Annotated in this window: 44 protein-coding genes and 15 pseudogenes (1 of these 59 running past the window's edge); 29 read left to right on the top strand and 30 right to left on the bottom strand. The window is 59.7% G+C overall.

Annotation, left to right across the window (positions count from 1 at the left end; all coding sequences use genetic code 11):
* The 7 genes and pseudogenes from NKJ89_RS15850 to NKJ89_RS15820 form a co-directional block, all read right to left on the bottom strand.
* Positions 1 to 82, bottom strand: partial view of a DUF5615 family PIN-like protein gene (locus tag NKJ89_RS15850; protein ID WP_352603712.1) — the start only. The gene continues 305 nt to the left of window position 1, outside the view; 82 of the gene's 387 nt are visible here — the first part of the coding sequence; its start codon is at positions 80 to 82; the stop codon falls past the left edge of the window.
* Positions 79 to 735, bottom strand: a complete 657-nt coding sequence (locus tag NKJ89_RS15845; protein WP_352603710.1) for a DUF433 domain-containing protein — start codon at positions 733 to 735, stop codon at positions 79 to 81. Before NKJ89_RS15845 ends, NKJ89_RS15850 begins: the two co-directional genes overlap by 4 nt.
* Before the next feature lie 230 nt (positions 736 to 965).
* Positions 966 to 5,261: a HEAT repeat domain-containing protein gene (locus NKJ89_RS15840; protein ID WP_352603708.1), complete on the bottom strand. Its 4,296-nt coding sequence runs from the start codon at positions 5,259 to 5,261 to the stop codon at positions 966 to 968.
* Complete coding sequence (locus tag NKJ89_RS15835) at positions 5,251 to 6,132, bottom strand: hypothetical protein (RefSeq protein WP_352603706.1); 882 nt, start codon at positions 6,130 to 6,132, stop codon at positions 5,251 to 5,253. Before NKJ89_RS15835 ends, NKJ89_RS15840 begins: the two co-directional genes overlap by 11 nt.
* 167 nt (positions 6,133 to 6,299) lie before the next feature.
* Positions 6,300 to 6,841 (bottom strand): annotated as a pseudogene (locus tag NKJ89_RS15830) (exonuclease domain-containing protein); the annotation flags it as partial.
* A 279-nt stretch (positions 6,842 to 7,120) separates the two neighbouring features.
* Positions 7,121 to 7,828, bottom strand: a complete 708-nt coding sequence (gene scpB, locus NKJ89_RS15825; RefSeq protein ID WP_352603704.1) for an SMC-Scp complex subunit ScpB — start codon at positions 7,826 to 7,828, stop codon at positions 7,121 to 7,123.
* Positions 7,829 to 7,833: 5 nt separating this feature from the next.
* A complete protein-coding gene (locus NKJ89_RS15820; protein WP_352603903.1) occupies positions 7,834 to 8,790 on the bottom strand; it encodes a DUF1403 family protein in 957 nt (318 codons plus the stop codon).
* On the opposite strand from NKJ89_RS15820, the gene NKJ89_RS15815 reads away from it, so the two are divergent.
* The gene (locus NKJ89_RS15815) at positions 8,690 to 8,947 is read left to right on the top strand and encodes a hypothetical protein (RefSeq protein WP_352603915.1); all 258 of its coding nucleotides are present in this window, start codon (positions 8,690 to 8,692) and stop codon (positions 8,945 to 8,947) included. The two genes, NKJ89_RS15820 and NKJ89_RS15815, sit on opposite strands and share 101 nt — an antisense overlap.
* A gap of 64 nt (positions 8,948 to 9,011) precedes the next feature.
* Here the strand turns inward: NKJ89_RS15815 and NKJ89_RS15810 are convergent, their stop codons facing one another.
* Positions 9,012 to 9,848 carry an RHE_PE00001 family protein gene (locus NKJ89_RS15810; RefSeq protein ID WP_352603702.1) on the bottom strand — a complete coding sequence of 279 codons (837 nt, stop codon included), beginning with the start codon at positions 9,846 to 9,848 and terminating at the stop codon, positions 9,012 to 9,014.
* 52 nt (positions 9,849 to 9,900) lie between these two features.
* Here NKJ89_RS15810 and NKJ89_RS15805 point away from each other — a divergent pair.
* Positions 9,901 to 10,242: pseudogene (locus NKJ89_RS15805) on the top strand (recombinase family protein); the annotation flags it as partial.
* Between the two features lie 251 nt (positions 10,243 to 10,493).
* Here NKJ89_RS15805 and repC read toward each other — a convergent pair.
* The 4 genes from repC to NKJ89_RS15785 form a co-directional block, all read right to left on the bottom strand.
* Positions 10,494 to 11,837, bottom strand: a complete 1,344-nt coding sequence (gene repC, locus NKJ89_RS15800) for a plasmid replication protein RepC (protein WP_352603700.1) — start codon at positions 11,835 to 11,837, stop codon at positions 10,494 to 10,496.
* Positions 11,838 to 11,992: 155 nt separating this feature from the next.
* Positions 11,993 to 13,003 carry a plasmid partitioning protein RepB gene (gene repB / locus NKJ89_RS15795; protein WP_352603698.1) on the bottom strand — a complete coding sequence of 337 codons (1,011 nt, stop codon included), beginning with the start codon at positions 13,001 to 13,003 and terminating at the stop codon, positions 11,993 to 11,995.
* Positions 13,003 to 14,196 (bottom strand): plasmid partitioning protein RepA, encoded by a 1,194-nt coding sequence (gene repA, locus NKJ89_RS15790; protein WP_352603696.1) that lies wholly within the window; start codon positions 14,194 to 14,196, stop codon positions 13,003 to 13,005. Before repA ends, repB begins: the two co-directional genes overlap by 1 nt.
* A 1,695-nt stretch (positions 14,197 to 15,891) precedes the next feature.
* Entirely contained in the window at positions 15,892 to 17,100 is a 1,209-nt protein-coding gene (locus tag NKJ89_RS15785) for a site-specific integrase (RefSeq protein WP_352603694.1), read from the bottom strand.
* Between the two features lie 116 nt (positions 17,101 to 17,216).
* Here NKJ89_RS15785 and NKJ89_RS15780 point away from each other — a divergent pair.
* Positions 17,217 to 17,588 (top strand): annotated as a pseudogene (locus NKJ89_RS15780) (DUF1403 family protein); the annotation flags it as partial.
* Here the strand turns inward: NKJ89_RS15780 and NKJ89_RS15775 are convergent.
* A complete protein-coding gene (locus NKJ89_RS15775) occupies positions 17,539 to 18,129 on the bottom strand; it encodes a DUF1403 family protein (protein WP_502904136.1) in 591 nt (196 codons plus the stop codon). The pseudogene NKJ89_RS15780 and the gene NKJ89_RS15775 sit on opposite strands and share 50 nt — an antisense overlap.
* A gap of 40 nt (positions 18,130 to 18,169) precedes the next feature.
* On the opposite strand from NKJ89_RS15775, the pseudogene NKJ89_RS15770 reads away from it, so the two are divergent.
* From NKJ89_RS15770 to NKJ89_RS15735, 9 genes and pseudogenes are all read left to right on the top strand, one after another.
* Positions 18,170 to 18,247 (top strand): annotated as a pseudogene (locus NKJ89_RS15770) (DUF1403 family protein); the annotation flags it as partial.
* A 5-nt stretch (positions 18,248 to 18,252) separates the two neighbouring features.
* Positions 18,253 to 18,392, top strand: a pseudogene (locus tag NKJ89_RS35755) (SMC-Scp complex subunit ScpB); the annotation flags it as partial.
* A gap of 307 nt (positions 18,393 to 18,699) precedes the next feature.
* Positions 18,700 to 19,044: a hypothetical protein gene (locus NKJ89_RS15765; RefSeq protein ID WP_352603692.1), complete on the top strand. Its 345-nt coding sequence runs from the start codon at positions 18,700 to 18,702 to the stop codon at positions 19,042 to 19,044.
* A 58-nt stretch (positions 19,045 to 19,102) separates the two neighbouring features.
* The gene (locus NKJ89_RS15760; RefSeq protein ID WP_352603690.1) at positions 19,103 to 19,489 is read left to right on the top strand and encodes an IS3 family transposase; all 387 of its coding nucleotides are present in this window, start codon (positions 19,103 to 19,105) and stop codon (positions 19,487 to 19,489) included.
* Positions 19,490 to 19,808: 319 nt separating this feature from the next.
* Positions 19,809 to 21,401, top strand: a complete 1,593-nt coding sequence (locus tag NKJ89_RS15755) for an ABC transporter substrate-binding protein (RefSeq protein ID WP_352603688.1) — start codon at positions 19,809 to 19,811, stop codon at positions 21,399 to 21,401.
* 77 nt (positions 21,402 to 21,478) lie between these two features.
* Positions 21,479 to 21,655, top strand: coding sequence for a hypothetical protein (locus NKJ89_RS15750; protein WP_352603686.1), 177 nt, complete (start codon positions 21,479 to 21,481; stop codon positions 21,653 to 21,655).
* A pseudogene (locus tag NKJ89_RS15745) lies at positions 21,616 to 22,071 on the top strand (IS110 family transposase); the annotation flags it as partial. The gene NKJ89_RS15750 and the pseudogene NKJ89_RS15745, both read left to right, overlap by 40 nt.
* A 747-nt stretch (positions 22,072 to 22,818) precedes the next feature.
* Complete coding sequence (gene kce / locus NKJ89_RS15740) at positions 22,819 to 23,748, top strand: 3,5-dioxohexanoate:acetyl-CoA acetone transferase (RefSeq protein ID WP_352603684.1); 930 nt, start codon at positions 22,819 to 22,821, stop codon at positions 23,746 to 23,748.
* Between the two features lie 126 nt (positions 23,749 to 23,874).
* Entirely contained in the window at positions 23,875 to 24,810 is a 936-nt protein-coding gene (locus tag NKJ89_RS15735) for a 3-hydroxyacyl-CoA dehydrogenase NAD-binding domain-containing protein (RefSeq protein ID WP_352603682.1), read from the top strand.
* 123 nt (positions 24,811 to 24,933) lie between these two features.
* Here NKJ89_RS15735 and NKJ89_RS15730 read toward each other — a convergent pair whose 3' ends face one another.
* Positions 24,934 to 25,830: a LysR substrate-binding domain-containing protein gene (locus tag NKJ89_RS15730; protein ID WP_352603680.1), complete on the bottom strand. Its 897-nt coding sequence runs from the start codon at positions 25,828 to 25,830 to the stop codon at positions 24,934 to 24,936.
* Positions 25,831 to 25,983: 153 nt separating this feature from the next.
* On the opposite strand from NKJ89_RS15730, the gene NKJ89_RS15725 reads away from it, so the two are divergent.
* The 9 genes from NKJ89_RS15725 (at position 25,984) to NKJ89_RS15685 (ending at position 37,124) form a co-directional block, all read left to right on the top strand.
* Positions 25,984 to 26,808, top strand: a complete 825-nt coding sequence (locus tag NKJ89_RS15725) for an enoyl-CoA hydratase-related protein (RefSeq protein WP_352603678.1) — start codon at positions 25,984 to 25,986, stop codon at positions 26,806 to 26,808.
* Between the two features lie 4 nt (positions 26,809 to 26,812).
* Positions 26,813 to 28,903: an acetate--CoA ligase family protein gene (locus NKJ89_RS15720; protein WP_352603676.1), complete on the top strand. Its 2,091-nt coding sequence runs from the start codon at positions 26,813 to 26,815 to the stop codon at positions 28,901 to 28,903.
* Position 28,904: 1 nt separating this feature from the next.
* Positions 28,905 to 30,362, top strand: coding sequence for a carnitine 3-dehydrogenase (locus tag NKJ89_RS15715; protein ID WP_352603674.1), 1,458 nt, complete (start codon positions 28,905 to 28,907; stop codon positions 30,360 to 30,362).
* Between the two features lie 105 nt (positions 30,363 to 30,467).
* Positions 30,468 to 31,388 carry a beta-keto acid cleavage family enzyme gene (locus NKJ89_RS15710; RefSeq protein ID WP_352603672.1) on the top strand — a complete coding sequence of 307 codons (921 nt, stop codon included), beginning with the start codon at positions 30,468 to 30,470 and terminating at the stop codon, positions 31,386 to 31,388.
* A gap of 45 nt (positions 31,389 to 31,433) precedes the next feature.
* On the top strand, positions 31,434 to 33,002 hold the full coding sequence (locus NKJ89_RS15705) for an ABC transporter substrate-binding protein (RefSeq protein WP_352603670.1): 1,569 nt from the start codon (positions 31,434 to 31,436) through the stop codon (positions 33,000 to 33,002).
* A gap of 93 nt (positions 33,003 to 33,095) precedes the next feature.
* Positions 33,096 to 34,049 (top strand): ABC transporter permease, encoded by a 954-nt coding sequence (locus NKJ89_RS15700; protein ID WP_352603668.1) that lies wholly within the window; start codon positions 33,096 to 33,098, stop codon positions 34,047 to 34,049.
* 161 nt (positions 34,050 to 34,210) lie between these two features.
* Positions 34,211 to 34,984: an ABC transporter permease gene (locus NKJ89_RS15695; protein ID WP_352603899.1), complete on the top strand. Its 774-nt coding sequence runs from the start codon at positions 34,211 to 34,213 to the stop codon at positions 34,982 to 34,984.
* Between the two features lie 4 nt (positions 34,985 to 34,988).
* Entirely contained in the window at positions 34,989 to 36,683 is a 1,695-nt protein-coding gene (locus NKJ89_RS15690; protein ID WP_352603666.1) for an ABC transporter ATP-binding protein, read from the top strand.
* A gap of 273 nt (positions 36,684 to 36,956) precedes the next feature.
* Positions 36,957 to 37,124, top strand: a complete 168-nt coding sequence (locus NKJ89_RS15685) for a hypothetical protein (protein WP_352603664.1) — start codon at positions 36,957 to 36,959, stop codon at positions 37,122 to 37,124.
* 285 nt (positions 37,125 to 37,409) lie between these two features.
* On the opposite strand, the gene NKJ89_RS15680 is transcribed toward NKJ89_RS15685, so the two are convergent.
* Positions 37,410 to 37,598, bottom strand: coding sequence for a hypothetical protein (locus NKJ89_RS15680; protein WP_352603662.1), 189 nt, complete (start codon positions 37,596 to 37,598; stop codon positions 37,410 to 37,412).
* Between the two features lie 62 nt (positions 37,599 to 37,660).
* Here NKJ89_RS15680 and NKJ89_RS15675 point away from each other — a divergent pair.
* A pseudogene (locus NKJ89_RS15675) lies at positions 37,661 to 38,375 on the top strand (IS110 family RNA-guided transposase); the annotation flags it as partial.
* A gap of 138 nt (positions 38,376 to 38,513) precedes the next feature.
* Here the strand turns inward: NKJ89_RS15675 and NKJ89_RS15670 are convergent.
* From NKJ89_RS15670 to NKJ89_RS15645, 6 genes and pseudogenes are all read right to left on the bottom strand, one after another.
* Entirely contained in the window at positions 38,514 to 38,672 is a 159-nt protein-coding gene (locus NKJ89_RS15670; RefSeq protein ID WP_502904135.1) for a transposase, read from the bottom strand.
* Positions 38,629 to 38,964: a transposase gene (locus NKJ89_RS15665; protein WP_352603895.1), complete on the bottom strand. Its 336-nt coding sequence runs from the start codon at positions 38,962 to 38,964 to the stop codon at positions 38,629 to 38,631. The genes NKJ89_RS15670 and NKJ89_RS15665 overlap by 44 nt, the downstream gene beginning before the upstream one ends.
* Positions 38,880 to 39,272, bottom strand: coding sequence for an IS5 family transposase (locus NKJ89_RS15660; protein ID WP_352603660.1), 393 nt, complete (start codon positions 39,270 to 39,272; stop codon positions 38,880 to 38,882). Before NKJ89_RS15660 ends, NKJ89_RS15665 begins: the two co-directional genes overlap by 85 nt.
* A 164-nt stretch (positions 39,273 to 39,436) precedes the next feature.
* Positions 39,437 to 40,470 (bottom strand): annotated as a pseudogene (locus tag NKJ89_RS15655) (IS701 family transposase); the annotation flags it as partial.
* A 146-nt stretch (positions 40,471 to 40,616) separates the two neighbouring features.
* Positions 40,617 to 41,044: pseudogene (locus NKJ89_RS15650) on the bottom strand (IS701 family transposase); the annotation flags it as partial.
* Between the two features lie 287 nt (positions 41,045 to 41,331).
* Positions 41,332 to 41,832, bottom strand: coding sequence for a LuxR C-terminal-related transcriptional regulator (locus NKJ89_RS15645; protein WP_352603658.1), 501 nt, complete (start codon positions 41,830 to 41,832; stop codon positions 41,332 to 41,334).
* Positions 41,833 to 42,028: 196 nt separating this feature from the next.
* On the opposite strand from NKJ89_RS15645, the gene NKJ89_RS15640 reads away from it, so the two are divergent.
* The 5 genes and pseudogenes from NKJ89_RS15640 (at position 42,029) to NKJ89_RS15620 (ending at position 44,797) form a co-directional block, all read left to right on the top strand.
* The gene (locus NKJ89_RS15640) at positions 42,029 to 42,727 is read left to right on the top strand and encodes a CoA transferase subunit A (RefSeq protein WP_352603656.1); all 699 of its coding nucleotides are present in this window, start codon (positions 42,029 to 42,031) and stop codon (positions 42,725 to 42,727) included.
* 12 nt (positions 42,728 to 42,739) lie between these two features.
* The gene (locus NKJ89_RS15635; protein WP_352603655.1) at positions 42,740 to 43,369 is read left to right on the top strand and encodes a 3-oxoacid CoA-transferase subunit B; all 630 of its coding nucleotides are present in this window, start codon (positions 42,740 to 42,742) and stop codon (positions 43,367 to 43,369) included.
* Positions 43,370 to 43,414: 45 nt separating this feature from the next.
* A pseudogene (locus tag NKJ89_RS15630) lies at positions 43,415 to 43,846 on the top strand (thiolase family protein); the annotation flags it as partial.
* A 32-nt stretch (positions 43,847 to 43,878) separates the two neighbouring features.
* Positions 43,879 to 44,628: an IS66 family transposase zinc-finger binding domain-containing protein gene (locus NKJ89_RS15625; RefSeq protein ID WP_352603654.1), complete on the top strand. Its 750-nt coding sequence runs from the start codon at positions 43,879 to 43,881 to the stop codon at positions 44,626 to 44,628.
* Positions 44,510 to 44,797, top strand: coding sequence for an IS66 family transposase (locus tag NKJ89_RS15620; RefSeq protein ID WP_352603652.1), 288 nt, complete (start codon positions 44,510 to 44,512; stop codon positions 44,795 to 44,797). Before NKJ89_RS15625 ends, NKJ89_RS15620 begins: the two co-directional genes overlap by 119 nt.
* A gap of 49 nt (positions 44,798 to 44,846) precedes the next feature.
* On the opposite strand, the gene istB is transcribed toward NKJ89_RS15620, so the two are convergent.
* Both istB and istA read right to left on the bottom strand, forming a co-directional pair.
* Complete coding sequence (istB, locus tag NKJ89_RS15615; RefSeq protein ID WP_352603650.1) at positions 44,847 to 45,659, bottom strand: IS21-like element helper ATPase IstB; 813 nt, start codon at positions 45,657 to 45,659, stop codon at positions 44,847 to 44,849.
* Positions 45,649 to 47,179, bottom strand: a pseudogene (gene istA / locus NKJ89_RS15610) (IS21 family transposase). The gene istB and the pseudogene istA overlap by 11 nt, the downstream one beginning before the upstream one ends.
* 125 nt (positions 47,180 to 47,304) lie before the next feature.
* Between istA and NKJ89_RS15605 the strand changes: the two are divergent.
* Together NKJ89_RS15605 and NKJ89_RS15600 are read left to right on the top strand one after the other, a co-directional pair.
* A complete protein-coding gene (locus tag NKJ89_RS15605; RefSeq protein ID WP_352603648.1) occupies positions 47,305 to 47,442 on the top strand; it encodes an IS66 family transposase in 138 nt (45 codons plus the stop codon).
* Positions 47,439 to 47,882, top strand: a complete 444-nt coding sequence (locus NKJ89_RS15600; RefSeq protein ID WP_352603646.1) for an IS66 family transposase — start codon at positions 47,439 to 47,441, stop codon at positions 47,880 to 47,882. The genes NKJ89_RS15605 and NKJ89_RS15600 overlap by 4 nt, the downstream gene beginning before the upstream one ends.
* A gap of 21 nt (positions 47,883 to 47,903) precedes the next feature.
* Here the strand turns inward: NKJ89_RS15600 and NKJ89_RS15595 are convergent.
* From NKJ89_RS15595 to NKJ89_RS15565, 7 genes and pseudogenes are all read right to left on the bottom strand, one after another.
* Positions 47,904 to 48,068, bottom strand: a pseudogene (locus tag NKJ89_RS15595) (IS110 family transposase); the annotation flags it as partial.
* Positions 48,069 to 48,075: 7 nt separating this feature from the next.
* Positions 48,076 to 48,837: pseudogene (gene ltrA / locus NKJ89_RS15590) on the bottom strand (group II intron reverse transcriptase/maturase); the annotation flags it as partial.
* 597 nt (positions 48,838 to 49,434) lie between these two features.
* On the bottom strand, positions 49,435 to 51,207 hold the full coding sequence (locus NKJ89_RS15585; protein ID WP_352603644.1) for a CocE/NonD family hydrolase: 1,773 nt from the start codon (positions 51,205 to 51,207) through the stop codon (positions 49,435 to 49,437).
* A 205-nt stretch (positions 51,208 to 51,412) separates the two neighbouring features.
* The gene (locus NKJ89_RS15580) at positions 51,413 to 52,558 is read right to left on the bottom strand and encodes a serine hydrolase domain-containing protein (protein WP_352603642.1); all 1,146 of its coding nucleotides are present in this window, start codon (positions 52,556 to 52,558) and stop codon (positions 51,413 to 51,415) included.
* A gap of 922 nt (positions 52,559 to 53,480) precedes the next feature.
* Positions 53,481 to 54,583: pseudogene (locus NKJ89_RS15575) on the bottom strand (IS110 family RNA-guided transposase).
* A 74-nt stretch (positions 54,584 to 54,657) separates the two neighbouring features.
* Positions 54,658 to 56,235 (bottom strand): ABC transporter substrate-binding protein, encoded by a 1,578-nt coding sequence (locus tag NKJ89_RS15570; RefSeq protein ID WP_352603640.1) that lies wholly within the window; start codon positions 56,233 to 56,235, stop codon positions 54,658 to 54,660.
* Between the two features lie 629 nt (positions 56,236 to 56,864).
* Positions 56,865 to 57,471: pseudogene (locus tag NKJ89_RS15565) on the bottom strand (Mu transposase domain-containing protein); the annotation flags it as partial.
* Positions 57,472 to 57,671 lie beyond the last annotated feature (200 nt).

Below are 57,671 nucleotides of genomic sequence, written 5' to 3'. Positions count from 1 at the left end.
TGACGTGTCCGGCCTCGTGGCCGCGCGCCTCTGCGACCGCCACAAGGGAGGTGTGCAGGCATTCGTCAACGAGAAACTTCACGCGGGCACGCGGGCCTTCCGTATTGAAGGCCGAGGATCACCCTTCAACGTCGCGCGTTTCGACGACGTGACCTTCAAACCCTGATCGGAGAGCTTCTTCGGCCTGCCGCGGGTGGGATGTGCGGCGGTCCATATTTTGGCCAACCCGACCATTCGCGCGGTGAGGCTCGGATACCCCTCGAGGAGATCATCCTCATCAGCGCCCTGCGCGAGCATGGCCGCAATCGTACGAACGGGGATGCGTGTCCCCTTGAACACGGGCTCTCCACCCATCACCCCCTTGACCCTACCAATCGCCGCTTCAGCTTCATCGAGATCGCGAATGCGCACGTTCAACTGCTTGCGGGCCTCGGCAACATCGACGATCAGTAGATCGTCAGCTTTTACGGTCTTGGCGGTGGGCTCGGCCTTGATCGCTTCGAAGAGGCGCTGACGCCGCTCGGCCGCCAGGGTTGAGCCAACGCCATACCAGAGCTTGAGGCGCAACAGGCCTTCGCCTGTCAGCGCGCGGCGCCGAACACCCTTTGCCGGCGCGGCCGCGCCGCTCACGGTGTCGACGATCCTCTTGTCGATCGCGTTGTGAACCGCCTTGATGCCGATCTGGCTCACGGCAGCTGCTTCGGCTGGGGTGTAGACGCGGGCAGCGGAACTCATAATTATTCTCCTTTGAGAGAATAATATAAGCTACCTGTTGGCTCGCGTAAAGGAGATCCTATCTGGCAAGATCGCGATGCTTACTGTCTCAGGATTGTGATGTGCGCGCCATTCGGCGATGCAGCAGCAAAAGGCCGGAAGGCGCGCACAAAGCAAAGTCGAGAACGCGAAGGCCAGCTAAGGAGGTTGGGATGGCGGCAAATACCGCAGGAGCGGCGGCAAAGGAGAGGTTACGTGCCGTCGTCGACACCGGCCTCTTCCTCCCTGTACGGCGACAAAGAGCGCATAGTCATAACGCCAATCCGTTCGGGGAGGTCGAACGCGCGGATACCGTTCATTTCTCCCGAGAGCGGCAATCCGAACGCCGCGTCGGCAACCCAAGCGATATAGCGCTCAAATCCTGAATCCACATCCAATGCTTGGCTCCAGGTTTCAACGGAGGCGCGTTCATCTGCGGTCAGTGCCTCCAAGGCGTCGCCTCGCGCAAGTCGCCAGAGAATTTGCTCGCGGTCGTCCAGTGACAGTCCGTCGACCTTGTCGACAGCTATCGCAGTCGTTCGGATAAGCATCATGCGCTCAAACTGCGTGCCTGCGCGCAGTTCTCTGAGCAGCTTCTCACGGGGTTCGCCTCCCAGCGCGCCGAAGGCGACAAGAAGCGGGCCAGCAATCACCGATGTATCGCCTTGCGCGGCGCGAGCTGCGGCAGAATCCAATGCATCAAGCTTTTCGCCCGTCGAACGGTCGCACAGCGCCCAGGCGGCGGCTTGCGCCCGTGGCCGATAAGCGGCGTCGCCGCCCAGTCCGGGGCTTTCGAGCGCTGCCAACAAGACTGGAGTGATGCGTGCATCGTCCTGTTTCGCCAACGCACACAAAGCGGCGCACGCGACGAACGGATCGGCAGAGTGCGCGCAAGCCCTGTCAAGGAGGGCATCGATGGCGCTGAGCGGGAGTTCTTCAAATGATCCAAGTGCCTGCGCCGCCGCTCGAGCGACGCTGAACCGCGGCCACGCCCCTCCCATTGGCAAATGGCTGCCGAAGTTTCGTGTATCGGCAAGCAATTCGATCAAAGGTTCGATGGCCTCTGGCCAAAGGTTCTCCTGCATGAGACGCGCAAATGCCAGTCGCATATCGGCGCTGGCGTCGCTGGCGACCGAAATAAAATGCTTCCGCTCATCGGCTGTCGCGTCGGGCACGAGCGCGCGAAGCGCTTCTCGACGAACATCGTAGCGCTTGTGTCCCAGAGCCTTTCGCACAGCGATGCGCAGGTCGACGCCATTCGCAATTTGTAGCGCCTGGATCGCGGCCTGACCGTCGCGCGCATCATCGGTCGATAGCAGCCGTTCCGCAGCCGCCGCGATGTCGAGACCAGCTGCACCCGCCAGACAAGCGAGCGGACCGGCTAGGTCGATCGAACAGTTCTGCAGGACAGAGGGTAGCAGACTCAGAGCTGGCCCTGGCAGCACCGATGCCGCAGCCCGGATCTCCCCGCCAGTCAGGATGTCGATCAGGCCATTGGCCAGTCCGCGTTCGGCTTCACCGAGATTCTGGACAATCGTATCCGCCCGAGCACGACGCGTCGCGACGCCGTCCTTACCCTTCGGATCATCATCCAGCTTCGTCGCTATCACGTCAAAGACGATCTCCAAGCGCCGCTCGGATGAAGCACCTCCAGAGACCTTGAGGAGATCGGGAACGGGGTCTCTGGTTCCGCTATGGGCCGCGGCGATCTCCACGAGGCGTTGCCGATGGCTGACGCTGTCCAAGTCGGACCGGGCCAACTCCGCCAAAAGGAAATCGCTCAAGCCGTCGTCCCAGTGCTGCTGGACGGCGCCCCACGCCTGGTCGCGAACCCAGTCCTCGGCATGCTTGAGCAGGAACTCCAGCTCCGCAAGTGTGGGGGAACGACGGCGTTCCGAGATCAGCTCGGCAAGCGCGTAGACCAGAAGTTTGCGATGCGGGCTGTCGACGATCCAATCAATGCCGTCGCGCGCCCGGCGAAGCTTCACGACGGCCTTCATACCCTGGCGAGCGTTGAAGTACTGCTCGCCGGGTTCTTCGATGATGTGATCGGCCGCGTCCGCGTCGACCGCGTGCTCTTCGGCCTGGTAGGTGTCGTCGGCAAAACCCTCCAGCCACGTGTCGGCTTCGGCCTCCGAACGCGCAAACCGCGCAATCGCCCGGTCGTAATCGGGCATTTCGCCCGACAGCGCGCCCGTGACGATCACGTCGATATTCTCATGAGGCCCGCCAGGGCCGGCAACGGAATCGAGCGCATCCCAGAACACGTTGTGGAGATCGGTTCCGATTCTGCCGAGGAACGCGTTCAGCCCCGGATGGTACTCACGATGTGCGAAAGGCAGGACCTCACGGACAAACCTGTCGATCAGCGTCTTCGTGCGGACGTCGCTTCGTAACGCCGCCACCTCTTCATCGCTGACCTGCGGTGGGCGCCATTGCTCGCGAGACCCTGGCGCGTCCGTTTCCGGCCCGCCTTCGATAAGGATCCTGGCCAAGCGACTGGGTACATGGTCGAGCGAACCGAAGCGTTCGAGATCGCGCAGCGCCCTTTCGAAGTCAGCGCGCTTGTTGGCGGATAGCGCCACGGCCTCCAGATGAGCGTCAAGGCGCTCTTGCGTCGGGTCGCTCAGATCGAGGTCTAGTTCCTCGATGCGAGCCGCCGCCCGCAGGACACCAAGCCCCGTTTCCAAACCCCAGTCTTCGCCGTCTTGATCCCAACCGACCAGGACGTCGACGACCGTCGAAAGCGTGTGTTCGGCGTCGCGGGCACGGCGCATGAACGTGAGACGCAGCCCATCCTCAACGCGGGGATGATGGAAGGACAGCGCCGCGCCGTCCCGTCGCAGGTTCTGCCCAGCGACGAGGAAGTCAATCAATCCTTCGACGTCTGGCCGTAACGCCGGATCGGCGGCTCGGAGACGCCTTCCCAGCTTTGCGAAAACCTCTCGTGCGACCGCTCCGCGCCCATTGAGCATCGCCCAGATGACGGCGGCGCTCTCAGCGCCATCCAGTCCGAATGGCGCGATCTGATCAGCGATGACCTTGGAGATGGCTTGGATCTGAGAGTCTGCAAGAATCTCGTCGATCTTGCGCGGCTTCTCGCCGCTCTCCCGGCTGAGTGCGACGAGAAAACGCTTTATCTCATACGGTCGTGTCAGCTCCGCGAGCGCCCGGTCGCGGTGCTGACCCGCGAGCGCACGAGCATGGCCAGTTAGGTCGGCGGCGATGCCATCATAGATTTCGCCCAGGCGCGCCGGCCCATAATCCTCGACCTCAATGGAGACGACATAGGGCCGTAGATCCTTCATCAGCTCGTGGCCGGCGCTTTGAAGGACATCGGACCGGGACGTGATCAAAAACTTGCGGCCTGGGCCCGCGCTGTCGAGCAGCTTGGAAAGCTCTCCGCTCCAGCGATCCGCGCCGGGTGTGAGCCGGTTGCCGCCCCAGGGATCGCGCAAATGAAACAGGACGGGATCGGATCGCGTCAGATGATGCCGAACATGTCCGGGTCCATGCTCCTCGCCGACGACATCGAACGGAGGCGTGCCGCGCCGAAGATCAAGCTCAAGGACGTCGGCCGTCAGGGTCTTACCCGTACCCGACGGCCCTACGATTACCGCAGCGTGCGACGTCTCGAGTTGATCCTTGATGGCGTCAAAGGATCTGGGGCGAACGTAGTGATCCATATCGCGTGTCGGCGCTACCGAGCCGCCATGACGAACCAGAACATCAAGCAGCTCCGAGCGCCTCCAACGCCCTTCGTTGGCGCCCTGTATTCTCTGGCGAACGGCGTCGCAAAGATCACGCAGGCAATCGGCGTGCTTCGAAGCGGGCACGTGCCCATGCTGGGACAGCAGTGTGCTGATCCGCGCCGCCAGCACCTCCCGCGTCACGCCTGTCAGCAGGAGAATGCGCGAAGCGAGCGCGGCTTGAGCCGGCGCATTGTACCCCTTCCGGCTGTGGGGCGGCAGTTCATCGACCTCAGGAAAGTCGAACAGATGCTCGCCTTCGTGAGGCCTCAGACCCTCGGCCGATGCCTCGTTAGTGACAAAGACATAGCGCCGCTCCGAAGCGGCTTGCAACATCTCAATCGGCCTGCTGCGCTTGCTCCCTTTGTCAGTCTGGTCAGCGTCCTTGCCGAGTAGCACGTCGGCGATTGCCGCGGTCGACCACGGCGATCCAGAACGCGTCTTCGCCTGCAAGATCAGATCGAGACGCTCGCCTTCCGCCGTCAGCCCCAACGAGGCGGTCGAAGCGTCTGTGACGGCGGCTTCTAGATCCTCATCGGAGCGCGGTTCGATGACGACTTCGTCGGTCGCGGCCTTGGCCAGCAGAAGGTCGAGCGCCACCCAGACGGTGACCTCGATCTGATACTCGTACCCCGCGTAGCCGGGATTGCCCGAACTGACCCTCGATCGCGCCGGAGCGCCACCGCCAGCGGCGGTGCGCCGCTTACGGGGCGGGCTGGGCTGGCGGCTCTTCGGTTTAGCTGTCTTCCTATCCGCCACGGCCGGTCCCTTTCAGAACCATCCGCACGAACGCAAACATGCACATGAACAGATAGTCGATCTGATCTGGCGAGGTCAGCGCCTCTTGCGTGATCTCTGAGTGGCGGATGCGGAAGCTGTTGCCGATGTTCGTCAGTTCGACCGCTTCGCGCGCCAGCAATTGACGGAAAGCCGAGTTCGGCGCGGCAACGCGGTCTAATAGCGCATCGGCCTGGGCGCATTTATTCGCCCCCTGCTCAAGAGTCTTCAGCCGCTCAAATGCGTCCCAGAGCTTCTCAACCGAGTCCTGCCGATCCTCCGGCTTTGGCGACACGATCCGTCGCCGTGCGGCCTCGAGCAGGCGATCCGTTTCACCATCCCCGGTTTGAAAAAGCGTGCATCCGATAGCGTCGGCCAGCGGCGCCGGAAGGAGACGCCGAGCCTGGCCCGCGGGCGTAAGCTCAAACGCCAGCGCATTGCGGCTGAACAGCATGTTCACATCGGCGACGAACCGTTCAAGGCCGGCCGCGCGGTCCCAACTGAGGTGGTAGTGCCGAAAGAACGAGTGAAATGACTCTTGAACCGGCTGTCCAACCGCGCCGGCGCAAAACTCTAGGAGGTCGAGAATGACAGGCGTGGCCCGGACTTCGCTGGGTGAAAGCGGCCATTCCACCCAGGTCACTTCCGCTGCCAGTACCCGGCGAAAGGATTGCTCGTCGCACCCGCACGGCCCATTCCCATCCGGGCATTGCTCGGGAAAGCGCAACCCGAACGAGCCGTCTCCGATCCGGGTCTGGATCAGGCTGTAAAGCCCCGCCCACAAACGCGCGTCGATGATATCGATCGTCGGCGGCTGCGCTCCGTATTCTCGGTCTGTAAAATAGGTAGACATCTACCCGGCCGCCCCGCGTCGTATCTGCTCATCTGAAGAGTTGCTCTATGTCGGCCATCGACCGGAAATGAGCAAGAAGTAGCTAATGGCTTGCCGCAGAAATCTCAAACCCCCGACTAAGGTGTGCAGTCGAAGGCGTGTCAGGCTGCAACTTTCCGGCCTTCATAAAGCGCATCATCGAGCGCGTCGTGACCCCGCAATGGGGAATGCTCAACGCTATAATATTCAGCAAGCTGGTTGCTCGGTGTCTTCGCCAAATCCTCGATCGGCATGCCCGCTGCAAGCAGTAGCTTGACGACATTGTCAAAACGATGGGCCGGAATGGGACGCTGGATACCGGCGACATAGCACCTGATCGCGACCATATTCAGCTCGTCCTTGCCCATGACCAAAACCGAATCTCCTCCGAGAAGCTGTCAATGCCGGCAAGAGCATCCTGCAAAGATACGCCCTCGGCCTCGATAATCTCTTCGGTGATGCCTGTCAGCTTGGTGAAGAACGGGTCGATGGCATACCTGTAGCCAAGCCGATCGATCGGCCGGACATAGGCTTTGTATGTCCCCACGAGAGGAAATTCACCCTCAAGCCCAAGCTTGACCGCCCCGATCTGCGCGATGACGCGATCGGGGTCGTGGACCGCGCACCAGAACCGGCGTTGCGAGCCTCCCAAGCAAAGAAATTCGCAGTCCAATACGATCGCTGCTTTCACAGATCATCGACCCACTGGCGCTAACAGGCACTTTTCATCACGAGCGAGATAACTGTACTTTCGGATATGCGAAGATGCATCAGCCGAACTGGGACCCTACTCTCCAGGGCTCGAGACCATGGCTCCTGCTGAAAGCCGCTCTGAGTCCGAAATATGTCGACAAAGTTCGGACAAGGACGGGGGCCAAAGAGCTGTTGGCCGCTGTTTGCGGAGCAGGCAGCCCATTGAGAAGCCGCCAACAATATGCAACGGCCAGCGGCTGCTGCGCGGCAGCGGCAGCTAATCTTCGATCTCGAGGTCGGCGTTTTGATGGCTGGAGGAAAAGTCCGGCAAAATATCGCCAGCCAGCAGCCTTTCCTTCGACAGCAAGCCGGCATCCTCGAGCGCCTCGAAATCCGGGAGGTCGCGCAGCGTGTCGAGCCCGAACTCCAGCAGGAATTCTTTTGTCGTGACATAGGTGTAGGGCGCACCCGGCGTCGGGCTGCGCGGACCGGAGGCGAGCATGCCGGCGCCGCGCAGATGGCCGATGAAGTCGCGGCTGATTTCCTTGCCGAAGAAGGAGGACAGTTCGGCGCGGGTGATCGGCTGAAAATAGGCGATGCACATCAGTACCAGCACCTCTGACTGCGTCAGGTCGGTCGCCTTCTCGCCGTCACCGACGGCCGCACGGATGGCGTCGGCATAGGCCGGCCGGGTCAGGTGCTTCCAGCCGCCGGCGACCGCGACCAGGTCGTAGGGTCGGCCGCGCAGTTCCTCGCGGATGTCGTCGATCAAGAGGTCGATGCTGCAGCTTTTGCCGACGATGCGGGCGAGCGTTTCGCGGCCGACTGGTTCACTGGCCGCAAAAATCGTGGCCTCGACACGGTTCATCCATTCGCGCCAGCGCACCTCAGGCGGCAGGTGATCCAGTTCCCGGTCAAACAGCTGGTCAGCTGATCGACGGTCATCTGACCGGCTCCCCCCTCGCCTGCTCGCTCCCTCCGCCATGATCGTCACAGCCCGTAAATGCGGAAGGTGGGGCGGCCGGACAGTTCGCGTACGGCGCCGAGCTCGACCAGCCGGTCGAACAGGCGGCGAAGGCCGCGGTCGCTCATGCCTGCGATCTTTTCCGAGGCGACGATCGCGTCGTCGGACAAGAGCCTTTCGACGACAAAATCAGACGCCCGGGCGCGTAGTTTCGGTGCCACCGCAAGCAGCCGGTCCGCGCGGCGCTCGAGCTCAGCGGAAAGATCGATGGCGCGCAACGCGGCCCGCGCCTGGGCGGCGATCAGGTTTTTCGCACGATCGGATTCCGTTTCGGAACCCGCAGCCAGAGCGACAATCGCTGGTCGACGCGGCCGGCCCGTACCCACGGCTAAGGCCGCCTCGCCGCCCAGCAAAGGGATTGCATGCGTCCAACCTAGCCCCTGCGCCAGCAAGGCATCGGCAAGCCAGGCCCCGACGGCGCGAGCAAAGCCGTGTCGCTCGGCGGCCATGAATGTGCCGGCCAGCGTTGCGACCATGCCAGCGCCGGCCGCGAGTTGCCGAAGATCAGCCGCCAGATCGCTGACCACCTCATCATCCGGGGCGTAGCCGAACTCTTCCAACACCGCGGCCAGGTTTTTCTCCGTCAGCAATTCGTCCCCGGACCGGGCCGCCAGCCGGCGCCAGGCGAGCAGCAAAAGACCGGCCGGGCCGACGGACAAAAAATCGCCCGGTCGCGCGAGCAGCACGGCGTCGCGCAACGCGCCTTCATCCTCGACGCGGCCGGCCTGCTTTGCCGTTGCCGTGGCCGCCGAAAGTGCTAGGCGCTGCCGCCAGGCGCCGGCCCACCGCTCCTGCCGGCGGACCACCGCGTCGAGCGCGCCGATGGCGGCGCCGGCAGTGAGCGCGACGTCCTCAACTTCTTTTCTCGCAAGGCTTTGCGCATCGGCGGTGGCCCGGCGCAACCAGGCCGGCACCGTTGCGATCGGCGCGGTCGAAGGGGCACCGAGAAGCGCGGCGTGGTGGCGTGGAGAGAGTTTGGGACGCAGAATCATCGAAAGCAGGATGAATCACGGCGGCGCTTTTGGCAACGAAAATAGACAAAAAGCGCTGCGCCTGTCGCGCATCGACAACGAACGATAATCTTGCATTATCAGGAGCTTAGTCTCTCGTCGTTGCCCACAACAAGGGCGGCAACCTCCTCGTCTCAGATCACTCCCCAGGCGCGAAACCTTCCCGTCCCCGTCATCTCGCGCAGGCCGAGCTCGCCGACCAGGTTGAGCGCCCCCTGTTTTGTGACTTTTAGCCGCTCCTGGATCATGCCGGTGGAGACGAGCGGCCGGGACAGCACCAGCTCGACCAAATCGGGCAGTTTCGAGCTGGCGCGCCGTTGTTTGAGCCGCCGCTCCATCTGGCTTTTGGCCAGCACCAGCCGATCGTGTTCCTTCAGGCCAGCCACTGCTGCGTCGTGGATTCCATCGAGCAAGGCGAGCAGCCGATCGGAGCGATCGGGCGCCCGCCGCCGCTCACGCGGAATGTTTTTCGAGCCGAGATGCAGGCAAGCGAGATGGTTGGCGGCAAGACCCTCGTGGCGCAGCAGTGCGGCAACAAACAGCGGCCCGAGCCAGGCGGCATGCTGCAGCACCTCAATGTCCGACCAGGCTTCGAGCAGGATTGCGGCGCGCAGCACCGACGGCCACTCCCGCGTGTCGGCGAGCACGGCCTGCCATTCGGCCAGCCGTTCTTCTTCATTCCAGTCGAGATCGTAGATCAGGCCGTATTGCGGCTCCGGCCGGCCCTCTTTTCGAGCCGGCACGTCGGCGCCATTCAGAATCCTGGACGAGCGCGCCAGGACGGCATCGATCTCGGCAAATTCTTCGACCAGCCGGTCGGCCTCAGCGTCTTCGCGATCGTCGGCTTCAAAGGAGCTGGCTCCAACCCCCTCCCCGTCCCGGCTTTTTTGGCCCGCCGCCGGCAGGGCGCCGCCGCGACCGGTCAGCGCCAAAAAACCGTCGCGGCTGAGCGCCCAGTCCGGTATGCGCAAAAATCTTCCGGCGGGTTCGCAGCACCGCGTCCGCCCGGGTGAGTTCGTGGGTCGGGGTGCGGATGTCCATGAACGACTGCGGCGGGCAGTGAGGTGGCTCGTCACCGAGCACCTGGCCGAATCCACACTGCTAAAGCGGGCGTCTTCGCTGCCTCCCGAAGATCGCCTGATGACTCTTGTGGCAGGGATTTCGCAGTCTAACCCAGACCTGTCGCTCCGCGACATCGCTGGCCAGCTCGAGCGTCTGCATGAGCGAACCCCACGAGGAAGCGCAAAATGGTCTGCCTCCTCAGTCAAGAACCTGCTCGATCGAGCCCGCCGGCTTGGACTCGTCGCCGAACTACTCACCGTCATCCCGCGGCAGAACAGTCCTCAGTTTACGGTCCGTGGGTGACGCTCAACATTCCCGAGCCGCTTGTATGCGGCCCAGGCATCAGCTGGAACAGCGCTGCCGGCCCGCGCCAGCCAAGCCGCACGATCGGATTCGGTAAGCGAATTCCACCACACCATCCCGGCGGTTTCATCGGGCGTCGGTTCCGGGTCGTGTTCGTTTTTCATGTCTTCGATGCTCTCATAAGACGCTCGTCCCGACAAGCGCTGCAGCAACCGTCCATGTCCTAGTGCGGATCGAAACCCGCCGGCTGATTATGATCCGCGCCTCGGCTTGTCGAGGCTGCGGCGCAACGCATCACTGATTTCCAGCCTAGATTCGGTGCGCACAACCTTGCCTGCCATCTCCAAATCGGCGGCAGCAGCTTCGGCTCCGTTTCCAGCGGCTTTCGACGCGTCAAGCTTTGCCCGCAACAAGGCCATTACCATCGGCCAGACTGAGAACTTTCCGGCCTTTGCTCGGTCCGTCAGGCTGCGCAAATAGCCGCCGGCGCTGTTGATCTGGTCCTGCCGCTGATAGATCGCGGCAATGGTAATCGCCGCCTGCTGCTCACCCATTGCCGTTCGCGCTTCCTCCCAGGCGCTCGGGCTGATGCCCATGGTCGGCCGGCCAACCTCGGCCGCGGCCAGAAATTCACGCCAGTTGCGGATTACGCCGCCGCCCTTCACCAGCCAAAGCATGTTCGGGCAGGCATCCAGCACGATCCCTAGCGGCAGTTCGCGTTTCGGTAGGCTCCGTACGTTGTCGGTGTCCGCAAGGTTGCCGCCCGCTTCATCTTTATTTCGCAAGCCGTTTTCAGATTCAAATTTAGAGTCTGGTTTTGAATTCTGTATGTGGCGCCCATTTCGGGACTCATTGGCGTCCACTTTCTGTGTTTTTACAAATGATTCCAATGCTTCACGCACTTCAGCCCAAAGGCCTTCAAGTTCTTCGACAATCGCCTCCAGAGTCTGCCTAGGTGCAGTGCGTGGTATCTGACCAACAATAGCCTGGTAGGCCTGCTGGACCCTGCCCCAGTTCGCCGGCACGCCTTCCTCAATCCCCGCGTCGATCATCTTGACGATGTCACGCCGGCATATGGTTAGCCGCTCCTTAACGAGACGAAAGGCCTTCTTCTCATTTCTGACCGCTTCTGCAAGATCCTTGAATTCCTCGGCGCGCGCGACGATCGGTGAGATATCGAAGCCATAGGCTTGCTCGATCTCGCCCCCCTGCCCTTTCCGGGCGAAGCGCTTGCCGTTTGGGCTGTCCCGACGGATGATCAATCCACACTCGACCAGAACGGCCAGGTGTCGCCGTAAGGTCGTTGGGGGCATGCCATTGGCGCGGCGGATCAGCTGCTCGTTGGATGGCCATACAACCAGTTCGCTGTCGCCATAAAGCGCTGTGTCCGGATGGAACGACAACAGCGCGTCGAGAATAGCCAAAGCGCGATCAGTTGCGCCCAGGGCGATCCTGGCGTCCTTGATATCTTGGAAGACATGCCATTTGTGGACGGTCGCGTCCTTCGGCACGGCCCTTGCGGTGACTTGGCTTGAAATCATGCCAAGCGTCATCGGCCGCCGCCCAAAGGGCGTCGTCGCAATATTCGTCTCCATTTTCTTTCACCCTCGATTAGGCAAAAGAAACCTGCTCGCCAAAACGACGCCAATGACTCTTGACAGTGATTCGTGGAGATGCGATTCTCAGTCAGCTACTACGGAGAAGGGCTTCCACGACGAAAGTCGCTTGGGGGCCTTTTTCTTTTGCGGTTTCAGTCTCCTGTTGATGCTTTTTGTGACTGCCGGAAGGCCTGGTAGAGGTCATCCAGTCGCCCCGTGACATATGCCGCGAAGGTTGGACCGTCCTTTGCCTCGTATGTCACGACGGACTTCGTCGCGGTCGATTTTACGTTCACGCTAACTGATTTGTCTTTGGCAGCCCAAAGATTGGCCTTTGGCTGTTCCTTGGTCGCCTTAGGAAGCGTGTTCAGGGCATCGGCGGCTCGTTGAAATCGTTGGTCACTTGAGTTGTCCGCGGACAACGTTGTCAGGAGCGCACGTAGATCGATTTCCGCCTTAGCTATTTTTTCTGCGAATTCCATCCACCGTCGACGTCCTATCTCCGGAGCTGCTCCGATTGCTTCTATCAGTTCAATAGGGATCGCGCGGACAACCGAAATCATTTTAGATAAAGCAGCCTTGTCGACGTTTAGCGCGGCCATGATGACTTCGCGGGAGAAAGACCGGTCTTCAAGGCGGGCGGCGAACAACGCTCTCTCGATATATGACAGGTTGGTCCGCGCATTGTTTTCCTGACCTTGACTGACAACCAGTTGGTCATCGGACAACTCACGGATAACGGCACGAACCTTGATGCCAAGTTCCCTTACCGCTGCGAGCCTGCGGTGCCCGTAAGCGACTTGATACCGGCCACTAGTCTTCGGATGAGGCCGGACAAGGATCGGCACCTGTTGCCCATGCGCTCTGACCTGGCCAACAAGTTCGCTCAGACCTACGGGATCGATACCAAGACGATCACTAATGAACGACCCGTCGACCAGGGCTGGATCCAGTTCGACGATTATCTTGCCTTCTGCCAGCTGCTTCTCGATGTCTTGCGCACGTTCGAACTTCTGGGTGATGTTACCCAGGGTTCTTGTGATGCCGCCGATGGGAGCACTGCGAACCGCCGGCGCGATAAAGCCGGCGATCGGTCTTACATCCGCCATAGGAATCGGCGCTTCTTCTGCAGTTGAAACCTCAATGAGATTCTTGCGGGCCATTACTTTCTCCCCCAAGTAATCCTTAGCAGGGCTTCGATCTCGGAATTCACCGCGTTTAAGGATTCCATCGCCCTATCATAGGTGCCGCGTGTGAATTGTTGTCGCTCAACCTCATAGAGTGTCTGCTTGGTGACCCCGGCATCAGAGATTGCCGTCGACTTCAGCATGTGGTTGTGAAGCATTCGATTGCCAAAAATCGCCCGCATGAAGCCGGTCATCTGGCTTTGCGGACCATCGTTCGGCTCGTAGCGAGTAACCAGATAGCGCATCCAATCGTAGCTGGTACGACCACCCGCCCTTTCGACGACCGCCATCATCTCACTAGTCATCGCAAGAAACTGGCTCATCGACATCACATCCAGCATCTGCGGATGTACCGTTATCAATACCGACGTCGCCGCACACAACGCCGACATCGTTAGGAAGCCGAGTTGTGGCGGGCAATCGATAATTACGACATCATATAGGCTCTCGATGTCTGTCAAAACCTCGCCGATGCGCGCGAAGAACATGGATTCCGCCGAACCCGACGTGATCGCTCTCGGTGTCTCATGTTCAAACTCCATGAGTTCGAGATTTCCCGGTACGATATGTAAGTTCTGGGTGTAGGTGGCGCGGACAATCTCGGCGATCGATCGCGGCGCCTCATAGCGGATCGCTCCGTAAAGAGTTTCGCCTTCGCCCACATCGAGTTCGGGTTGATGTCCGAAGAGCGCGGACAACGAAGCCTGCGGGTCAAGATCGATTGCTAGAACCCGGTGGCCGCGCAAAGCAAGGTACTGGGCCAGGTGTGCGGAAGTCGTCGTTTTCGCCGAACCGCCTTTGAAATTCATGACGGCCACGACCTGCAGTTTCTCGCCAGGACGACGGCTCGGAACGTATTTCGGTGTTCCGTTTTTTTCGTCGAGCGACCGCCGGATGTTTTCCATGTCGGCAGGAGAGTAGACCCGGCGACCGTTGGCCAATGGTACCGGCCCATGTCCATCCGAGGCCACCTGTCTTAGGTATCCCTCGCCGATGCCGATATAGTATGCGGCCTCTGCAGGCGTGAAATGCCGGATCGTTTTTTGGGAGGTTGGAGGAAAAATCTTTTGTTGGTGCAACTGAAGCTGCCGTGACAATTCGAGAGAATCCGCGGACAACATCGACGGCAGATGTTCCTGCCCGCTTGTTTGCATATACGTTTGTAGCATTGCTCGCCTCGAACTACGCATTTGATGCAGATTTCATTCAAACTGCGCAGTTACAGTATGGCCCGATTCGTAAACATTTTACAAACGCTTAACCATGAGGGTGTTGACCCTCTCAGGCTGCGGTTGTCCGCGGACAACCCGGGCGCCCTCCGCTTCCCTGGGATGTAGGGTAGCCCACAAGGCTCGTTATCCGGCGCATGCCGAGCGGCTTGACGGCCGCCCAGAAATCAATTTGTAGGTGCGCATCGGAGATAAAAACTACCGCCGCCTAAAGGACGCGACACCGCATCTTTGCGTCGGTGAGCATGACCTGAACGCAGATGGCGCCGGAAGGAAGCCGCCTCTCCCTCGTCCGCCGGCGCGAACGAAGAGTGGGCGCGCCGTTCACCAATGGCAGTTGTCCGCGGACAACTGGACGCTTTGTCCATCTAATGTGCTGGCCGGATGATCTATGGACCGCTTAAAGCCGATCGACCATGACAAACGATCATACGAGGTGAGGCAAGGGAAGGTGTGCGTCAAGCACCGAAAAAGAGTCAGCCGAACGGCTCTTTCGGTCATCGAAGGAAATCTTTCTCCCTTACGGCACAGGCCATGGTGTGTCGGGCCAAGACCCTGCCCCGTGGGATGGAGCGGTTAGAGGCTGAAGGCCCACAGGCACGGCGGACCACCAGTCGCGCCCCAAGAAGTCTATTCGTCGAACCGGCGCAGCCATCGTCGAGCGCATTGTCGCGCTGGGCAACAGCGCTCAACCGGCGGCACATCGTGGGCTGCAGACGGCGAGCCTCTCCGGCCGACATAGCCGAAATGAACTTCGGTTTCGGCGCCGCCGAAATAAGCCTGTCGCTATACTGTTGACCGCGACTACAACTGGCGAGACTTTCCAGGGCCTGAACGACACCAAATTCGGGCGGGAGAGCGGTGTAAGAAGGGTAGGGGCCTTTATTTTATGCGAGGCTGGTCACGCGGCGGGGAGTGGCCGGGTTTGCGAAGGAAGCTTTGAGCGACGCGATCATCAGGGTGCCGATCCGACGGCCCACTGCTCGAAAGTCAGACAAGTTGTCGAACTTTTGCGTAGGATGCGCGATATCAGTTGCTCAGATCCTCGTATCCAGCAACAACCTCGAGGGGTGTACGACGCAGGTGGAACAAACCCAGCCATTCGATGAGCGGGTCGGATTCCGGCGACTCTTCACATCATCCTCCCATGCTGCGTACCTATGCCGTTGCCTTCAGCGCCGGATCCGCTGCGATGATGGGCCTCTGAAGGCCACGGCTTTGGTTGCGTCACTTCCGGCATGGAAGACCATCGTCCACGCGTAACTGTCGAGATGGCATTGAGGTCTCGACAGACCTCATACGACTGCTCTGCATCAGCGGAGCTGCGCAATCAGGCATGATGATGCTCTGAAAGCTTCTAAACGACGACATCAGCATCCGCAGCGGCGCATGACGCCGAAACGTAGGAAATGTTCAACGTCTTTGGTGAACCGCCCCGTCAGGGCATCAGAGATCCGCTCGAGTAAAACGTTGTTGATCCCTGTAGACGTGGTTCTCCTACGCCTGGCTGTCAAAGTAGCGATCACTCTCCTCATTCTTTCCTGTCAGAAATGGAGCACCGAATTGATCGAAGTGGGCTTGGTATTCCACCGTCGGAATCCAAGCTCGTCGTTGGAAGGCATCACCGCTCCTAGGCTATAGGCCGGCGGCTTTGGTGAGATTGACACGAAAACGGTCTCGCCGGCGTTGGTAACGGCGGGTCATTTCCGCCGAGACGTGACCGAGTTGTTTTTGCACATAGCGCTCGTCGACCTCGGCCGAGGAGGCGAGCCCGGCGCGTAGCGAATGGCCGGAAAACTTTTGTCCGCGCTCGCCTTCCGACAAGTCGCCGCGCACGCCGGCAGCGAGCGCCGCGCGCTTGACCAGCCGCGCCACCTCCTGGTCGTTCAATCGCTCGGCGCCCACAGCCTTGCCTTGGCCGGTGACGCGTCGAAATAGCGGTCCGTGCCCGATCCGTGCGAGTTTCAGCCAAGTCTGCAGGGCGACCATCGGGCAGGTGGCATCGGAGGAGCCACGACCGATCTCGACCTCGCGCCAGCCAGTCTTGCCGCGCAACCTCACCAAAATACCTTTGTCGAAAATCTCGACCCAACCGCGGCCATCCTCCGTCTGATCCCTGGCAACGTCGAGCCCGACGATTTCCGAGCGGCGCAGGCCGCCGGCGAAGCCAAGCAACAGCATGGCGCGGTCGCGCAGGCCGCGCAGGCTGCCACGATCGAGCGTTTCCAGCATGGCGATCAAATCCTCGGGCAGAATGGCTTCCTTCTGCAGGGGAGGGGAGGCGTGGGTGTTGCGGATGCCGGCGAGCACGGTGGCGATGTGGCGGTCTTTCCTGTCCAGTGGTTGGCCACGCTGAGTATAATTCCAAGACAGCGAAGAGAGGCGGCGCTCGATCGTCGCCACCGATTTTTTGTCCCGACCAGATCCCGAGGCTTGCGCAGTGATGTAAAGGCCGACGGTCTGAGGATCGGGCGGCAACACCTCGATGTTCTGGCGGCGCGCCCAGGCGCAAAAATGCTTCCAGTCGGCGGCGTAGGCGCGCCGGGTGTTGGCGGAGCTAGCCGCCTCAACGTAGTCGCGGGCGCGATCGGCGAGTTTTCCCAGATGCGCCGGCAGGCCAAACGTTGACTCCGAACCGGACGCCGGCAGCGGGGCAGGGGACTTTTCGCCATTGTCGGGATCGTCCGTGGCCTGGCTCATGGCGAGCACGACATCGACAATATCAGGCAGGTCGTCGGCCGACGTCTGCGCCGCGGGTTGATCGACATCGGCCCCCGTGCTGCCGGACGATGCGGAGCCCTGTTGAGGGTGATTTTTGGGCTTCTGCTCGACGTTTTGGGCCATTTCTCACTTAGAGAGCAAAACAAACGATAATGCAACATTATCATTCGTTTTGTGTTGCCGACAGGCGCGGCGGTTGTTGATGAAATGCGTTGCCGAAAGCGCCACCATGATTCATCGTGTTTCCGATCATTCCGCGACCCAAGCCAGCTCTCCGTCACGCCGTCACGCTTCCTGGCAGGACAGTCGACGCACCAGTCCTGCCAGTGCCAGACTGGTTGCGGCTATCGGTTCCCGGCACGCAAACCCTTGCCGCACAAAGCTTCGAGGATGTTGCGATCGCTGCCGGCGCCGCCTTTGGCGCGCTCGACGCGGTGGTCCGCCGGCAGGAAAGATGGGTCGGCGCCTGGCGGCAGCGGCTGGCGCTTGCCGCGGCCGCGGTGACGGCGCGGCAGGCCGGGCGCGTCGAGGACGTGGCAGCTCTGCGCGACGCCGTTCTGCTCACGCGACCCGGGGACGACGTTGGCCCCGCCGGCCGGCTGCTGTTGGCCTGGCGCCGACTGGCGGCACGGCCAGCGGCGGAGCTTCTGACCGTGGCGAGTATCGCCGGCGTGCTCGAGGACGGCGCAGGCCGCGGTCACTCATGCCAGCGATCTTTTCCGAGGCAACGATCGCATCGTCGGACAGGAGCTTGTCGACGACGACGTCCGCGCCTCGGGCGCGAAGACCGGGCGCCACGGCGATCAGGCGGGCCGCCCGGCGCTCGATGTCGGCTGACTGGCCGACGGCGCGCAACGCCGCACGCGCCCGCGCGGCGAGCCAAGTCTTCGCACGCGCGGAATCCGCCTCGATGCCCCTCGGCGCAAGGACGGGCGCCGCGCGCCACGGCCGACCGGAACCATTGGCGCCGCCGGCTTCGCCACCGAGCAGCGGCACGGCGTGCGTCCAGCACAGCCGCTGCGCGAGCATGGCGTCGGCGACCCAGCATCCGACGGTGTGAGGAAGGCCGCGCCTCTCGACGGCCGCAAAGGCGCCGACAAGCGTTCCGACTGCTCCTTCGGTCGCCGGAAGCTGCCGAAGCTCGTCGGCCAGATCGTTCGCTGTCTCGTCATCCCGAGCGAGACTCTAGGCCCTGTTCGACCGGCTGGTCGAGCTCGGCGCCGTCCGCGAGCTGTCCGGTCGACCGACCTTCCGCATCTACGGACTGTGAAGGCGATGGCGGAGGCAGCACGCAGGCGAGGGGGAGCCGGGCAGATGACGGTCGATCAGCTGACCAGCTGTTTGACCGGGAGCTTGATCATCTGCCGCCGGAGGCGCGCTGGCGCGAATGGATGCATCGGGTCGAGGCGACGATGATAATGCGGACTTGATTCACAACGACCTTGCAAACGCCGCCTTCCATTTTAAGGAACGGGTGCGCAAGGCAATCGAGGCCGGTGAACGCGGAGGCGTCGGCCATGACATGATGGCGGCCCTCACGATGACCGTGTTCGCCCTACGAGGCCTATCTGAATTTCGTAGGCAACGCGGTGATCGAACGCTGGGATGAGCGGCAGTCCCTGTGGAAGAAGGAACGCAAGATCGTCGAGTCACTTGGCATGCAGTTGGAAGGACGACGAAAGACCGCGCTCCACGACAAGGGAACTCAGGGAGTTTCGCGACGTGCTGGCCCATGGAAAGCCCGTTCTCACGAAGCAAAAACAGGAGGCAGAAGGCACCGATTCAGAGTTGCAGACCCTGCTGCGCAACTACAAACCGGAGTGGGAAGCCAAGCTCGATCCCGACTTCGTGAGCCGCGCCTATGAGGATGTGGAGGCGATGTGGCGGACGATGCTCGAAGCCGGTCAGATCAATGTCATTGAGACCATCAGCCACGGTAGCCGCAAGATCACGTTCCTTGGGCGAACAGCAGCGGGAGAGGGCCGCGGACCACGGGGATGGCACCAGCTAGACCTGTTTCGACGCAAGGAGTTCGCGAAAGGAATTCAGCCGCATCAAGCCTTGTAGCCGGACGGCTTGTTGTCATCGCGCGCATCGATCAGCACGACATCCTTGTGACCGAGAAATGCCCAATCTTTCCGTGCGCCGCCAGTGCCAGCTGCTGCAGCTGTCGCGCTCCGGCGTCTACCGACCCCAATCCGAGGTCGCGGCAAACGATCTGGCCTTGATGCGCGGCATCGACGAACTGCATCTCGAGCTGCCGTTCTATGGCTCGCGGCGGATGACGTTTGAACTCAACGACGCAGGCCATGCGGTCAACCGCAAGCACGTGCAGCGGCTGATGCGCATGATGGGGATCGTCGCCCTGGTTCCACGCCCCGGCACCAGCCACCGGCGCCCGGGCACAAGATCTACCCCTATCTGCTGCGTGGCGTGGCGATCACCGAGCCCAACCATGTGTGGGCGAGCGACCAACACACCAAAAACCCTCCTCGCCGGCGGACAGTTATGAGTGGGCCAGTTTGTGGAGTGCCTGCGACCTCGAGTTAAAAGCAGTGCTCTATGACGGCCATTCCAGCTGCGAACCCCTCGCGAGGCCGCGTCTGAAAACGTCAGTTACCTGGCAAAATCGGCACATTCCCATGCGTCGGTTGATACCAAACTCGCCGACATCATTGCCAGCCTCAATACATTGATCAGAGCCAGAAAATTACGGCGGCGGCGATGCAGACCGCGGACAAGAAAGTGCGATCTCAGGGCGCGGGATCAACCAACACGAAAGCGACCCCGCTCCGAACGGGAAATCGCACACAGAAAGGGAGGAATCGATCATGAATAATTTTGCGGGCGATCTGAGCCGCCGAACTTTTCTCAAAACGGGCGCCGCGCTCGGCGGGGGTATCCTCGCTTCCGGTATGCCACTCTCGCAGGCCATCTGGGCAGCAGAGGGCAAAGTGCTCAAAGTGCGTAGCCGCACGGACTTCACCACATTCGATCCGGGCTTCTACACGAGGGGCTCGGAAGTGGACGCCATGAACTGCCTTTATTCCAAGCTCACGCGCTTCAAGCCGGGCTCCGAATGGGGTTGGGAGTTGGAGGCGGCAGAAAAGATCGAACAGGTCGACCCCACCCATATCCGTTTCCATTTAAAGAAGGGCATCAAATTCACCGGTGGCTATGGCGCGTTGACCGCGAAGGACGTCAAGTTTTCCCTCGAACGCGTCATCAAGTATAAGTCAGTGGACATCCCCGACTTAGGCCCATTCGACCATGTCGAGGTCGAGAACGATCATACCGGCGTGATCGTCTTTAAGACGCCCTTCGTGCCGGTCTGGAGCATTACCTTCCCATATGGTGTCGGGCATATCGTTTCCGAGCAGGCGGTAATGAAAGCAACCAAGGACGGGAATAATTTCGGCATGAAGCCACCGGCCTTCTCCGGGCCTTATGTGCTTGCCGACTTTAAGTCGAACCAGTATGTGCTCTTAACGCGCAATCCGGACTGGTCCGGCCCGAAGCCGGGTTTTGACGAGATCCGAATCTTGCCGATCGGCGACGATAAGACGGCGGAACGCGCCTATCAGGCGGGCGACATCGATTTCACTCATATCAGTCTGGATTCGCTTGCGACTTTCAAAAGGAATCCGCCACCCAATACCAAAATCGAGGTGATGCCCTCGATTGGCTATGTCTGGCTCGGAATGAACATGGATCACCCGAAGCTTAAGGACATTAATGTCCGCAAGGCGATCCAATGGGCGATCAATGTGCCGCAGATTCTGGATGCTGCCTATGCCGGCCAAGCCAACGTGGCGACGGGTACCATCGCGCCGGGTCTAATCGGGCATCGCGAGAAGGCGCTGGTTTTACCGGAAGGCGACCTTACCAAGGCCAAGGAGTTCCTGGAGAAGGCCGGTGTCAGTGACTTGCAGCTAACGCTCGACTGTCTGAACGAGGCCACTTATTCGACCATCGCCCAGACGGTTCAGGCGCAATTGTCGCAGATTGGCATCACGGTCCAAGTCAATCTCCAGGATTCGGGCTCGTTCTGGACGCTCGGCATGGAATCGGAAGGCGATCGCTGGAAGGATGCGCAGCTTATTCTTAACGACTTTATCGGCCTGCCGGATCCCCACTATGAGACCTCCTGGTTCACCAAACCCCAAGTGGGCGTTTGGAACTGGGAACGTTTCCGCAATGATCGCTTTGACGAGCTCAGTGCCAAGGCGCTGACGATCGAGGATCCGAACGAGCGGGCAAAGCTCTATTATGAGATGCAGGATCTCATGGAAGATTCCGGCTGCTATCGGTTCTTGACCAACGATGCGGCGCCGATGATGTACCGGACGAGCAAAATTGCAGAGGTCGGGACCCGTCCAGACGGGGATCCGCTTTTCCTCGACTTCAAGCCGGCTTCGGCTTAAGCGGCGGCGTCGGGCGTAGGTATGTGGTTTAACTCTGTAAGCGACTGGTCTTCGCGGTCGCGATTATCGTGACCGCGATGACGCTGCTCTGTCTGATGATCCATTCGGTGCCGGGCGATCAGGCGGCGGTCTTGCTCGGCCCGCGAGCAACACCGGAGATGCCGGCGCAGGTGCATGGAGAGATGGGGCTCGATGAGCCGCTGATCGTGCAGGTCGCCGTCTCCTCAACACCCGTGCTGACCACGACCGTCTGATCGAAGTGCTGCAGGCGTACGACCGATCTGTGGTCTGCGCTTTTCAGGCGACCGGGAACTATCACCGGCCGATAGTATGGCGCCTAGCTGAAGCGGGTTTTTAGGTGCGGCTGGTATCGTCGTTGGCGCTGGCCCGAACACGAGAAGCGTTGCACAATAGCTGGGGCAAGAACGATCCAAAGGATGCCCAGGTGATCCTGCACATGCTCAGGATCCAGACGACGCAGGTCTACCATGATCCGCGGCGGGTCGGCATCAACGACGTGCAGGAACTGTCGAAGACACATGAAGCGATCGCCAGGGCCAAGACCGAAATCCAGCACCGTATCCTGACCACTACCTGCCGCTGTATTTTCCCGAGATCGACCGCTTCCGGGGAAACAACCGCAGCGACTGGTTCTTCGCCTTCCTCCAGTCGTCATGTTGGGGCACTTTTTCACCAATCCGCACACGATCGGATCATTGCTTGTTGGCTCGGAGCACAGATAGACCAGTATGTGACACCGTTGTGCGAGGAGGACTATGCACTACGCAGCATCTATCGACGGGTTCCGATCCTGACGAAGTTTGCAGCGTTCACCGCGGCCCGCAACGTCGATCAGATCGAACAAGCCGAGGCGATCACCGGATGGGCGAAACCTCTTTATGAACCCAAATAGCGACACTTTGATCGCGTCAGAGCGAGTGATCTGATTGAGGATCTAATTCGAATATTACGGGCCCGTGCCGGTAATTCAAAGAGAAAGAGATCGTGCGCTTGTATTTGGCGGCGGTGAGACCGTATGTCCGCGTCTGTCGGTGAGGTGGCTCGTCCTTTACTGTGTGCGTCCGAGGTAATCGCTCGCCTACGGTTCTCTGTGGATCGTACCTATTTGCGATCGAATCTCCGTCGAGTCAATCGCTACATCCCGAAGGCGGAAATTGTTAAATTAATGGCGATCTGCGCACAGACGGTAACTGGTATCGGCGCGAAGCTGCAGTACTAGAGAGGCGGATAGGAGGCGGCAGCTATAACCATTTGCTGTCACTGGAGGAATTCGCAGCCATCCAAACGGGCTTCTGACGACGCGTCCCATACCGTCGTTCTCGAAGCTTACGCCAAAACCCAAGCTGCAGCACGACGGCGACCTTTCGGATCAAGTTTAGCAAAAGAGGCTATGAATATGTCTAAATCTGTTATTATCACGTGTGCACCCACGGGCGGTATTCACACGCCGACGATGTCAGAGCATCTGCCGATCACTCCGTCTGAAATAGCCCAGGCGAGCATTGAGGCTGTGGAGGCTGGAGCAGCGATCATCCACCTTCACGCCCGAAACCCCGAAAACGGGAAGCCCGATCCTAACCCAGACCTCTTCATGGAGTTCCTGCCGCGCATCAAGCAGTCCTGCAACGCAGTCCTGAATGTTTCCACGGGAGGAGGCCTTGGGATGACTCGGGAGGAACGCCTCCGAGCGGCCGCCAGGACAAGCCCGGAGATGGCGTCTCTCAACGTGGGTTCGATGAACTTCGGCATCTTCCCAATGATGCAAAAATACAAGGACTGGAAGCACTCTTGGGAGCCCGCATTCCTTGAATCCACCCGGGACTTCATATTTCGCAATACTTTTGCCGACATCGAGTACACTATAAAGGAACTCGGCGAAGGTCACGGCACGAAGTTCGAGTTCGAGTGCTACGACCTAGGCCACCTCTACAACCTTGCATGGATCATTGATCAGGGTTGGATCAAGCCCCCATTCTTCGTACAGATGGTCTTCGGTATTCTCGGCGGCGTCGGTCCCGATCTCGACAACCTCGTGCACATGCATACTATCGCTCACAAACTTTTCGGCGACGATTACGAATGGTCGGTGCTTGCCGCCGGCAGACATCAGATTCCATTCACGACACAGGCTGCGTTGCTCGGCGGAAACCTGCGGGTCGGCTTGGAGGACAGCCTCTACATCGGACCCGGTCAGAAAGCGAAATCCAGTGCCGAGCAAGTGCGTAAGATCAGATCAATCGTCGAGAACCTCGGAAGAACAATCGCAACCCCCGACGAGGCGCGTCGACGTCTAGGTCTCAAGGGCGGCGACCAGGTGGCATTCTAACCATGCAGGCAGATCTTCTAATAGACAGGAAGCTGGTCCATCGGGCCAGGCATCCATCTTCACCGCGCAGTTGTTTACCAACGACGGTGGGCTGACTGGCCCTCTACTCCAAACTGGGATACTGTAATGACTGAATTTAAGAACACCGCCGTCCTCGGGGCTGGAGTTATTGGTGCCAGCTGGACAGCCCTATTCCTCGGATCCGGCCGGGACGTCGCGGTTCATGATATCTCCCCGAACACGGAGAAAAGCGTCCGGGACTACGTCGAACGGGCTTGGCTCACACTCGAACAGATCGGGCTGGTCAAGGGTGGCAGCCCCGACCGCGTCCGCTTCTGCAAATCCGCAGCTGAAGCGGTTGAAGGCGCATCATTTGTGCAGGAAAATGTCCCTGAAAGGCTTGCGATAAAGCACGCTCTCTACGGTGAAATCGAAAGACATCTCGCACCCGGCGCCGTGGTCGCTACCTCTGCATCGGGGCTGACGCTGTCGGAGATGCAGAGAGGTTGGCGCAATCCGTCACACTTCGTGCTCGGTCATCCCTTCAACCCACCGCATCTCATTCCGCTCGTAGAGGTCATGGGCAATGACCAGACCGCCGAGGGCGTCGTCGAGGACGCGGAGCGGTTCTACGCTGCTGTCGGCAAAGTTACCATTCGCGTCAACCGCGAGGTCCCAGGCCATGTCGCTAATCGTCTGCAGGCTGCCGTCTGGCGCGAAGCGATCCATCTCGTCAAAACAGGTGTTGCCTCCGTCGAGGACGTTGATAAGGCTATGTGGGCCGGTCCCGGACTTCGCTGGGCCGCCATGGGTCCAACGATGCTTTTCCACCTCGGTGCGGGAGAGGGCGGCCTCGCAGCGTTCTGCGAACGCTACACCGACAGCTTTAACCGCTGGTGGGATGATCTTGGTGTGCTTCACCTAAATCCGGCGCTGGCGGAGACTCTCGTTTCCGGCGTTAAACAGGAGGCAAACGGGCAATCTCCGGCTGACCTCTCCGCGCAGCGCGACGCTCTTATCGCCAGCATTCAGAAGGCGATTGCTCCGCTCCGGGCCAACTGAAACCGAAAGAGCGCCAAGCATGGAAGACGGTCGTGTTGATCAAGCTTCTGCACACGCGACGCGGTCACGTTCGGGACGGTGATAAGGAAACCGATCCCGAGACCCATCACCAACGCCGATTACCTAGAAAGGTGCGCGCAGCGTCTCGGATTCTGCGGCGGTCATGGACGTGATCCAGTCGACGAAACATTCGATCTGCGAATCGCGGCGGTTGCGGATGACAACATAAAGCCCTTCCCGCAGGATCACGGGCAGGTCAATGACTTTGACCAGTTGACCTTGGCGGATGAACTCATAAGCTGTCCCGATCCACCCAAGCGCCACGCCGCGCCCGCTGAGCGCGGCCTGCATCATCAGAAGGTGATTGTCGAAGCTGGGGCCGGGTAGACCGGCATTTGGCAAAAGGCCGAACTGCTCGAACCATTGGCTCCAGTCATACCAAGACCGCTCCAGCGACACGGCATGCAGCAGGGTATGGTCAAGCAGATCGGCGGCCTTGTGCACCGGCGGATTGCGTTCCAGATAATCGGGCGAGGCCACCGGCACGATCCTTTCCCGGAACAGCAGATGCGGAGTGCAATTGGGCCAGTTACCATCGCCGAAGCGCACGGCGATATCGATGCCGTCATCAAGGGATGCCAAGCCCTGATAGGTCGTCACCAGATTCACCTGGAGCTCCGGATATTCGCGGTGAAACAGCTTCAGCCGGGGCAGCAACCAGTAATTTGCATTAGCCAGATTGCAGGAGATCGTCAGCGCGCTGCGCGTTTTTGACCGGCGGAGGGCGCCGCCCTCGTTGGCCAGCTGGTTCAGGCAATTGGTCAACGTGGCCATATAGATCTTGCCCTCGGTCGTCAGGCTGATCGGGCGCGTCGTGCGGTCGATCAGCTGGACACCGAGAAAGGCCTCGGCGGCCGTGACGGCATGGCTGATGGCGGATTGGCTGACATTCAGCTCCTCGGCCGCAGCCGAGAAGCTCGCATGGCGCGAGGTGGCCTCCACCGCCAGCAAAGATTTCATCGGCGGGATGTGCTTCCAATATCTCACTATGAATCCTTTTCATGTCATGATGAATCGAAACAACGTTGTTTTCGGGCCGCATGGTGCCAAATTCAAGGAGAATCTGCATGACATAGAAGGGGTGGATCCCCAATACCAGCATGAGGCAACCTAATGAGCGGCACATCGACGCAGCTAGACGTAACAATCAACGGCCCGGTTCTCGAAGTGGCTATGAAGCGATCGCCTGTCAATGCGATCAATCTTTCGCTGAGCCGCGAGATGTATGCCGCCTTCTCCCGGCTCAATGACGATCCCGATCTGCGCGTTGCTATTCTGTCCAGTGCCGGCAACGCGAAGAATATTTTCTCAGCGGGCTGGGACCTGAAAGCCTTCGTGGCGGGCGAAAGTGCCCATGCCGAGCAGGGCTTCGATCTTGGGCCTGGCGGGCTAGGCGGGCTGCCCGAATTCTTCGGCCTTTACAAACCGGTAGTCGTCGCCCTGGCCGGGGGGGCGATCGGGGGCGGCTTCGAGCTTGCGCTTGGCGGCGATGTGATCGTGTGTGCCCAAGACGCCTATTTCTGGCTGCCCGAAATGCAGCGGGGCTTCCTGCCGGATGGCGGGGCCATCCAGAAACTGCATCACCGTATCCCTCGGAACGTATCGATGGATCTGATTCTGACAGGTCGCAAGATGTACGCCGATGAGGCCAAGCATTGGGGTCTCGTGCGTGACGTCGTACCCGCGGATCAGTTGATGAATCATGCTCGCGAGATTGCCGCCACCATCGCGCAGGGCGCGCCGTTGGTTGCCACCGCACTTAAGGAATATATGCGCCATTACGGCCATGCCTCGGTCGAGGCGTCTCACGCTGCGGTGCGCCGCGCCTGGGTCGGCAAAAGCGATATGCCCCATTATGAGCGGATGCTGCGCTCGGATGATTTCCGTGAAGGCTCGCTAGCTTTTGCCGAAAAACGCGATCCGACGTTCAAGGGCTAAGATCATGACACATCGACTTTCCCCGATGTTCGAGGCCCGCTCGATGGTTGTGGTCGGGGCCTCAGCCAAGGCCGGATCCTTTGGCGCACGTCTAGCAACTTCTACGCTTTCGCGAGAATTCGCTGGCCCGATCAGCTTCGTAAATCCGCGCGGCGGTGAAATTATGGGTCGTGAGGCGCTGACCTCGATCCGCGATCTTGATCATGCGCCCGATGTGGCGGTGCTGGGTGTCGGCCGCGCCAATCTTGAGCGCGCGCTGATAGAGGCGATCGAAAAAAATGCGCGCTCGGCGGTCATCTTCGATACGTGTCATGGCGAAGCGGCCGACGGCAGCCCGATACTGACCCGGTTGCGCGCCATCGCCACCGAGGCGGGCATCCCGGTCTGCGGCGGGTCGGGCATGGGATTCATCAATACCCGCAGCGGTGCGGTCGCCAGCTTCTATCCCGCAGGTCATCTGAAGCCGGGGGGGATTTCGCTCATCGCGCATTCCGGTAGCGTATTCACTGTTCTCGGCATGAACGATCCTCGTTACCGCTTTGATCTGATGGTCTCACCGGGGCAGGAGATTGGGGCGACCATTGACGAATACATCGCCTATGCGGCCAGCCGCGATACCACTCGCGCCATCGCGGTCTTCATGGAGGCGGCGCGCAATCCGCAGGGGCTGATCGACAGCCTGCGCCTGGCACGGGCGCGCGGTATTCCGGTTGTCGTCTGCAAGGTGGGGCGGACTGAAGAAAGTGCCCGGCTTGCCAGATCGCATACCGGGGCTCTGGTTGGGTCGAACGCGGCCTATGAGGCGGTGTTCGAAGAATGCGGAGCGATCATGGTCGATACGGTCGATGATCTGATGAATACGGCGCTGCTGTGCTCGACTGGCCGCAAGCCCGGTCCGGGCGGTGTGGGTCTGGTGACCGACAGCGGCGGTCTGCGCGAATTGCAGGTGGATTTGGCCAGCGAGACGCGAACGCCTCTTGCCATCTTCAGCGAGGCGACCCGCAAGGCACTGCGCGCTGCGCTGCCGCCAGAGCTGGAACCGTCCAACCCGCTCGATTGTGCAACGGATCTGACGGAAGACTTCCCAAAGGTCTTCGAGCGCGGCCTGGGTATTCTCGCTGCGGCACCCGAAGTCTCGATGCTGGGCCTCGAAGCGGATTTCCGTGACGATTATATCTATCAGGAAGGGGTCTTCGCACTGGCCAAAGCGTTGCCGGACCTGACCGCTAAGCCCTGCTTCGTCTATACCAGCTTTGGCCAGGCCAATAACCGCCGTCTTGGCGACGAGTTGGCCGATCTGGGCGTGCCCTGCCTGAACGGTGCCGGGCCGACGATGGCAGCGGTGCGCAGGTTCCAAGCTTGGGCCAACCAACCAGCCGAAACCGCCGAGCCCTTCATGACCGGGTCGGATGAGGTGATGCTTGCCCGCTGGAGCGCCAAGCTTGCCGCGCCTATGGATGAATTTACCAGCCTGGATCTGCTGCAGGCCTTTGGCGTTGAGGCCGTGCAAAGCGTGATCTGCGAAAACGTCGCAGAACTTCACGAGGCTGCGGCAAGCCTAGGCTTCCCGCTGGTGCTAAAAACCGCCGCGGGGATAGACCACAAAAGTGACGCCGGCGGCGTCGTATTAAACCTACGCGATCTAACAGAACTCGGGGCGGCCTACGCGGACCTGTCGCGGCGCCTCGGCTCGCGTGTGATTGTGCAAAAGATGACCGAAAAAGGCATTGAACTGGCCTTTGGCTGCGTCGTGGATCCGGACTTCGGACCGCTGATCATGGTCTCGCCGGGCGGAACTTTGGTCGAGCTTTTCGAAGAACGCCGCTTTGCCCGGGCACCGTTCGGGCCGGAAAAAGCCGAGGCGATGATCCGTGGCCTCAAAGTGGCGCGGCTGATCGATGGGGTGCGGGGTGATGCGCCGCGTGACATGAAGGCGGCGGCCCGCGCCCTCAGCGCCTTTTCAAAGCTTTGCGCCGGCCTCAGCACCCGGATCGCTGAGATTGACCTCAATCCGGTGATGGTCACGGAATGCGGGGCAGTCGCCGTTGATGCACTGATCGTTCCGGTTGCGGTCCTCTCGAGGAAAGTCGCGTGACATGAAGATCGCGATCATCGGCTGCGGCGTGATTGGTGCTGGCTGGGCCGCGCGGTTCCTGCTGAACGGCTTTGATGTCTGCGTCTTCGACCCTTCGCCCGAGGCAGCGGACCGGATGCAGCGGGTGCTCCTCTATGCCCGGGCGAGCCTGCCCGCGCTATACGACCGTGTGCTTCCGCCACCGGGGCAGCTGAACTACGCGCCTACAACTGCCGACGCGGTGACGGGAGCCGACTGGGTTCAGGAAAGTGCCCCTGAACGACTGGAACTCAAGCGTGCGCTTTACGCGGCGATCGAGCCGCATCTCAAGGACGGGGCGGTGCTCGCCTCGTCGACCTCGGGCTTTCGCCCGAGCGAGCTGCAAAAGCTGTGCGCCGCGCCGGAACGACTGATCGTCGCCCATCCGTTCAACCCGGTTTATCTGCTGCCGTTGGTCGAAATCGTCGGATCAGATTTGACGCCGGCGGCGCTGAAATCGCATGCGGCGGAAATTCTGACCTCGGTCGGGATGCACCCGCTAGTGCTGGATCGGGAAGTAGACGGCTTCATAGGCAACCGCCTGCAGGAGGCTGTATGGCGCGAAACACTGTGGATGGTCAAAGACGGCATCGCGACCACCGCCCAGATCGATGAGGCGATCCTTCATAGCTTTGGCCTTCGCTGGGCGCAGATGGGGCAGTTCGACTCCTACCGTCTGGGTGGCGGTGAAGCTGGGATACGTCATTTTCTCGCGCAGTTCGGGCCGTCTTTGGCGGAGCCGTTGACCCATTTGATGGATGTGCCGGAGCTGGACCAGGCACTGATCGAGCGCATTGCCAAGCAGTCCGATGCACAGTCGAATGGGCGTAGCATCGCGCAGATGGAGGAGGCCCGCGATGCCAGCCTGGTCGCACTAATCCGGGCGCTGAAGGCGCAGCGGGTCGGCGCGGGCGCCACCGTCCGTACTCATGAGGCAGGACTGACCTTCGGCCAGGATGATGAGGCGCTGGTAACCACCACACGGCGTGTCATTCCGCCGACGTGGACAGATGCGAATGGGCATATGAACGAGGCGCATTATCTTGAGGTCGCCTCGAATGCGACGGATGCGCTGACCGAAAGCTGTGGCGTCACCGAAGAGTATATCGCTGCCGGCCGGAGCCACTTCACGGCAGAAAGCCATATCCGATACCTTTCCGAACTGCATCAGGGCGACGAGATCACTGTCAGGACACAGGTGCTTTTTGCGCAGGGCAAAAAAACGCATCTTTTCCATAGGATCCTCGCGCCTGATGGCACGCTTTCCGCCACGGTGGAGGTGATGATCCTCCATGTCGATCTGGCCACCCGCGCGGTGTGCCCGCCTTTGCCGCACGTGGGGGCGGCGCTGGAGCGGCTGGCTGCGGCCCATGCGACCCTGCCCCGGCCCGAAAGCGCCGGGAATGCTATTCGCGATCTGCGCCCTAAGGAGGTGGCATAACCGCAACCTCGCGCCCAATCGCTTGGAAGGCGGCATCGTGACCATAGGAAAACTAGCTGCCAGCGTGACGCGGAGACAATCACCAGCGAGAGGAACCATGCTGAAATGCCGTTGGAAATGAACCGCGAGGTCTTTATCACCTGTGCCGTTACCGGCTCTGGTAATACGCAGGACAAGTCCCCGCATGTTCCGCGCAGCCCGAAACAGATCGCCGATGATGCCGTTCAAGCGGCCCAGATGGGCGCGGCAATTGTGCATTGCCATGTCCGCGATCCCGAAAGCGGCAAGCCTTCTCGCGATCTGGCGCTTTACCGCGAGCTGACAGACCGGATCCGCAGCGCGGATGTCGATGTCGTGCTGAACCTGACCTGCGGCATGGGCGGAGATTTGGTTCTGGGTTCAGAGGAACAGCCGCTTCCGTTAGACGCATCAGACACAGATTTAATTGGCGCGGGCGAACGGCTGGCGCACATCGTCGAGTGCCTCCCGGAAATCTGCACCATCGACTGCGGAACGATGAATTTCGGCGATTCCGATCTGATCATGGTCAACACGCCGGGAATCCTGCGGGCCATGGGCCGGATCATCGCGGATTTGGGAGTGCGGCCGGAACTAGAAATATTCGATACCGGTCATCTGTGGTTCGCGAAGCGGATGCTTTCCGACGGGGTGATCCCGTCTCCGGCGCTGATTCAGCTTTGCATGGGAGTGCCATGGGGTGCTCCCAATGACCTGAATACCCTAATGGCGATGGTGAACGCAATGCCGCCGGATTGCACGTGGTCAGCCTTTTCGCTGGGGAGGGACCAGATGCCCTTTGTCGCCGCGGCAATCCTCGCCGGTGGTAACGTCAGGGTCGGCCTTGAGGACAATCTGTACCTCGATAAGGGACGATTAGCGACCAATGCAGAACTGGTTGCGCGCGCCGCCGATCTGGTCGGGGCATTGGGCGTCCGCCTTCTCGGCCCGGCCGAGGTTCGAAACATGCTCGGTCTCGGCCGGCAGAACCCACTTCCGCTGGACTGAACTCGGACCAGCGTAAGCACTGAAACCACCAGAGAGGAGATAAAAATGAAAAATGAATACGACACGACAATCCCGAACTCTGGCCTTACTCGTCGCTCGGTGCTGATTGGAGCAGCGGCAGGTTTCGCGGCTACCGCAGGTGGCCTCCTAATGCCGCTTTCCGCCCGCGCTGCGCCGCGCAAAGGCGGCAAGCTGCGCTTCGGGGTGGGCGGCGGCTCGACGTCCGATACGCTGGACCCGCGCAACTGGACCGATATCTTTATGTATCTAATCGGTTGCTCGGTGCGTGGCAATTTGGTCGAGGTTCTGGCCGATGGCAGTATAGCCCCAGAGATCGCCGAATCCTTCGAGCCATCGAATGGACATGCCACCTGGGCCTTCCTTCTTCGCAAGGGCATCCAGTTCAGCAATGGCAAACCCGTTACCCCTGAGGATGTCATCGCGACGGTGAACCTGACACGCAAGAGCCACAGCGCATCTGGCATGACCGCGCTGCTTGCCCAGATCACAGATATCAAGGCCGATGGTCCCGAGACGGTGGTCTTCACGCTCGAAGCGGGCAATATCGACTTTCCTTTCGCGCTCGCCGACTACACCATGGGCATCATGCCGTTCGAGGACGGCAAGCCGGTGTTTGACGTAGGTGCAGGTCCCTATCTGCTGCGCAACTTCCAAGCCGGTATCAGCGCAACGCTGGAGCGCAATCCGGATTCTTACAAAGAGGGCAATTTCGATTCCATAGAACTGATTAGTATAGCCGATCCCGTCGCTCGGCAAAGCGCGCTGGTCTCGGGCGAAGTCGACCTGATCAACCGCGTCGATCCCAAGACCGCTCAGCTGCTAAAGCGCTCGCCGAATATCTTCGTCGGCAATACCCCCGGCCGCCGCTATTACGCTTTCACTGCAAATGGCTCGCTCGACCCCTTCGTCAACGTCCATGTGCGTCAAGCACTCAAATACGGCGTCCAACGTGAGGAGTTGGTGAAAAAGATCCTTTATGGCTTCGGCAGTGTCGGGAATGACCAGCCGATCTCGCAGGATTACCGCTTCCATAATCCCAGTATCGCTGCGCGCAGCTATGATCCCGACAAGGCACGTTTCCATCTGAAAGAGGCCGGGATGGACAGCCTCAATGTGAAGCTCAGCACGGCGGATGCGGCGTACACAGGTGCCGTGGATGCCAGCGTACTTTATGCGGAGCAGGCGGTCAAAGGTGGGATCAACATTGCCGTCGATCGTACTCCCAATGACGGCTACTGGAGCAATGTCTGGATGAAAACGCCATTCTTTTCTAGCTATTGGGGCGGGCGACCCACTGAGGACGCCATCCTAACCATGGCCTGGTCGCAGGCCTCGGACAGCAATGAATCGGGGATGAGCGATTCTCGGGTCGAGGATCTGATCAAGGCGGCGCGGCGCGAGGCTGACGAGGCAAAGCGGCGTCAGATCTATGGCGATATCCAGCAGCTGGTCAGCGACGAATACAGTGTCGTCATCCCGATGTTCGCCGATTTTGTTTTTGCGGCAAACAAGTCGGTGGTTCCGAGTACGGTCGTGTCCGGGATTGCGGAGATGGACGGCGCGCGCTGCCTAGAACGTTGGTCCTTTGCCTGACCCTTCGGGATTGCAATCTGAAACGGAGCGCGGCGGAAAGCAGGAGCTTTCCGCCGCTCTGGCGTATTCGAAGATGTTCCGCGAGAGGGTCAAATGCACAAAATCGGCAATCTGATACTTCAACGACTGGCGCTTGGTTTCGTCACACTCTTTCTCGTTTCGCTGGTCATTTTTCTGGCGGCCGAGCTGCTCCCGGGGGATATCGCCGAAGCGATGCTGGGCCAGTCGGCGACGCCGGAAACGCTTGCCTCTTTACGGCTCGAGCTGGGTCTCGATCAGCCGGCTTACGTCCGTTACCTGAAATGGCTTAGCGGTGCGGTGACGGGGGATTTTGGCAAATCACTTGCCAGTGGTAGGCCGATCTCCGAACTGCTGCACCCGCAGCTGGAGAACACGTTCTATTTGGCGACCTACAGCATTGTCCTAGCGGTTCCATTCGCTATTGGCCTCGGGGTGCTTACGGCGCTTTTACGCAACACGCTGCCGGACCGACTCCTTAACGGCATTGCCCTGACTGCAATCTCATTCCCGGAATTCTTCGTAGCCTATATCTTGATCTGCGCGCTGGCCCAGACCGGGATATTTCCCTCAATGACGCGGCTGACACCCGGGGGAGGGCTTAGTGGCTATCTCTACAGCGCCTTTTTGCCGGCGTTGACCCTGACAATGGTGGTTACCGCCCACATGATGCGGATGACGCGGGCCGCTATCATCAATCTGTTAGCCTTGCCCTATATCGAAATGGCGCGGCTGAAGGGCATGTCATCTTTGCGCGTCATCGTAACTCATGCGCTGCCAAACGCCTTGGCCCCGATCATAACTGTGGTCGCGATCAACATCGCCTATCTGATCACTGGTGTCGTCATCGTAGAGGTCGTCTTCGTCTATCCGGGTCTCGGGCAGCTGATGGTGGATTCGGTTTCGCGACGAGATATGACGGTAGTTCAATCCATCGCGCTGATCTTTGCCGCCACGTACGTGCTGATCAATCTGTTAGCGGATGTGCTGTCGATTCTGACAAATCCGCGACTGCTGCACGCCAAGTGAAGGCTGTTCCAATGACACTTGTCATGTTCCTGACTTGGGGAGCCCTTGCAATCGTTCTCGGTACGACGGTAGGATGGTCGTTTCGTTGGATCTTGACGCGCTGCACCACTGGCTATGTCAGGATCGCGGTCCGCAAGGCGCCGGTCGCCGCATCTTTCGGCATGCTGATGATCCTCCTCTACGTCGGTGTCGCGATTCTCGCTCCGCTGATTGCGCCGTTTGCCGAACGTGAGGTGGTTGCTGATCAGTTCATGCCATGGAGCGCGACCAATTTGCTTGGTACGGACAATCTGGGTCGGGACATGTTCACCCGGCTCATCTATGGCGCACGCAATACGGTCGGTATCGCCTTCGCCGTCACGGTGATCGCCTTCGTGCTGGGCTCGACCTTCGGGTTGCTGGCCGCGACGCTGGGCGGCTGGGTTGATCAACTTTCGAGCCGGCTTGTCGATGTGATGATGGCAATTCCGGCGCTGATCTTCTCATTGCTGCTGCTTACAATCTTCGGCACGTCGATAGTTTCGCTGGTGCTGGTAATTGCCGTAATCGATTCAACTCGGGTCTTCCGGGTGGCACGTGCGGTGGCGCAGACCATCGTCACGATGGATTTCGTTGAGGCGGCTCGGCTCCGCGGTGAAAGTCTATTTCGTCTCGTTTTCCGCGAGGTCCTTCCCAATGCGTTGGCGCCGCTTGTCGCTGAGTTCGGCCTGCGTTTCTGCTTTGTCTTCCTTTCGATCTCGGCCCTTTCCTTCCTCGGCGTCGGGATACAGCCACCGATGGCTGACTGGGGCTCAATGGTGCGAGACAATGCGGCGTTAATTACCTTCGGCGATTTGACGCCGCTGTTGCCCGCCGGGGCCATCGCGTTGCTCGCGGTCTCAGTGAATTTCGTAGTTGACTGGTTTCTGCATCTCGCCAGCGGCTTAAAGGAGTAAGCCAATGCCGGATATGTCTGCGGATAGCCCGCTACTGGTGATGAAAGACGTACATATCGAGGCTCGGTCGAACGATGTCTGGGCATCGATCGTAAAGGGTGTCGATCTGACATTGAAGAAAGGCGAAGTGCTCGGCCTTATCGGTGAGTCGGGTGCGGGCAAGTCGACGTTAGGTCTTGCTGCAATGGGCTATGCCCGTGATGGATGCCGGATCACAGGAGGCTCCATCCACTTTGACGGAATCGATCTTCTCGGTCTGTCAGAAACTGCACATCGCGCGATACTTGGACGCCGGATTGCTTACGTGGCGCAATCGGCAGCAGCCAGCTTCAACCCAGCCCACCGGTTGATATCACAGTGTATCGAAGGTCCGGTCCAGCATGGCGTCATGACACGTGAATTGGCCACTCAGGATGCGTTGGATCTTTACAGGCGCATGCGGTTACCAGATCCCAAGCGTATTGGCTTTCGCTATCCGCACCAAGTTTCAGGCGGCCAGCTGCAGCGAGCAATGACCGCCATGGCCATGTCCTGCCGCCCAGATTTGATTATCTTCGACGAGCCCACGACGGCGCTGGATGTGACAACCCAGGTTGAGGTTCTGTCCGCGATACGTGACATCGTCAAGCAACATAACACTGCGGCGATCTACATCACCCATGACCTGGCGGTGGTGGCGCAAATGGCCGACAGGATCAAGATCCTGCGGCACGGCCACGAGGTGGAAGAGGCCGATACCGCGGAGATGGTGAACGCCCCACGCGAGGACTATTCTCGCTCCCTCTGGGCTGTCAGGGAATACAACCGGATACCCCGTCCCGAAGTCAAATCGACCAGTGTTCCGCTCGTTTCAATACGCAATGTCGGCGCCGCTTACGGCCAGTTCTTGTGTTTGGAGGACATAAATCTAGACTTTCACAGTGGCCGCACCGTGGCTGTTGTCGGCGAAAGCGGTTCAGGGAAATCTACATTGGCGAGGGTGATTACCGGCCTGAAACCAGCGTCACAGGGCAGTATTCACTTGGCAGGCGATCATTTGCCCGCCAGATACCGCAAACGCAGCCGCGATCAGCTTCGACGGATCCAGATGATCTATCAGATGGCAGATACGGCGCTGAACCCTAAACTGCGGATTGGTGAACTGATCGCGCGCCCGGCGCAGATGTACCTGAAGCTGCGGGGACAGGCTCTGCGCAATCGCGTACGCGAACTTCTTGATCTGATCGGGCTCGAGCCAGATGGTTTCATAAACCGGTTGCCGTCCGAACTTTCAGGGGGACAGAAGCAGCGTATCGGGATTGCCAGAGCGATCGCGGCAGAGCCGCAGTTGATCATTTGCGACGAAGTGACTTCCGCTCTTGACCAAATTGTAGCCGAGGAAATTCTAAAACTTCTCGACAATCTACAATCCCAGCTTGGTCTGGCCTATATGTTTATCACTCATGATATTTCGACTGTCCGCGCAATCGCCGATGATGTCGTGATAATGCATGCCGGTCGCATAGTGGAGGCCGGCCCGAAGGGCAGGGTGCTGGATTTTCCTGAATCGCTCTATACCCGCACATTGCTTGGCTCAGTGCCGGAACGCGATCCGAGTTGGTTGACGAGGCTGTGCAGTTCTCGCCTGACACAGCCTGGAAGAGGGCTATCGGCGGCGCCCTCCAATGTTGGCAAGGAAGCGGATTCCACGACCGGATAGGGCCGTATCGCCGACCCCAGGGTCCATATCGTTTTAAACGGTCAGCAGCATCCACTCCGGGAATGCTCAAATACTGAACCGGCCGGTGAGGTTGAAATAGGCTCTTTACTGAAGGACCTAATGCAAATGCGGAATTGGTAGACTCAGGAAGTAGCACTTGTTTGGCATAATACACTTCAACGCCGGTAATCGCGACTTGGAGGCATATCGCGACGATCCGCAAAGGGGCATCGATTAGCCGTTTGGTCGGTCCGGAAATCAGCAAGTCAATGGGTGCAGGCATTGCCCGGTTCGACGAATGTCGATCGCGTGGACGTTCTTTATGATGAGCTGATTATGACGCTCGAAGGCAATTCCAGATTGCGCGTGGGCGACGAGGTATTCAACTGCGGCGCCGGCGACGTGCTCTGGGTACCCGAAAAATGCACCGCTGCATTATGAAGGCACGAACGCGACCGTATTTTACTCATTGTCGCCCGTAGCTTGGAAACAGCGCTCGCGGGGGGTACGGCGTGGCTGACGGGCTTTTCTCACACCTGTTCTCGCCGTTAAAAACTCGCGGAAGGACGATCGTAAGCGCATACTGTCCACCGGCCATGACATGACCCTGCCTACAGATGCTTTAATCAACACAGAGTTGATCGCCTACACCGGGCCCGTGCAAGAGGTGTGGTAGGGCTGATCGTCATGCAGGTGGCCGGTGTGCATGAAACGGCGCGCCATACCTCACATATGCTGATGGCCACTGAAGACACCTGCATCGAGCGTTACTGACAGCTTGCCTATGTCTGCCATGCCGAGGGCTGCACGATCTTCTCGCAGCTTTTCCATCCCGGCCGCGAAATAATGGAAAGCACGGATGATCTGCTTGCCGTAGACTATGCGCCGTCCGTCTCCCCTAACGAGCGTTTCCATGTGATGCCTCGCGAACTGGAGAAGGATCTTATCGACAAGATCGCCGGAGGCTATGCGGCGGCATGGGCTGGTACCGTCCCGTGTACGCCAAGTCTGCAGATGCCCAGGAGGTGCGGGCACTGCTGGTCGGCCGCAAGCTGTTGCAGGCCAAGCTGCTCGACGTCGAGCTCAGCATACGCGGAATCCTACGCGGTTACGGGCTCAAGGTTGGCGAGGTGAGCCGGGGGCGTTTCGAGGCGCGCATTCGCGATCTCATCGAAGGCCATGACATGCTTGCGACGGTGATCGGCGCGATGCTGCAGGCCCGGGCGGTATTATGGAACGAGTTTACCCGGCACTGCACCGCGCGATGCTGAAGATCGCCCGTGCCGAACCTGTCTGCCAGCGGCTGATGAGTGCGCCCGGTGTCGCGCTCTGGTTGCAGTCACCTATCGTTCGGCGGTCGACAATCCGGGGCGGTTTGCAAAATCCCGAACCGTCGGTGCGTACTTCGGACTGAAGCCCAAGAAATATCAATCCAGCGAGACCGACATCGACGGCGGCATCAGCAAGGTCGGCGATGGAATGGTGCGCACCGCGCTCTATGAAGCGGCGCACATCATGCTGACGCGCGCCACGCGGTTCTCGGCCCTGAAACGCTGGGCGATGGAGGTAGCGAAGCGGCGCGGCATAAAACGGGCGAAGGTGGTGCTGGCCCGCAAGCTCGCCACCGTTCTTCACCGCATGTGGACTGATGTCAGTCAGTTCCGTTGGGGCAAGGACACCGTCACTGCGTAAAGGAGGAACAAGGCAGCGAGGTAGGCCGCCATAGGCGCTACTTCTTCGAGGTCCCGTCGCTGGGACGAGGGCTTGGCAAGGTCGGGAGTAGTGCTGTGAAAGCTTCGGCAAATCACGCGTCCTAGCTAGGGCTAAGACTCATAACCAGTAGCTGACGGTTGCAGCGATGCAGACGGCGGCGAGGAAGTTGCGGGCGAGCCGATCGTAGCGAGTTGCGATGCGACGGAAGTCCTTGATGCGACAGAACATGCGCTCAATCGCATTGCGGCCCTTGTAGAGGGAAGGGCGAGAAACAATTCTTCCATTTTCGGTTCGCCTTGGGCGGGATATTGGCGAAGGCGCCGCGTCCGCGAACCTGCTCCCGGATGGCATTGCTGTCATAGCCTTTGTCGGCATGCAGGATTGGGGCCGCCGGCATCTGCTCGATCAGCAGCGCCCCGGCAGTGCAATCGGCGACCTGGCCGCCGGTCAGGAGAAAGGCGACCGGCCGGCAGAATCCATCCGTCAGGGCATGGATTTTGGTAGTCCGTCCGCCCCTCGAGCGACCGATGGCCTGATTTTTCTCCCCCCTTTGCCGCCGGCCGCACAGCGATGCGCCCTTACCGCCGATGAGTCGATGAGAAGCTCGGCCGGAGGCCCGCCGGCGTTGGCAAGAGCATGGAAAATGGCACTCCAAACGCCCTTGGCCGACCAGCGCTGGAAACGGTTGTAGAGGGTCTTGCGCGGTCCATAGACCGACGGAGCGTCGACCCAGCGTCCGCCGCTCTTCACCACATGAATAATGCCGCTGATCACGCGGCGATCATCGACGCGCGGCTTGCCTCGGGTGTCGGTCGGCAGATGTGGTTCAAGCAACCCAAACTGCTCATCGCTGAGCCAGAAATATTCGCGATTCATGAGTGGTCCCCCTCAGAGACCCGTGAATCACAATCCCGCCGTCAGAGGAACCCCTTTTATGGGTCCGGACCCTAGATTGACCTGCCGGCTTAAGGATCTGATGACATGATGTGGCAGTCTTCGTGCTGACCACGGACAGAAGCATGATCCCGGCGGCGCGATGATCACTCGAAGGGACTTGACGAGTAAGGGCCCATTACAGAAGCACTACTTTGGCAGATTTTTAGCTGAGGAGCCTGCGGCAGTGGGGGCATTTGGTTGGCGGCGGTTGTGCGAGCGCGTTTAGGATTGCTTGTCGAACTGCTGGGAGACTTGGCTGCGGCGGCGGGCCTGGGATTCTTTTTTCCCCCTCTCGCTTGTGTGAGGCGGCGAGATTGCAGGAAGGCATAGGCAATCATCGTCATCAACGCGTGTCGGTGAAGGCCTGTCCATGATCGCCCTTCGAAATGGTCGATGCCGAGTTCCTCCTTGAGTTGTTGATGCGCCTGTTCGCAGCTCCAGCGCGCCTTGATGGCACCTGCGAGTTGCTTGAGCGGGATGTCCGCGGGAAGGTTGGAAAGATAGTATTTGCGCTCCCCGGTCGAGCGATGCTCGCCGATGACCCAGACCTCCTCTCCGGGCAAGTGCTGGGCGCCCATGTCGCGGATGCGCTGGGGTGGGCCATCAGCAACCCGAACACGGACAGCGGCGAAGCGTGCTGAGAGGCGGCCCTTGGTGCCGCGCCGCCAACTGACCGTCCTCCATCGGGCGGTCTCCAGCATCGCCTGCGCGGTGATCGACTTCACATCGGGGATATGCCGCTGGCGCGGGCGGCTGCGTCCGGCAACGGGGAAGATCATCGCCACGTCGGCGGGATAGACCTTTGCTTGAACGGGATGCCGACGGCCCATTTGAGGCCGCGCTCGGTGAGCGCCTGCCGGAAGGGCGCGCTCAAGCCATATCCGGCATCGGCAAGGACGCAGCCGAAGCGCACGCCGGCCGCGCGGACCCGGTCAATCTCGGCCAGGGCGATCTCGGGTTTGGTCCTGTAAGAACGATGGTCATCGGGCACACCGGCGCGATCGAGCCGGGTGGCATCGGAGGTCCAACTCTCGGGCAGGAACAGCTGCAACCCCACCATGACCGGCACCTCACCCGAGGCCAGTGTCGCCGACACCAGCGTCTGGCAGTTTGCGTTCTTGCCGAGCGCCGAGGCATACATGATGTGGCAGTCTTGGTGCTGACCACGGACAGAAGCATGATCCTGGCGGCGTGATGATCACTCGAAGGGACTTGACGAGTAAGGGCCCATTACAGAAGCACTACTTTGACACTTTTGGTTTGGCGGCTTCTGCGAGGAGCATTTCACAATGAGGGCATCGCAGGGGCGGAGGCCGTGCGAAGAGATCGAGGATAGCTTGCCTGATGGCCGGCATGCTGGGTTGTGGCGGTGGTCCCGTGACTCTTTTTTTCCGTCCCGCTGCTTTGAGGCGGCGGGATTGGAGGAAGGCGTAGGCGATCATCGTCATCAAGGCATGGCGGTGTAATCCTGTCCAGGATCGGCCTTCGAAGTGGTCGAGCCCAAGCTCCTCCTTGAGTTGCTGGTGCGCCTGTTCACAGATCCATATGGCCTTGATGGCAGCGGCGAGCATCCTGATGGTGGCATCGTCCGGCAGGTTCGACACGTAATATTTTTGCTCTCCGGTCGACCGCCGCTCGCCGACGAGCCAGACTTCGTCGCCAGGCATGGCCTGGACGCGGCCGTCGAGCATCCGGTGCCTATGGCCATCGGCAAGGAATCTGGCAGCAACGCCGCAGAAGCCTGAAATGGACCCTCTCGCAAGCGAACGTCCGCATCTGGTTTGCGACCCAAAACAGAACGAAGGGATGTACGTCAAATCGCTCAAGTTCTGCGCCGGCGTGTGAAACAGAGGCGAGCCACGATGAGGTCTGTCTTCGGTTCATGGTGATCCCCGGGGTGGAGCGGGTCGCCGCGCTGAGCTGCAATGGACGATCCCGCGCTGTTACCGCCCACGGGGCTACGCGCCCAACGGCCCGGTGCTGAGCGACGCGGAGGCGTTTATCGGGCGGAAAGCAGCCGCGCCACCAGTTCGGACGTGTTGCGCACCCCGAACTTTACGATCATATTCGCGCGATGGACTTCCACAGTCCTTGGGGAACAACCGATGGACCGTGCCATTTCCTTGCTGGTGAAGCCGTTTACAAGGTAGCGCGCAATCCGCGCCTCTGCCGCGGTTAGGCCGTGACCCTGGCTTTGTTCTGCCGCGACCGGGCGATAAGACCAGATTGCCAATTCCTGTGGATCGTCCCGATCAAGCGCGGCACCATGCGCCTCCATCCAAACCACCTCGCCGTCCATGCGGCGCATGAAGCGGGCATCGCGGTAGACGGGATCGGCCTTCATGGCGCGGCGTGCTTTTTCGCCGATCACCTCGTAATCGGTTTGACCGGGATAGAGCATCCTCATTGACTGTCCCTCCAACTCGCGGATCGACCAGCCAAAGACGGATTGGACGCGATGGCTTGCCCGCAGGATGACGCGATTGGAAAGCACCAGCATCGCGTCCGGCCCATGCAGGAAGCCGATGCCATCAAGATTGCCCGAGTTTCGCATTCTGGCCGAACCTCGCATAGTAAGTCTCCCACGTATGGACCTACGTATTCTTACGAATGGTTGCTTCCTGCGCAATCCGTAAAGTTGCCGCGATATGAGGTCTGGCCGTAAAGGCGCGGGCATTCGCAAAGCGGAGGCCAAGATGAGTAAGGTATTTCCCAGTGCAGCAAATGCGCTGGAGGGTGTGCTGCACGACGGCATGACAATCGCCGCGGGTGGCTTCGGCCTTTGCGGCATTCCGGAGCTGCTGATCAACGCGATCCTGGAAGCTGGCACCAAAGATCTGACGATTGCGTCCAACAACTGTGGCGTTGACGATTTTGGGCTTGGCATACTGCTGAAGACGAAGCAGATCAAAAAGATGATCTCATCTTATGTCGGTGAGAATGCCGAGTTCATGCGGCAGTATCTCAGCGGCGAGATGGAGCTCGAATTCAATCCGCAGGGCACGCTTGCCGAACGCATGCGCGCCGGCGGCGCCGGTATCGCAGGATTTTATACCAAGACCGGCGTTGGCACGGTCGTCGCCGAAGGTAAGGAGCACAAAACTTTTCACGGCGAGACCTATGTCCTCGAGACCGGGATCGTTGCGGACCTGGCGATTGTCAAGGCCTGGAAGGCAGACACAACGGGCAACCTGGTGTTCCGCAAGACGGCCCGCAACTTCAATCCACCGGCAGCGACCTGCGGTAAGATTTGCGTCACTGAGGTCGAAGAAATCGTGCCGGCCGGCAGCCTCGATCCTGATCAGATTCACCTGCCTGGGATTTACGTGCATCGTTTGATCCAGGGTGAACACGAGAAGCGCATCGAACAGCGCACGACGCGCGTAGCAGCGTAAGGGAGGGAACAGATGGGTTGGGATCGAAACCAGATGGCCGCACGGGCGGCCCGCGAACTTGAAGATGGTACCTATGTCAATCTCGGCATCGGCATTCCAACGCTGGTCGCCAACCATATTCCTGATGGGGTGCATGTGACACTGCAGTCGGAGAACGGGCTCCTCGGTATCGGCCCGTTCCCGACGGAAGACGCCATTGACGCAGATCTGATCAACGCCGGCAAACAGACGGTGACGGCCCTGCCGCATTCGGCCTTCTTCGACTCCTCGCAAAGCTTTGCGATGATCCGCGGCGGCAAGATTGCCATGGCCATCCTTGGCGCAATGGAAGTATCGGAGACGGGTGATCTCGCCAACTGGATGATCCCCGGCAAGCTCGTCAAGGGTATGGGTGGCGCAATGGATCTCGTCGCCGGGGTGAAGCGCGTGGTGGTGGTCATGGACCATACCAACAAGGCTGGTGAATCCAAGATACTCAAAGGATGTACCCTGCCGCTGACCGGTCAGCGGGTGGTCGATAGGATCATCACTAATCTGGGCGTGCTCGACGTCGTCGATGGCGGATTGCAGCTCGTTGAGCTTGCCGAAGACGTGAGCGACAGCCAGTTCCGCAGCGCTACTGAAGCGACAATCGTCAATTGATCCGCGGCCACCGCCGTGTCATCATTTAGAATACCGGAAGGAACGATCATGACGGCATCTATCGTCATTGCCAGCGCAGCACGGACCGCGGTTGGTTCGTTTAACGGTTGCTTTGCCATCACTCCGGCCCACGAGCTTGGAGGCGCAGCCATCAAAGGTGTGCTGGAGCGCGCCGGCATCGAAGCCGGCGAAGTCGATGAGGTGATCCTCGGCCAGGTCTTGTCTGCCGGGGAAGGTCAAAATCCTGCCCGTCAGGCTGCCATGAAAGCCGGGATCCCCCAGGAGAAGACCGCCTGGGGAATTAACCAGCTGTGCGGTTCTGGCCTGCGGGCTGTCGCGCTTGGCATGCAGCAGATCGCAACGGGTGACGCGAAGATCATCGTTGCCGGCGGCATGGAATCCATGTCAATGGCACCACATTGCGCGCATCTGCGCGGCGGCGTGAAGATGGGCGACTTCAATATGGTCGATACCATGAGAAGGCGCTCCTCGCCGAGGCGCAAGCCGCTTTGGCCGAATCCGAAGAGGCGCGCCGTCGCCTGGAGACCATCGTCGGTCAACTGAACCACGAGAAGTTCGGCGCCAAGTCCGAGAAGCTGCATCCCGATCAATACCACCTGCTGCTCGAAGACGTGGCGATCGCGCAGGGCGTGCTCGATGCCGCGCAGGAAAAAGCACAGCGGATTATCCAGGGCGGTTCGGACGGCACGTCCGGTTCTGGCCGGCGCAACTGCGGCCACTTGCCTGCCCATCTGCCGCGGGTGGAGCGGATCATCGAACCCGAAAGCACACTGTGCCCGTGCGGCTGCGGCGAGATGGCCAGGATCGGCGAGGACGTGAGTGAACGGTTGGACGTGGTTCCAGCACAGTTGCGCGTTCTGGTCACGCGCCGGCCGAAATACGCTTGCCGTCGCTGCTCCGGCGCGGTGGTGCAGGCCCATGCGCCCGAGCATGTGGTGCCTGGCGGCCTGCCGACCGAGGCGCTGATCGCGCAGGTCATCGTCGCCAAGTTCGGCGATCATTTGCCGTTCTACCGGCAGGCCGAGATCTATGCTCGCCAGGGCATCCAGTTGGATCGCGCCACACTGGGCAATTGGGCTGGCCCGGGCCTGCTTCCATCTCAAGCCCATCGCCAGTCACATGAGCCGGCATCTGGCTGCCGCGGATCGTCTGTTCATGGACGAGACCACGGCGCCGGTGCTCGATCCCGGACGCGGCAAGGTCAAGAAGGGCTTCTTCTGGGCAAGCGCTTCCGATGACCGCGGCCATGGTGGCCAAGGCCCGCCCATCGTGCTGTTCCACTATGCGCCGGGACGCGGCGGCGAGCATGCCGAACGCTTCCTTCAAGGCTTCGCCGGACAGTTCCTGCAGGTTGACGCCTCTGAGGGCTATGACCGGCTGACACGCTTGGAGCGGCCACAATGTTGATTTTCACTGAGAACTGACCCGGCATTTCCGCCGAGAAGTGACCCGCCCTTCATGTATGTTTTGGTTCTGCGGGGATGGTCAAGGTTCTGGTTTTCTCCTTTGCTTTTTTCGGCTCTTGGGCAGAGCTGTTTTTGAACCGGAAGCTGTCGTTTCCGGTTTCGAGGATATGGCAATGGTGGGTCAGCCGGTCGAGAAGAGCGGTCGTCATCTTGGCATCGCCGAAGACACTGGCCCATTCGCTGAAGCTGAGGTTTGTGGTGATGATGACGCTTGTGCGCTCGTAAAGCTTGCTCAGCAGATGGAAGAGCAGAGCCCCGCCTGACGCACTGAAGGGCAGATAGCCAAGTTCGTCCAGGATCACGAGATCGGAATGGACGAGGCGATTGGCGATCTGGCCGGATCTTCCTTGTGCCTTCTCCTGTTCCAGCGCATTGACCAGTTCGACCGTCGAGAAGAAGCGAACCCGTTTGTGATGATGCTCGATGGCCTGAACGCCAAGGGCCGTGGCAATATGGGTTTTGCCCGTCCCGGGGCCGCCGACGAGCACAATGTTGTTGGCTTCATCGACGAACTCGCAACGATGAAGTTGCCGCACCAGGGCCTCGTCTATCTCACTGCTGGCGAAGTCAAAGCCGTTGAGATCGCGGTAGGCTGGAAAGCGAGCCGTCTTGAGCTGGTAGGCTGTGGACCTGACCTCTCGTTCCGCCGTCTCGGCCTTGAGGAGTTGCGACAGGATCGGAATGGCGGCTTCAAACGCTGGCGCTCCCTGCTCGGTAAGTTCGCCTACAGCTTGCGCCATGCCGTGCATCTTCAGGCTCCGGAGCATGATGACGATTGCGCCGCTGGCAGGGTTATGACGCATGGCGCACCTCCAGGGCCTTCCTCAAGGCATCGTAGCGTTCGACATTTGCTTTCGGCTCATTGGTAAGCGTCAAAGCCTGAGGGGCGCTGATGGTCGGGGGCATAAGCGATTTGCCGTCGACGAGCCGATGGAGAAGGTTGAGCACATGGGTTTTGGTAGGAACACCGCCCTGTAACGCCATTTCCACGGCGCAAAGCACGGCCTGCTCGTCGTGCTGAAGGACAAGTGCCAGGATGTCGGCCATCTCGCGATCGCCGCCCGGCTTCTTGAGCAAATGCTGCTTGCAACGACCTGAATGCATCGGGAAGTTCGGCAAAGGGTGCTCCGTTGCGCAGGGCGCCTGGTTTGCGCTGAACGACAGCCAGATAGTGCCGCCAGTCATAGATCGTCTGCCCTGGTCGATCATGCGAACGATCGATGATGCGGCGATGCTCACAGACAATCAGACCCTCCGCAGCGACAACGACACGATCCGGATAGACCCGAATGCTCACCGGCCGATTGGCAAACGACGCCGGCACGCTGTACCGGTTGCGCTCCAGATGCACGAGGCAGGTTGGGGAGACCCGCTTGGTGTATTCGACAAAGCCGTCGAAGAGACGGGACGCCGGCATGAGAGCCTGGGCTTCCTCAGCCCAGATATCGGCAATGGTGCCGCGCATTTTTCCATGCGGGGTCTTGTGCCAGAACTCTTGGCATCGAAGCTCCAGCCAGTCGTTCAGGGCTTCCAATGATGGAAAGCGCGGCATGGGTTGCCACAGTCGGTGACGCGCAGCCTGGACGTTCTTCTCGACCTGTCCCTTCTCCCAGCCAGAGGCGGGATTGCAGAACTCAGGCTCGAAGAGATAGTGGCTGGCCATGGCCATGAAGCGGACATTGACGTCGCGCTCCTTGCCGCGGCCGACCTTGTCGATTGCTGTGCGCATATTGTCGTAGATGCCGCGCCGGGGAACGCCGCCAAAGACACGGCAGGCATGATTATGGGCGTCGAACAGCATCTCATGCGTCTGCAACAGATAAGCCCGGACGATGAAGGCCCTGGAGTAGCTGAGCTTGCTATGGGCCACTTGCAGCTTGGTGCGTTCATGGCCGATGATCGCCCAGTCCTCGGACCAGTCGAACTGGAACGCTTCACCTGGATCGAACGAAAGCGGCACGAATGTTCCGCGCCCTGTCGTCTGTAACTCCCTCTGCAGATCAGCCTTCCACTCCCGAGCGAAAGCCGCGACACGACCGTATGACCCCTCATAGCCAAGGCTCAGCAGATCGGCATGAAGCTGCTTGATCGTGCGTTTCTGCTTGCGGTTCTTTTTGGCTTCCGTCCTCAGCCAGGCTGACAAACGGTCGGCAAATGCGTCAAGCCTGCTCGGCCGCTCTGGAACCTTGAACTTCGGCTCGACCTCGTCCACCCGCAGATATTTGCGGATGGTATTGCGCGACAGGCCAGTCCTACGGCCAATCTCACGGATCGATAGATGCTCTCGAAAATGCCAACGTCGAATTACGCTCAGTATCGCCATGTCGATCACTCCAAGGCCCCCGCTGTCATGCAAGGGGTGGTTCAAACATGGGTCAATTCTCGATGGAAATATCCTGTGCTGCCGGGTCAGTTCTCAACGGCAATCAACAGCCACAAGGACCATGGATGCTCGTCCATTGCTGGAGCCACCTGCGCCGACGTTTTGTGAAGCTGGCGCGCAACACCAAGTCCCCGATCGCCGAAGCCGCCGTGCGCCAGATCGCTACGCTCTACGCTGTCGAGGCGACGGTGCGCGGCACATGACGCCACAAGCTCGGCTCGCCGCGCGACAGCAGTACTCCACCCCGATCATCGCCGCCTTGAAGCCGTGGTTTGAAAAGCAATTGTCGATGATCTCCTCGGGCTCAAAGCTGGCCGAAGACATTCGCTATGGTCTCGCCCATTGGGAAGGGCTTACCTGCTTCCTGGACGATGGCCGGCTCGAGCTCGATACCAACCCGGTCGAAAACGCCATCCGGCCGATATGCCTGACCAGAAAAAATGCCCTGTTCGCTGGCCACGAGATCGGGGCCGAAAACTGGGCGCTGCTCTCATCCCTCGTCGCCACCTGCAAGCTCAACGACGTCAATCCCGTCGCCTACCTCGCCGAAACCCTCGACGCCATCATCAACGGTCATCCGCAGAGCCAGATCGAGGAACTCATGCCTTGGCGATTCCGGAAAACCTCAAGCCCAAATCCGTAGGCGATCGGCGAGGCGCTTACAGTCCACGAGCATGGTCTCGATCTGTGCCGTCAGCCGATCACGACGGGCCGTCGCGGCTTCGATCGTTGACATACAGTCTTCCAGGACGATGTGGTGGGCGGGCTGCTCGAATCGTAGCCCAGCCAGCCAGCGGCGATGCATCTGCGTCCAGGCGGGACGATTGTAGGGAATCCGCCAACCTCGCCTGAAGCGCAGCCTTGACGGCTTCTGCCTCCTGCTCGGTCCGGCAGTGCACCAGCCCATCATCCGCATACCGACACCATGGGAGGTCTGGATGTGTCCGTTTCATCCACAGATCAAACGCATAGTGCAGAAAAAGATTTGAAAGAATCGGCGAAACTACGCCCCCTTGCGGAGTTCCGCAGTTCCGTTCAATCCTCTGTCCATCCTTTTCCATGGGCGCTGTCAGCCATCTCTCGATGTATAGTAATGCCCATTTGCTCTTTACGTGCCTGCGAACTGCCGTGAGCAAAAGCTCGTGCGAGATGTTGTCAAACAGACCTTTGATATCAAACTCCAGAACCCAATCATATTTCCAGCACCGCTGACGCGTGATCCCCACGGCGTCCAGAGCAGATTTGCCCGGCCGGTAGCCGTAGGAGTCTGGCCGGAAGATCTGATCAAGTTCCGGTTCAATGAGCCGTTTGACCACCATTTGCGCGATCCTATCCCTCACGGTGGGCACACCCAAAATCCGCTGACCCCCAGTCTTTTTGGGAATGGGGACGGCCCGCACCGGTGGCGGAAAGTAGCTTCCCGAACTCATCCTGTTCCAGATCCTGTAGAGATTCCTCCCCAGGTCGGCTTCGAACTGCTCGATCGTCTGCCCGTCCACTCCAGCCGCACCACCATTGGATTTGACCGCTTTATAGGCTTCGTACACCAGCCGCTTATCGATCATAAACGGCTTGTCTGTCGTATCCGTCGTCGTCATCCTGTTTCCAGTTGCTTCGAAAATACGACCACCTGATCCGACCCCTTCGCTCCAGCCCCATTACAGGGCCTTCGTCACCAATACGGGTCGATCCGCCCCAACTTCCTGCATCGGTACTCTCGCCTCACGGAGGTGTGCCGCTTGTGCTTCTCCCTTGGCATCAGAAAGCTGGTTCCTGCAGTTCCGCGCAAAAGCCTGCATCCGGCTCATGCCCCCTATACGCCGTCCACTGTCCGCCCAGTCATCAGGCTCCCGACGGACTTGTCCCGAGAGATCCATACGCCCTCAGTTTTAGTGGTATTAAAGAGTACTAACGACGCGTCATCGAAGGGTTTGCTTGCGCTCATCTTCCGGATGTCTACCTGCCCCGGATCATGTCCGCGGCTTTTGACCCAACGCTAACCACCATGGCTCTTCTACCACAGCAGCTTGGGCTGGTTTGGGACCCGCTCCTGAAAGCCGATCCCGAGGGGCCTACCCTCATCTTTCACGCAGCTTCTCAGCATGTTGTCAGTTCACCATCGAACCTCCTTCTGCTTGCTGCAGCACACTGTGGACGGAAACTAGCTAGGCCAGCTGTCGACCAGCATGAACAGTTCAATCTGGCGCGACAGGCAGAATAAGCCTGGAGCGCCACTCAGGTCCCGAAAAGACTGCGTTCTCGGCTACCACGCCTTGAGTCTCTGAATAGTTGTCTCGCCCTGTGTTCATGTTCCGGTCAAACCGCGGAAAGTTACTGGAACTCACTTCCAAACGAATCTGGTGCCCCGGCGCAAACCAGTTGCCGGTTGCGTTTAGATCCACGGTGATTTCGTATATTTCGCCGGGGTTGAGTAGCTGCGGGTTAGTGTATCCGTTCCGATATCGAGCTCGGAGGATGCCGGTTTGCAGCTGGATAGCGCGTCCGTCGGGATACACATCTACAAGCTTGCCCGTTAAGTCAGTGTCCTGAGCAGATGAGGAAATATATAAGACCATTTTTATTTTTCCAACTACTGTCATTCCCTCCTTTAATACCTCGCTGGTGTAAACTAGCACGTCGCGGCGCGCCTCGATTGCACGCTGATCAGTCATTTCGACAGTCCACGCCTCCGTCGGTCCTGTGGGCGTCGGATCAGCCGGATCGTAAAGGTATTTGTCACAACACAGCGACTCGGGCGGGTCGAACGACAATAATCCGTCTCCGTTGAGACTGTTGGCGCCCGTTTTGCTCGAGAGAAACATTTCAGTGTAGCGGGTTCCTGGGATTGGCATATCGCTCGCCGTTCGCCAAACATTCTTCCCGTAAAGCCAATAGGTGACTCTTGGCATATTTTCCAGCGCATGAATGTCACCTTTCACCCAGCGGTTATTCCATTTCAACATTGCATCCCAAAGATCGAACCTAGCATCTCCGAGGTCGAGGTCGCCGAATTTAAAATTGTCAGTCAGACGATCGATGCCGCAATGTTTGCCGGGACCCATGATCATATACTGATTATCACGGGCAATCGCGTTGTCTGCGTGCTCTTTGGCGAAGTTGAATGCATCTATTGCCTCCCCTGGTTGGACGTCATTCCACGTGTCTATCCAGAGGGCCGGCGTGTACAACTTATCCTCGTTTGTCACGCACTCTGTATCGTGCCAAAAACTGGATTCTGGTGGATGAGACATGGTTTCATCCCAGTTGGTAGGCGGCAGGCCTGCCCGATCAAGGATTCCGGCGATTGGTAGATCCCATAGCAGTTTTCCAATATCTAACTTGTACGAGGGTCGGAGGGCGTAAAGATGGACGAAGCGCGCCCATGTCTCGGTTTCTATGGAAGGGTCTAGTTTAAGATAGAGACTTGGCGAGTGCGCTTGCCAACCTAGCATATTGGCGAACTCGCGGGCTCCACCCATGTAGTTCCAGAGCATGGTGTATCGCCCGAGCCCAGAACTAAATGCTCCAGCGGCCGCCATAGGCGTAATCGCTTTGAGACTAGGAGTATTCGTAACTGCACCGACCACTTGAACACTACCCAAGTAAGAGCAGCCCCACATTCCCATACGGCGCGCCGACCAGCGCTGCGCATCGAGCCATTTTGCGGTGTCCTCGAAATCGCGTCTTTCTGATATTGCGTATTTGAAAATGCCCTCCGACTCGAAGAGCCCCCGGAAGTCTTGAGCTACGACTGCGTATCCTGCATTGATGTAGACTTCGACGGGTCCGGTGCAAGAACACGTACGCAGGGAATTTTCAGCATCATATATGAAAGACGAAGTGTTGTTGGACACCCAGTCGGGACGCAGAGTATTTTTGTCGTATGGCGTGCGAATGAGTATAATAGGGAACGGACCAGGACCGCTTGGCAAGTAGATGTCGGTTGAAAGATTCACGCCGTCACGCATCGGGACCTTCACGCTGGGCAGCAGCCGGTAGCCCCCTCCGGGGGCACTCAGGCCCCTTCCATTCGCGAAGAAACCTCCAATAGATGCCGGACCTGGTTCCATTTTCATACCTCGTGACACAATGACACTAATCGTCTGTTGGAAGGCTTGGCACCACTCTCTGTGCCAGGCCCACGTAATCCCGCTTTCCAGGCGCGCCGAAAGTTCATCGTTCGGCAGCGAGTCTGGCCATCATCTTTACCATGGCGGCAGAGAAATTGGGGTCCCCGGCGCTCGCGTTCTCGAGCACGCTCAAGTAGACTACGACGGTGCCGGTGTCGGGGTTCGAGAGCATAAACTGGCCGCCGTGACCGCCGTGGCCGAGCCACGTCCCGTCGGTCATGGCCTGCCGGCTATAGCGAGTCCATTCGCGCTCCTTACTTACGGAAGGGCCGGGATTGCGGCGCGTTTCTTCTGTGAAGGCGGTATTGCCCACGCGGCGGTCGTTGACACCCTCGCCCTTGCGCGCGAAGAGCAGGCCGTAGCGCGCGAGATCGCGGGCCGAGAGGCAGGCGCCGCCGCCGACCTGCGGCACGCCCTCGCGGTCGCAGGTCATGTGGAAGCACCCCTCGAGGCCCGCCGCCTCTACGATCTCGATCAACCATTCGCGCAGCGCTCGGCCGCTGGCGCGCTCAATGACCCAGCCGATGACCTCGCTGTTGGCCGTCTTGTAGATTATGTGGTCGGTAAGATTCACGAGATCGTCGCTAGCGATCCGACAGAGGAAGGACCGAGTTGTCCCCTCTTTCTCGCCCTCCGGGGGCAAGCGCCATCCTAAATCGCGCTCCATGAGAAACCACGTCGCGCGGGAGTCGCTAACATCCTCGAGATCCTCCGAGTAGTCGTTGGCGACGTTCATGTCGGCAACGTCGCGCAACGTGGCATCCGCATAGCCGGTGCCGATCTCAGGCAAGTAGTCCCTAACCTTGCGGTCGAGGTCGATGAGGCCGTCGGCGACGCAGCGGCCAAGCATCAGGTTCAGTGTCGTCTTCGTGATTGACTGAATGGTGTGCGGTCTGTCGGGACCGAAGTCCGGCGCATAAGCTTCATAAAGGATGCGATGTCCCCGCACCACGACGAAGGCAGAAAAATGCGGCATGGCGAGGAAGCGGGCGACGTCTGCGCGCTCGCCAATTGTCCAATCGATCTCTTTTACCAGGGGCAGGACAGAAGCTGCGCGGAAGGAGAGGCTGTAGCGAACAATCGTGTGGAGGTTGTGGAAGCCGTGGCGGCGGTGGTCGGGCAGGTTCCAGCGTGGTTTGTTATGGTCTGTTACAGCAAGGTCGGGGTTGGGGATCGAAGCGATGGTCATGTGGCGAAACCTTCAAAGGTATTGAACGTGGATTAAGCACGGCGAGTGGTCGTTTTGTTTTAGCTGTACTCCGTGCAAAGGGCCGTATCCGACTACTCGGGCCTCGCGAAGCGCCAATGGATTTTGGTGGAGCCAGCCGATTTGTGCCGAGGGCTTTGGGCGGAGACATGCCGAAAGGCGGAAAAACGAGGAACGAAATCCTGATATGGGTCGAACTTCTCAACTCTTTAATGTATTCACCGTGTCTCATTTCAGCGGTCCTCATTCTCGCGTCATCGGTGTGATAGAAGAATGACAAAACTGCTGAGCGGAACACAAGTTAACTCGTTTGATCGGTTTGAGGCTCGTAATGATGACGCCCAGTTTGATATCAACCGACGTAGGGGAATGTACCGATTTGGCCCGGGAACTTACGTTTTCGGACGCGGTCTCGCGAAGGGTTCGCAGCTGGATGGCCGTCATGGCGCACTGCTTTTAACTGCGTCGGCGATATCGAGGGCCAGCAGAGCTGTGGATCTGTTGCAACCTTTTGATTACCAGCGCTGTGGCAAGGAGCCTTCGATCACTTTCGGAGGGTTACAATGTTCAAAGGCCGTCAGTTGGACCAGTCCATGATGCGTGCGCTGGTACCTGGCCTCACATGGGTTTCTTGGGGTCAAGGATTAAATCAGCAACGCATGAGCAGAACTCCAGGACTGTTTCGGCATCCAAGGTCTGAGCCCGATTGCATGACCGGCCATCTCCGAGCACGATCAATCTCACATGCGGTCGCCGTTCAGTACGGCTGCACCAATATCCCGCTTGCGGCGGGCAAGGGCTCAGGAGGATGAAACCATTCTACAAAACGGCATTCAGGCCATGCCGGTTCATCCACCTGGATCGGCCAGGACTGATCGGGTCCTGGCGGATTACGGGATTAGGGTCAAACAGCCTTCATCACGGCGCCTTCGATCACGATGCCGGCGGTCACATACTTCCAGAGTGCGACTAGCAGCTTGCGGGCGAGCGCCACAATCATTGTCTTACGCATCCGCCCGCCGTTTTGCTGGACGCGTCCACGGAACCAGAGAGCAAGCGCCGATTGCGGTTGATGGCGCAGCCATAGCTAGGCGAGTTGAACCATCATTGTTCGCAGCCGCGGATTGCCGGATTTCGACACGCCTTGCTCACGATCGACCGATCCGCTTTGCCAAGGCGTCGGCGCAAGGCCGGCGTAGGCCGCCACTTGCCGTCGGTTGTCAAAATGGCGGAACAACCCTTCCGACCAAAGCATGGCGGCGAACTCCGGTCCGATGCCCTTCACATCTAGCAACACCGCCGCCGAGGTGGGAGTTGCCGTCTCTTGCGCCTCGGCCAGCAACGTGGCTCGCTCCGCCTCCACGGCCTTGACTTGCTCGAGAAGCAGTTCCAGCCGATCGAGTTCGCGGCATATCTGCGCTTTGAGATGCGCTGGCAGCGCTCGGCCATCGCCGGTCCGCAGTTCCTCAAGCCGTGCCCGCCGATCGCGGCGCAGCGGTTCGTATCCGGAGATGCCCTGTGCAAACAACAATCCCTTGATACGGTTGACGTGGCTCACCCGTTCGCCGGTTAGCACCTTGCGCTCTCGAGTAATGCGACGGCGGTCTTCCTCTTTCCGGCTGGGTGCCTTGACCATCGCGCACACCCGCGGCTCGCCGCGCTTGTAGGCCAGCAGCGCCCGCACCATGGCTTCGCCGTCGATCCTGTCGGTCTTCGCCCGCCGACGCCGAGAGGTCGCGATCGAGGCGGGATCGACGACGTGGCTTTCGATCCCTTCAGCCTGCAGTACGCGGTGGAGCCAGAACCCGTCGAGACCGGCTTCCTGGATCACAATGATCGGAAAGTGTCGTTCCGTTCGCGACAGCGCCTTCTCACGAAGCCACGAAAGGCGCGCCAGCAGCCCGGCGACAGCGAAGTGATCACCCAGCTTGACCGGCTCAGTTCCAATGAGACGAAAATCGCGCAGAGATTGGTGCGGATGGCGGTCGGTGCTTCGGATTTGGTCAGTTGGAATATGCATGGCCCCTATTCAGCCGTTGCAACAAAACCGGTAGAACCCATATTTCCTACGCCGCGTGGAGCTAAGCCGGCTTGAACTCGAGGAACAGGGGGTATCCGTCCGGACGAGTTGCGGCCTGCGTATGCGTGGTGCGATACATGACTGGATTGCCCCCGTAGGTCAGGAACCGGTAGGCGCCAGATTCTTCCATGAGATCCTGCATCTCATAATAAAGCTTCGCCCGCTCGTTCGGGTCGCTGATCGTGGCCCCTTTGGCGTAGAGCTCATCAAAACGTTCACTGCGGAACCGTTCCCAGTTCCACACGCCCACTTGCTCTTGCCTAAAACTCCATGCTGTGTATTGAGGATCGGGAAGATTCGAGTGGTACTTGACGGAGAGCTGCATCTCCTTCCAGCGATCGCCCGCCGATTCCATGCCGAGCGTCCAGAACGAGCCGCTATCCTGGACTTTGATCTCGACCGTGATGCCGATCTGCGACAATTGCGCCTGCACAGTCTGGGCTATGGTCGAAGACTGGCTCTCGTTCAGGCAATCGATGGTCAAGGTCAGGTCGCTCACACCGGCCTTTTCCAAGAACTCCTTTGCCTTCGCGAGATCGCCTTCCGGCGGGACGAGCGCTTTGTCGCGATGCCCCACAATACCTGGAGGAACGGGACCTGTCGCAACCTCCGCCTGTCCCGCAAACGCCGCATCCAGGATCTGCGGCACATTGATTGCCCACTGGATCGCCTTGCGGACATTGATGTCCTTCAGCCTCGGATGATCCACATTCATGCCGATCCAGTGGTAATAGAGCGAGGGATGTTCCTCGATCTTGGTCTCGGCGGGCGGATTGCTCTTGAACGCCGCAAGCGAATCCAGACTGATACGAGTGAAATCGGTGTCGCCCGCCAGATAGGCGCGTTCCGCCGCCTTGTCGTCGTTGATCGTAATGATTTGGATTTCGTCGAAACCCGGCTTTGGCCCCGCCCACTCCGGATTGCGCGTCAAAAGCACATGCTGGTTTTGTTTGAATTCGGCGAGCACATATGGCCCGGAAAAGGCCGGTGGCTTTAAACCGAAACTGCTGCCATCACCGGTCGCCTTCATCACCGCATCCTCGGAAACGATATGGCCAACTGCATAGGGGAGTGCAATGTTCCAGACCGACACGTATGGTGCCTTGAACACAATCACGCCAGTATAGTCATCCTCGATCTCGACATGATCGAGAGACCCCCAATCCAGCCCCGAATTGTGCTTGATCACGCGCTCGAAAGAGAATTTGACGTCCTTGGCGGTCATCTCGCCATGGCCGCCGGTGAATTTGATGCCCTTCTTTAAATGGAAACGGATATGGGTGGGGTCGACCTGTTCGATCTTTTCTGCCGCCTCCAACTCCCAACCCCATTCGGAGCCCGGCTTGAAGCGCGTGAGCTTCGAATAGATGCAGTACATAATGTCCACTTCGTTGCTGCCCACGTAGAAGCCGGGATCGAGCGTGGTGGGGTCCAAAAGGCCGCGCGCCTTGAGCACTTTGCCCTCAGCTGCCCAGATGGCTTGCGACAATGGCATACCGGAAGCGAGGATACCCCCGCCGAGGGCGGCGCCCGTTTTGAGAAAAGTTCGGCGGCTCAGATCGCCTACGGTATTATTCACGATACATCCTCCCGTTTCTATTAAGCATGAGCGGATTCCAAAAGGTCTTTCGATGTGAATTACTGTGCCTGCGGCCGCAAACCTAAGATGAGGTGTTGGCTTAAGGCTACCGAACACCATTTGAAAAAAAATCGAAATTATTGCATTGTTCACTTAAAGGAATTCAAATTATGGAAGCGGCTGTGCGCCTAGCCTGCAACAGGACATTCCTGGCATTTTGCGTTAGCGAGGACGGAAAGAGTACTGCCCGCACGGTTCAGCTGATAGCACTGCTGGGGTTACAGCTTACTACCTTCGTTGAGGGCGTTGGACCCGCCGCAAGGTGCTTGACGTATATTGCGACCGAGGGCGAATAGGATGCGGCGTCGGTGCTGATTTTGAAGGCAGGTTGGGCTTTGATGGTCGGTGAGGGAGTTGGTTCCGAAGTCATCGCGGATGAGCAGTTGTGCGCGGGTGAGTTTGTCGATGAGGCGTGGGAAGCGGCAATCCAGACGGGCGAGCGCCAAATCCTCGAACAGGCGCGGCACGCGTATTGGAGAACGGAATGATCGAGCCGTTCTGCTTGCCGGCCGAAGCGGGCCAGCCACGACTTGCCGGTTGGCGTTGTTCCGTTCGGCCAGTTCGCGCTCCGCCCGGCTGATCAGGCTCGTCGGCGTGGTGTTGGCGTAGCGCTGATGCGCCTTGCGCATGTGTTCGTTGACACCGGAACTCTGCAAGCAACGCACATGGCAGGCGACGCGCTGGTGATCGTGGAAGATCGCGACCACTCGATCAGTGAGCCGCACGTCGACGGTCCTCCCGATCCGCCGGTGCGGCACCGAGTAGAAGGTCTTATCGACCTCGACATGGTAGTCAGATGGACCTTCGCCGATTTCCACTTGCCGTATTCGAACTGTGCTGGCGGCAGCGGCTTCAAGGCGGACCGCTCGATCTCCTCAGTTCGCGGCGGCTGTGGCCGACATCGAGAAGAGGGAACGATTCTTCAGCGGTGCCAGAATCCAGCGCTGGAGGATCAGCACCGCGCGTCGACTTGCGGCCGCGGGCCGGCTGGATGGGTGGTGTCGAAGTGCTCGGCCATGGAGGCAAAGGTCGCGTTCTGCGTCGGCTCGAACCACAGCGCCTTGACTACACATTCCACCGGCCTTCAGGTTGTCGCAAACGATGGCTCTGGTCAACGCCGCCGAAGAAGGCGAGCGCTCGCACTTGGCTCTCGATCCAGTCCGGCAGCTTTTGGCTGGAAGCGAGAAAAGAGCCCAGATTTCGGGTAATAAGAAATGTAAGCGATACGCGTTCCGTCGCTCGTGGGGACGTACCCAATATATCGCGCGAGACGTCAAACTCAATGAGAGAGTGCGGGTTTCGCAAAGTCCCGGACAAGGAATTCAGTAAGTCGCGGACACGGATTTCAGTAAGTTCGGGACAGGGATTTCAGTAAG

The organism is Mesorhizobium sp. M0047 (genome assembly GCF_040323315.1).
Lineage (GTDB): Bacteria > Pseudomonadota > Alphaproteobacteria > Rhizobiales > Rhizobiaceae > Mesorhizobium.
Note: the sequence above shows the minus strand (reverse complement) of the source record. Positions and strands in the feature narration are given on the sequence as shown.

Coding starts and splice junctions, on each gene's coding strand:
- NKJ89_RS15845 (WP_352603710.1), bottom strand. CDS start 735: ATGAGTTCCGCTGCCCGCGTCTACACCCCAGCCGAAGCAGCTGCCGTG.
- NKJ89_RS15835 (WP_352603706.1), bottom strand. CDS start 6,132: ATGTCTACCTATTTTACAGACCGAGAATACGGAGCGCAGCCGCCGACG.
- scpB (WP_352603704.1), bottom strand. CDS start 7,828: ATGGCGGAGGGAGCGAGCAGGCGAGGGGGGAGCCGGTCAGATGACCGT.
- NKJ89_RS15815 (WP_352603915.1), top strand. CDS start 8,690: ATGGCGGCGCCGGCAGTGAGCGCGACGTCCTCAACTTCTTTTCTCGCA.
- repC (WP_352603700.1), bottom strand. CDS start 11,837: ATGGAGACGAATATTGCGACGACGCCCTTTGGGCGGCGGCCGATGACG.
- repB (WP_352603698.1), bottom strand. CDS start 13,003: ATGGCCCGCAAGAATCTCATTGAGGTTTCAACTGCAGAAGAAGCGCCG.
- repA (WP_352603696.1), bottom strand. CDS start 14,196: ATGCTACAAACGTATATGCAAACAAGCGGGCAGGAACATCTGCCGTCG.
- NKJ89_RS15785 (WP_352603694.1), bottom strand. CDS start 17,100: ATGGCCCAAAACGTCGAGCAGAAGCCCAAAAATCACCCTCAACAGGGC.
- NKJ89_RS15760 (WP_352603690.1), top strand. CDS start 19,103: ATGCCCAATCTTTCCGTGCGCCGCCAGTGCCAGCTGCTGCAGCTGTCG.
- NKJ89_RS15755 (WP_352603688.1), top strand. CDS start 19,809: ATGAATAATTTTGCGGGCGATCTGAGCCGCCGAACTTTTCTCAAAACG.
- NKJ89_RS15750 (WP_352603686.1), top strand. CDS start 21,479: ATGACGCTGCTCTGTCTGATGATCCATTCGGTGCCGGGCGATCAGGCG.
- kce (WP_352603684.1), top strand. CDS start 22,819: ATGTCTAAATCTGTTATTATCACGTGTGCACCCACGGGCGGTATTCAC.
- NKJ89_RS15735 (WP_352603682.1), top strand. CDS start 23,875: ATGACTGAATTTAAGAACACCGCCGTCCTCGGGGCTGGAGTTATTGGT.
- NKJ89_RS15730 (WP_352603680.1), bottom strand. CDS start 25,830: ATGAAATCTTTGCTGGCGGTGGAGGCCACCTCGCGCCATGCGAGCTTC.
- NKJ89_RS15725 (WP_352603678.1), top strand. CDS start 25,984: ATGAGCGGCACATCGACGCAGCTAGACGTAACAATCAACGGCCCGGTT.
- NKJ89_RS15720 (WP_352603676.1), top strand. CDS start 26,813: ATGACACATCGACTTTCCCCGATGTTCGAGGCCCGCTCGATGGTTGTG.
- NKJ89_RS15715 (WP_352603674.1), top strand. CDS start 28,905: ATGAAGATCGCGATCATCGGCTGCGGCGTGATTGGTGCTGGCTGGGCC.
- NKJ89_RS15710 (WP_352603672.1), top strand. CDS start 30,468: ATGCCGTTGGAAATGAACCGCGAGGTCTTTATCACCTGTGCCGTTACC.
- NKJ89_RS15705 (WP_352603670.1), top strand. CDS start 31,434: ATGAAAAATGAATACGACACGACAATCCCGAACTCTGGCCTTACTCGT.
- NKJ89_RS15700 (WP_352603668.1), top strand. CDS start 33,096: ATGCACAAAATCGGCAATCTGATACTTCAACGACTGGCGCTTGGTTTC.
- NKJ89_RS15695 (WP_352603899.1), top strand. CDS start 34,211: ATGCTGATGATCCTCCTCTACGTCGGTGTCGCGATTCTCGCTCCGCTG.
- NKJ89_RS15690 (WP_352603666.1), top strand. CDS start 34,989: ATGCCGGATATGTCTGCGGATAGCCCGCTACTGGTGATGAAAGACGTA.
- NKJ89_RS15680 (WP_352603662.1), bottom strand. CDS start 37,598: ATGGAAACGCTCGTTAGGGGAGACGGACGGCGCATAGTCTACGGCAAG.
- NKJ89_RS15660 (WP_352603660.1), bottom strand. CDS start 39,272: ATGAATCGCGAATATTTCTGGCTCAGCGATGAGCAGTTTGGGTTGCTT.
- NKJ89_RS15645 (WP_352603658.1), bottom strand. CDS start 41,832: ATGCTGGTGCTTTCCAATCGCGTCATCCTGCGGGCAAGCCATCGCGTC.
- NKJ89_RS15640 (WP_352603656.1), top strand. CDS start 42,029: ATGAGTAAGGTATTTCCCAGTGCAGCAAATGCGCTGGAGGGTGTGCTG.
- NKJ89_RS15635 (WP_352603655.1), top strand. CDS start 42,740: ATGGGTTGGGATCGAAACCAGATGGCCGCACGGGCGGCCCGCGAACTT.
- NKJ89_RS15620 (WP_352603652.1), top strand. CDS start 44,510: ATGAGCCGGCATCTGGCTGCCGCGGATCGTCTGTTCATGGACGAGACC.
- istB (WP_352603650.1), bottom strand. CDS start 45,659: ATGCGTCATAACCCTGCCAGCGGCGCAATCGTCATCATGCTCCGGAGC.
- NKJ89_RS15605 (WP_352603648.1), top strand. CDS start 47,305: ATGCTCGTCCATTGCTGGAGCCACCTGCGCCGACGTTTTGTGAAGCTG.
- NKJ89_RS15600 (WP_352603646.1), top strand. CDS start 47,439: ATGACGCCACAAGCTCGGCTCGCCGCGCGACAGCAGTACTCCACCCCG.
- NKJ89_RS15585 (WP_352603644.1), bottom strand. CDS start 51,207: ATGCGTGACGGCGTGAATCTTTCAACCGACATCTACTTGCCAAGCGGT.
- NKJ89_RS15580 (WP_352603642.1), bottom strand. CDS start 52,558: ATGACCATCGCTTCGATCCCCAACCCCGACCTTGCTGTAACAGACCAT.